Origin of the sequence: Bacterioplanoides sp., from assembly GCF_965219715.1 — a bacterium.
Taxonomy (GTDB): Bacteria; Pseudomonadota; Gammaproteobacteria; order Pseudomonadales; family Oceanobacteraceae; genus Bacterioplanoides.
In genome coordinates this window covers 3,256,365-3,314,035 of record NZ_OZ244785.1, presented here as the reverse complement: position 1 = coordinate 3,314,035, position 57,671 = coordinate 3,256,365, and the positions used below count along the sequence as shown (strand labels likewise).

General features: G+C 46.9%; 49 protein-coding genes and 1 CRISPR repeat array (2 of these 50 cut by a window edge). Of the genes, 23 read left to right on the top strand and 26 right to left on the bottom strand.

Annotation, left to right across the window (positions count from 1 at the left end):
- The 7 genes from cas1 to ACOQOZ_RS15485 all read left to right on the top strand — a co-directional run.
- A protein-coding gene (gene cas1 / locus ACOQOZ_RS15515) for a CRISPR-associated endonuclease Cas1 (protein ID WP_420589063.1) crosses the window boundary here: on the top strand, nucleotides 1-389 show its 3' end. 2,602 nt of this gene lie to the left of the window's left edge; the window shows 389 of its 2,991 coding nt (coding positions 2,603-2,991); its start codon lies beyond the left edge, outside the window; the stop codon is at nucleotides 387-389.
- Nucleotides 390-624: 235 nt separating this feature from the next.
- Nucleotides 625-1,402: direct repeats of the CRISPR family, unit length 35 nt; unit sequence GATTCAGCAGCACTAAGCCGCTAAGGCAGTGAGAC.
- Nucleotides 1,403-1,426: 24 nt separating this feature from the next.
- The gene (cas2, locus tag ACOQOZ_RS15510) at nucleotides 1,427-1,708 is read left to right on the top strand and encodes a CRISPR-associated endonuclease Cas2 (protein WP_420589062.1); all 282 of its coding nucleotides are present in this window, start codon (nucleotides 1,427-1,429) and stop codon (nucleotides 1,706-1,708) included.
- Between the two features lie 147 nt (nucleotides 1,709-1,855).
- Nucleotides 1,856-2,689: a hypothetical protein gene (locus tag ACOQOZ_RS15505; protein WP_420589061.1), complete on the top strand. Its 834-nt coding sequence runs from the start codon at nucleotides 1,856-1,858 to the stop codon at nucleotides 2,687-2,689.
- A gap of 369 nt (nucleotides 2,690-3,058) precedes the next feature.
- A complete protein-coding gene (locus ACOQOZ_RS15500; protein ID WP_420589060.1) occupies nucleotides 3,059-6,394 on the top strand; it encodes a hypothetical protein in 3,336 nt (1,111 codons plus the stop codon).
- Nucleotides 6,395-6,524: 130 nt separating this feature from the next.
- A complete protein-coding gene (locus ACOQOZ_RS15495; RefSeq protein WP_420589059.1) occupies nucleotides 6,525-7,100 on the top strand; it encodes an outer membrane beta-barrel protein in 576 nt (191 codons plus the stop codon).
- Nucleotides 7,101-7,192: 92 nt separating this feature from the next.
- A complete protein-coding gene (locus tag ACOQOZ_RS15490) occupies nucleotides 7,193-8,245 on the top strand; it encodes a hypothetical protein (RefSeq protein ID WP_420589058.1) in 1,053 nt (350 codons plus the stop codon).
- A gap of 73 nt (nucleotides 8,246-8,318) precedes the next feature.
- Nucleotides 8,319-9,233, top strand: a complete 915-nt coding sequence (locus ACOQOZ_RS15485) for a type IV secretory system conjugative DNA transfer family protein (RefSeq protein WP_420589057.1) — start codon at nucleotides 8,319-8,321, stop codon at nucleotides 9,231-9,233.
- A 394-nt stretch (nucleotides 9,234-9,627) separates the two neighbouring features.
- Here the strand turns inward: ACOQOZ_RS15485 and ACOQOZ_RS15480 are convergent, their stop codons facing one another.
- The gene (locus tag ACOQOZ_RS15480) at nucleotides 9,628-10,572 is read right to left on the bottom strand and encodes a diguanylate cyclase domain-containing protein (protein WP_420589056.1); all 945 of its coding nucleotides are present in this window, start codon (nucleotides 10,570-10,572) and stop codon (nucleotides 9,628-9,630) included.
- 159 nt (nucleotides 10,573-10,731) lie between these two features.
- Here ACOQOZ_RS15480 and ACOQOZ_RS15475 point away from each other — a divergent pair, with 159 nt between their 5' ends.
- A complete protein-coding gene (locus ACOQOZ_RS15475) occupies nucleotides 10,732-11,382 on the top strand; it encodes a cupin domain-containing protein (RefSeq protein WP_420589055.1) in 651 nt (216 codons plus the stop codon).
- 25 nt (nucleotides 11,383-11,407) lie between these two features.
- Here the strand turns inward: ACOQOZ_RS15475 and ACOQOZ_RS15470 are convergent, their stop codons facing one another.
- Together ACOQOZ_RS15470 and ACOQOZ_RS15465 are read right to left on the bottom strand one after the other, a co-directional pair.
- Nucleotides 11,408-12,928: an ArnT family glycosyltransferase gene (locus tag ACOQOZ_RS15470; RefSeq protein WP_420589054.1), complete on the bottom strand. Its 1,521-nt coding sequence runs from the start codon at nucleotides 12,926-12,928 to the stop codon at nucleotides 11,408-11,410.
- Between the two features lie 158 nt (nucleotides 12,929-13,086).
- A complete protein-coding gene (locus tag ACOQOZ_RS15465; protein WP_420589053.1) occupies nucleotides 13,087-13,584 on the bottom strand; it encodes a thioesterase family protein in 498 nt (165 codons plus the stop codon).
- A 415-nt stretch (nucleotides 13,585-13,999) separates the two neighbouring features.
- Here ACOQOZ_RS15465 and hemB point away from each other — a divergent pair, with 415 nt between their 5' ends.
- From hemB to ACOQOZ_RS15450, 3 genes are all read left to right on the top strand, one after another.
- Nucleotides 14,000-15,010 (top strand): porphobilinogen synthase, encoded by a 1,011-nt coding sequence (hemB, locus tag ACOQOZ_RS15460; protein ID WP_420589052.1) that lies wholly within the window; start codon nucleotides 14,000-14,002, stop codon nucleotides 15,008-15,010.
- 287 nt (nucleotides 15,011-15,297) lie between these two features.
- On the top strand, nucleotides 15,298-17,406 hold the full coding sequence (gene ppk1 / locus ACOQOZ_RS15455; RefSeq protein WP_420589051.1) for a polyphosphate kinase 1: 2,109 nt from the start codon (nucleotides 15,298-15,300) through the stop codon (nucleotides 17,404-17,406).
- Nucleotides 17,407-17,553: 147 nt separating this feature from the next.
- Nucleotides 17,554-18,819, top strand: coding sequence for a GAF domain-containing sensor histidine kinase (locus ACOQOZ_RS15450; protein WP_420589050.1), 1,266 nt, complete (start codon nucleotides 17,554-17,556; stop codon nucleotides 18,817-18,819).
- A 4-nt stretch (nucleotides 18,820-18,823) separates the two neighbouring features.
- Here the strand turns inward: ACOQOZ_RS15450 and purU are convergent, their stop codons facing one another.
- Complete coding sequence (gene purU, locus ACOQOZ_RS15445; RefSeq protein ID WP_420589049.1) at nucleotides 18,824-19,696, bottom strand: formyltetrahydrofolate deformylase; 873 nt, start codon at nucleotides 19,694-19,696, stop codon at nucleotides 18,824-18,826.
- Between the two features lie 89 nt (nucleotides 19,697-19,785).
- Between purU and ACOQOZ_RS15440 the strand changes: the two genes are divergently transcribed.
- Together ACOQOZ_RS15440 and ACOQOZ_RS15435 are read left to right on the top strand one after the other, a co-directional pair.
- A complete protein-coding gene (locus tag ACOQOZ_RS15440) occupies nucleotides 19,786-20,343 on the top strand; it encodes a redoxin family protein (RefSeq protein WP_420589048.1) in 558 nt (185 codons plus the stop codon).
- 164 nt (nucleotides 20,344-20,507) lie between these two features.
- Nucleotides 20,508-23,405, top strand: coding sequence for a ricin-type beta-trefoil lectin domain protein (locus ACOQOZ_RS15435; RefSeq protein WP_420589047.1), 2,898 nt, complete (start codon nucleotides 20,508-20,510; stop codon nucleotides 23,403-23,405).
- An 82-nt stretch (nucleotides 23,406-23,487) separates the two neighbouring features.
- Here ACOQOZ_RS15435 and ACOQOZ_RS15430 read toward each other — a convergent pair whose 3' ends face one another.
- The 3 genes from ACOQOZ_RS15430 to uvrD form a co-directional block, all read right to left on the bottom strand.
- Nucleotides 23,488-24,603: a TRAP transporter substrate-binding protein gene (locus tag ACOQOZ_RS15430; RefSeq protein WP_420589046.1), complete on the bottom strand. Its 1,116-nt coding sequence runs from the start codon at nucleotides 24,601-24,603 to the stop codon at nucleotides 23,488-23,490.
- Between the two features lie 71 nt (nucleotides 24,604-24,674).
- Nucleotides 24,675-25,589: a pseudouridine synthase gene (locus ACOQOZ_RS15425; protein WP_420589045.1), complete on the bottom strand. Its 915-nt coding sequence runs from the start codon at nucleotides 25,587-25,589 to the stop codon at nucleotides 24,675-24,677.
- A gap of 30 nt (nucleotides 25,590-25,619) precedes the next feature.
- Nucleotides 25,620-27,851 (bottom strand): DNA helicase II, encoded by a 2,232-nt coding sequence (uvrD, locus tag ACOQOZ_RS15420; protein WP_420589044.1) that lies wholly within the window; start codon nucleotides 27,849-27,851, stop codon nucleotides 25,620-25,622.
- Between the two features lie 473 nt (nucleotides 27,852-28,324).
- Between uvrD and ACOQOZ_RS15415 the strand changes: the two genes are divergently transcribed.
- The 3 genes from ACOQOZ_RS15415 to ACOQOZ_RS15405 all read left to right on the top strand — a co-directional run bounded on the left by ACOQOZ_RS15415 (nucleotide 28,325) and on the right by ACOQOZ_RS15405 (nucleotide 30,350).
- Complete coding sequence (locus ACOQOZ_RS15415) at nucleotides 28,325-29,176, top strand: SIS domain-containing protein (protein WP_420589043.1); 852 nt, start codon at nucleotides 28,325-28,327, stop codon at nucleotides 29,174-29,176.
- Nucleotides 29,177-29,447: 271 nt separating this feature from the next.
- Nucleotides 29,448-29,633, top strand: a complete 186-nt coding sequence (locus tag ACOQOZ_RS15410) for a PA3496 family putative envelope integrity protein (RefSeq protein WP_420589042.1) — start codon at nucleotides 29,448-29,450, stop codon at nucleotides 29,631-29,633.
- Between the two features lie 282 nt (nucleotides 29,634-29,915).
- Nucleotides 29,916-30,350 carry a hypothetical protein gene (locus ACOQOZ_RS15405; RefSeq protein WP_420589041.1) on the top strand — a complete coding sequence of 145 codons (435 nt, stop codon included), beginning with the start codon at nucleotides 29,916-29,918 and terminating at the stop codon, nucleotides 30,348-30,350.
- 112 nt (nucleotides 30,351-30,462) lie between these two features.
- Here ACOQOZ_RS15405 and ACOQOZ_RS15400 read toward each other — a convergent pair whose 3' ends face one another.
- The 3 genes from ACOQOZ_RS15400 to ACOQOZ_RS15390 form a co-directional block, all read right to left on the bottom strand.
- The gene (locus tag ACOQOZ_RS15400) at nucleotides 30,463-31,728 is read right to left on the bottom strand and encodes an ammonium transporter (protein WP_420589040.1); all 1,266 of its coding nucleotides are present in this window, start codon (nucleotides 31,726-31,728) and stop codon (nucleotides 30,463-30,465) included.
- An 84-nt stretch (nucleotides 31,729-31,812) separates the two neighbouring features.
- Nucleotides 31,813-32,151: a P-II family nitrogen regulator gene (gene glnK, locus ACOQOZ_RS15395; protein ID WP_420589039.1), complete on the bottom strand. Its 339-nt coding sequence runs from the start codon at nucleotides 32,149-32,151 to the stop codon at nucleotides 31,813-31,815.
- An 81-nt stretch (nucleotides 32,152-32,232) separates the two neighbouring features.
- Complete coding sequence (locus tag ACOQOZ_RS15390) at nucleotides 32,233-32,916, bottom strand: TorF family putative porin (protein ID WP_420589038.1); 684 nt, start codon at nucleotides 32,914-32,916, stop codon at nucleotides 32,233-32,235.
- 139 nt (nucleotides 32,917-33,055) lie between these two features.
- On the opposite strand from ACOQOZ_RS15390, the gene ACOQOZ_RS15385 reads away from it, so the two are divergent.
- Both ACOQOZ_RS15385 and ACOQOZ_RS15380 read left to right on the top strand, forming a co-directional pair.
- Nucleotides 33,056-33,250 carry a hypothetical protein gene (locus ACOQOZ_RS15385; protein WP_420589037.1) on the top strand — a complete coding sequence of 65 codons (195 nt, stop codon included), beginning with the start codon at nucleotides 33,056-33,058 and terminating at the stop codon, nucleotides 33,248-33,250.
- Between the two features lie 2 nt (nucleotides 33,251-33,252).
- A complete protein-coding gene (locus ACOQOZ_RS15380) occupies nucleotides 33,253-33,492 on the top strand; it encodes an accessory factor UbiK family protein (protein ID WP_420589036.1) in 240 nt (79 codons plus the stop codon).
- A gap of 4 nt (nucleotides 33,493-33,496) precedes the next feature.
- Here ACOQOZ_RS15380 and urtE read toward each other — a convergent pair whose 3' ends face one another.
- The 5 genes from urtE to urtA form a co-directional block, all read right to left on the bottom strand.
- A complete protein-coding gene (gene urtE, locus ACOQOZ_RS15375) occupies nucleotides 33,497-34,195 on the bottom strand; it encodes an urea ABC transporter ATP-binding subunit UrtE (protein ID WP_420589035.1) in 699 nt (232 codons plus the stop codon).
- A gap of 141 nt (nucleotides 34,196-34,336) precedes the next feature.
- Nucleotides 34,337-35,101 carry an urea ABC transporter ATP-binding protein UrtD gene (gene urtD / locus ACOQOZ_RS15370; RefSeq protein WP_420589034.1) on the bottom strand — a complete coding sequence of 255 codons (765 nt, stop codon included), beginning with the start codon at nucleotides 35,099-35,101 and terminating at the stop codon, nucleotides 34,337-34,339.
- Nucleotides 35,098-36,273 carry an urea ABC transporter permease subunit UrtC gene (gene urtC, locus ACOQOZ_RS15365; protein WP_420589033.1) on the bottom strand — a complete coding sequence of 392 codons (1,176 nt, stop codon included), beginning with the start codon at nucleotides 36,271-36,273 and terminating at the stop codon, nucleotides 35,098-35,100. Before urtC ends, urtD begins: the two co-directional genes overlap by 4 nt.
- Before the next feature lie 11 nt (nucleotides 36,274-36,284).
- Entirely contained in the window at nucleotides 36,285-37,913 is a 1,629-nt protein-coding gene (gene urtB, locus ACOQOZ_RS15360; protein ID WP_420589032.1) for an urea ABC transporter permease subunit UrtB, read from the bottom strand.
- Between the two features lie 65 nt (nucleotides 37,914-37,978).
- Nucleotides 37,979-39,244, bottom strand: coding sequence for an urea ABC transporter substrate-binding protein (gene urtA, locus ACOQOZ_RS15355; protein WP_420592426.1), 1,266 nt, complete (start codon nucleotides 39,242-39,244; stop codon nucleotides 37,979-37,981).
- Nucleotides 39,245-39,862: 618 nt separating this feature from the next.
- Here urtA and ACOQOZ_RS15350 point away from each other — a divergent pair.
- A complete protein-coding gene (locus ACOQOZ_RS15350) occupies nucleotides 39,863-42,736 on the top strand; it encodes an Ig-like domain-containing protein (RefSeq protein ID WP_420589031.1) in 2,874 nt (957 codons plus the stop codon).
- On the top strand, nucleotides 42,661-43,218 hold the full coding sequence (locus ACOQOZ_RS15345; RefSeq protein ID WP_420589030.1) for an RCC1 domain-containing protein: 558 nt from the start codon (nucleotides 42,661-42,663) through the stop codon (nucleotides 43,216-43,218). Before ACOQOZ_RS15350 ends, ACOQOZ_RS15345 begins: the two co-directional genes overlap by 76 nt.
- Before the next feature lie 94 nt (nucleotides 43,219-43,312).
- Here the strand turns inward: ACOQOZ_RS15345 and ACOQOZ_RS15340 are convergent, their stop codons facing one another.
- The 9 genes from ACOQOZ_RS15340 to ppx form a co-directional block, all read right to left on the bottom strand.
- Nucleotides 43,313-43,540 (bottom strand): HupE/UreJ family protein, encoded by a 228-nt coding sequence (locus ACOQOZ_RS15340; RefSeq protein ID WP_420589029.1) that lies wholly within the window; start codon nucleotides 43,538-43,540, stop codon nucleotides 43,313-43,315.
- A 19-nt stretch (nucleotides 43,541-43,559) separates the two neighbouring features.
- The gene (gene ureG, locus ACOQOZ_RS15335) at nucleotides 43,560-44,321 is read right to left on the bottom strand and encodes an urease accessory protein UreG (protein WP_420592425.1); all 762 of its coding nucleotides are present in this window, start codon (nucleotides 44,319-44,321) and stop codon (nucleotides 43,560-43,562) included.
- A gap of 209 nt (nucleotides 44,322-44,530) precedes the next feature.
- A complete protein-coding gene (locus tag ACOQOZ_RS15330; protein WP_420589028.1) occupies nucleotides 44,531-45,211 on the bottom strand; it encodes an urease accessory protein UreF in 681 nt (226 codons plus the stop codon).
- Nucleotides 45,211-45,747: an urease accessory protein UreE gene (ureE, locus tag ACOQOZ_RS15325; RefSeq protein ID WP_420589027.1), complete on the bottom strand. Its 537-nt coding sequence runs from the start codon at nucleotides 45,745-45,747 to the stop codon at nucleotides 45,211-45,213. The genes ACOQOZ_RS15330 and ureE overlap by 1 nt, the downstream gene beginning before the upstream one ends.
- 265 nt (nucleotides 45,748-46,012) lie before the next feature.
- A complete protein-coding gene (gene ureC / locus ACOQOZ_RS15320; RefSeq protein WP_420589026.1) occupies nucleotides 46,013-47,716 on the bottom strand; it encodes an urease subunit alpha in 1,704 nt (567 codons plus the stop codon).
- 21 nt (nucleotides 47,717-47,737) lie between these two features.
- Nucleotides 47,738-48,043, bottom strand: coding sequence for an urease subunit beta (locus ACOQOZ_RS15315; RefSeq protein ID WP_420589025.1), 306 nt, complete (start codon nucleotides 48,041-48,043; stop codon nucleotides 47,738-47,740).
- A 144-nt stretch (nucleotides 48,044-48,187) separates the two neighbouring features.
- Nucleotides 48,188-48,490: an urease subunit gamma gene (gene ureA / locus ACOQOZ_RS15310; RefSeq protein ID WP_420589024.1), complete on the bottom strand. Its 303-nt coding sequence runs from the start codon at nucleotides 48,488-48,490 to the stop codon at nucleotides 48,188-48,190.
- Nucleotides 48,491-48,530: 40 nt separating this feature from the next.
- Nucleotides 48,531-49,463, bottom strand: a complete 933-nt coding sequence (locus ACOQOZ_RS15305) for an urease accessory protein UreD (RefSeq protein WP_420589023.1) — start codon at nucleotides 49,461-49,463, stop codon at nucleotides 48,531-48,533.
- Nucleotides 49,464-49,699: 236 nt separating this feature from the next.
- Nucleotides 49,700-51,226, bottom strand: coding sequence for an exopolyphosphatase (gene ppx / locus ACOQOZ_RS15300; RefSeq protein WP_420589022.1), 1,527 nt, complete (start codon nucleotides 51,224-51,226; stop codon nucleotides 49,700-49,702).
- A 175-nt stretch (nucleotides 51,227-51,401) separates the two neighbouring features.
- Here ppx and trxA point away from each other — a divergent pair, with 175 nt between their 5' ends.
- The 3 genes from trxA to ACOQOZ_RS15285 all read left to right on the top strand — a co-directional run bounded on the left by trxA (nucleotide 51,402) and on the right by ACOQOZ_RS15285 (nucleotide 53,758).
- Nucleotides 51,402-51,728, top strand: coding sequence for a thioredoxin TrxA (trxA, locus tag ACOQOZ_RS15295; protein ID WP_420589021.1), 327 nt, complete (start codon nucleotides 51,402-51,404; stop codon nucleotides 51,726-51,728).
- Nucleotides 51,729-51,929: 201 nt separating this feature from the next.
- Nucleotides 51,930-53,192: a transcription termination factor Rho gene (gene rho, locus ACOQOZ_RS15290; RefSeq protein WP_420589020.1), complete on the top strand. Its 1,263-nt coding sequence runs from the start codon at nucleotides 51,930-51,932 to the stop codon at nucleotides 53,190-53,192.
- 200 nt (nucleotides 53,193-53,392) lie between these two features.
- Nucleotides 53,393-53,758, top strand: coding sequence for a hypothetical protein (locus ACOQOZ_RS15285; RefSeq protein ID WP_420589019.1), 366 nt, complete (start codon nucleotides 53,393-53,395; stop codon nucleotides 53,756-53,758).
- Nucleotides 53,759-53,782: 24 nt separating this feature from the next.
- On the opposite strand, the gene ACOQOZ_RS15280 is transcribed toward ACOQOZ_RS15285, so the two are convergent.
- Both ACOQOZ_RS15280 and ACOQOZ_RS15275 read right to left on the bottom strand, forming a co-directional pair.
- Nucleotides 53,783-54,883 (bottom strand): HD-GYP domain-containing protein, encoded by a 1,101-nt coding sequence (locus ACOQOZ_RS15280; RefSeq protein WP_420589018.1) that lies wholly within the window; start codon nucleotides 54,881-54,883, stop codon nucleotides 53,783-53,785.
- Between the two features lie 3 nt (nucleotides 54,884-54,886).
- Nucleotides 54,887-57,671, bottom strand: partial view of a response regulator gene (locus ACOQOZ_RS15275; RefSeq protein WP_420589017.1) — the 3' portion only. Its footprint extends 1,145 nt past the window's final position; the window shows 2,785 of its 3,930 coding nt (coding positions 1,146-3,930); the start codon falls outside the window, past its right edge — the gene reads right to left on this strand; its stop codon occupies nucleotides 54,887-54,889.

The window sequence follows — 57,671 nt, the reverse complement described above, 5'->3', positions numbered from 1 at the left end:
CCTGCCTGCATGCCAATGTTGATGCTCTGATACAGGTTGATGGTTTATGCCCACAAATTGGTTTTTTACATCGCAGCCATGGCCGCTTCAGTGCACTGGCGGCCGATTTAATGGAACCTTTCCGCCATATTGTTGAACGCACAACGCTGACATTAATTAATACCCAACAAATAAAGGTCGGTGATTTTTCCTGGCAAGCCCGGGGTTGTATTATGGCACCCCAGGCTAAACGCCTGTTTTTAGCCAGCCTGGCTTCCCGCTTTGAAACCCAGCTAAAAGACAGGGATGGTAAAACCGGAAGCTTATGTGAACATATCAGCTGGCAAAATAACCGCCTGAAAGAGATGTTACGTGGCCAGGGTGTTTTCAAAGCCTGGCGATACCGTTAATATGTGTTTTATCTTTTAACCGGATTAAAAGATAAATGCTGCAATGTTAACGGGTTGTAGCAATCTGATGACAAAGCTCTTTAACAATCGGTCGCCATAGCCATATAAATCAAACACTTAACGTTGATTTATGGTTGTTAACTGGCAAAAAACAGTGTGTGCAGAACAGTGAATCTGCTGAGTCGCCCAAATAGCCGGGTAAGAGATTGATAAGGTTGGAAAAATAGTGTGTGCTGATTCAGCAGCACTAAGCCGCTAAGGCAGTGAGACCGAAAGTGAATGCTTTATTAATTGGAGTTGAGAGATTCAGCAGCACTAAGCCGCTAAGGCAGTGAGACTACAGGATAAATTGAGTAAGAATCGAAGGTTTCGATTCAGCAGCACTAAGCCGCTAAGGCAGTGAGACATAACTGAAGTCAGAGTTAATACTTTTTTCATTGATTCAGCAGCACTAAGCCGCTAAGGCAGTGAGACTTTTTGGTGTTTTGGAAAAATTTCATTTTGTAGATTCAGCAGCACTAAGCCGCTAAGGCAGTGAGACAATAGGTTTTACATTTGGTGGTAAGACCATAAGATTCAGCAGCACTAAGCCGCTAAGGCAGTGAGACATTCTTTCTTTTTTTGCTTCGAACTTTTTTCATGATTCAGCAGCACTAAGCCGCTAAGGCAGTGAGACGGCATAAAGCTTCCTTATTTAGAAAAATGAATGATTCAGCAGCACTAAGCCGCTAAGGCAGTGAGACCCATGGATAATGCGTGTCGGCACGGTGAATTTGATTCAGCAGCACTAAGCCGCTAAGGCAGTGAGACTAAAAGGTATCACCACGAGGGTTAGTAAGAAGGATTCAGCAGCACTAAGCCGCTAAGGCAGTGAGACTAATTTACGAAACATAGTAATTTCCTTAAAAGGATTCAGCAGCACTAAGCCGTTAAGGCAGTGAGACACAAATTTGATGTCATCTCAGGCAAAGTATCAAAGATTTAGCAGCACTAAGCCGTTAAGGCAGTTTTAAAAGCCGCTGTTTAAGGAGTTAACTATGCTGAAATATTATTTAATCTGCTTTGATATCAGCAATAACCGCAGCCGTCGCCGGGTTGCTAACCTGCTGCTGGAATATGGCGAACGTATTCAGAAGTCGGTTTTTGAAGTAGCGATAAAACGCGACAATGAATTATCTTTGTTAAGAAGTGAAATTCAGCCGTATATGGAAAACGGAGATGATCTGCGGTTTTATTTTTTACCGCCGGAAAGCCGTAAAAACAGCCAGGATTACCAGGGACGGCCATTAAAAGAATTTCCGGCCAGTATTATTATCTGAACAGATAGCAAGCAATACCTCTGCTACAGGCTTTTGCCATTGTATTACTGCGCTGAATCAAAACGTTCGGCTATTGCCCCAACAGAGCACTTTACTTTTACTCCCTATATAATTATTAATAGTCAGATTATCAGAAAGGAGATAGACATGGAGACTGACTTTTATAGCCGCCTGCGGGCTATTTACGATGGATTTAAGAAGGAAATTTCAGTACTGATACTGATTCTCGCGGTTCTGGTGGATGTTCTGCCTGATGGCCTTATTCCATCAGAAGCTGAACAGGAAATACAGATCGCCCTTATTTTCGGTTTATCGCTGATTATGATCGGCGTATTGTTCGAAATTCTTAATATGCTGCAGGAGAATTCCAACCGGGTAACAACACTGGAATTTACTGACCTTTCGACTGAAATCTACCGCCTGATCCAGAACGAACGCGAGATAAATATCCAGTATGTTGCCGTGGCCGGAATTTCCGGTTGGCCAATTCTGGCAAACTTTCTTGATGAAAATGACGCTAAAAGCCAGCTGCATAAAAAGAAAGTTAATATCGAAATTGCAGTTATTGACGAAAGTGTATTAGGCATGGTTGAAAAATCTCATGCACGTTACAGCGGTGTAACCAATACCGTCAGCGAAATTAATAAAATTAAAGATCGCATCGCTCGCAAAGGTTACAATAACGTTAATATTGAAGTGTATCAGTACAACTATATGCCAAACTTCGTTGGCTTCCTGGTAAATGATAACTACCTATTCTCTACTCTGTGTTATTGGGAAATCGAAGATGGCACAGAAGATGAATTGGTACTGCGTGGTGGTCGCCGGAATTATATTGTATACGATAAAAATGATGGCTTTGGTGGCGAATTTTATATCGCCCGTTTTAAAGGCTGGCTTAATTTTATCAAGCAAAAATACCCAAATACAGATAACCAGAATGCATATCAGACGGAAAGTCAGCAGGAAGTTATCAGTTAAGTCCATAACTGGGTAGGTTGCCAAAGAACCATTTAAAGCCGCATATCGCGGCTTTTTTTTCGCTCCGATTTCTCTATAATCAGTTTTTTATCATCACTGGTAATAGGGATATTTATGCTGCCTGAAGCCTTTACTCTGATCTGCCCGGATAATGATCTGGAAAGTCGTCATATCATCTGTAGCGCACACCAGCTGCGCAATAACAGCAACAGCCCGTTTTATCAGAAGATTCAGATTTTTGTTGGCCCCGCCAGAGAGTGGGCTATTGATCTGGATGTCTGCCCGCTAAGGGAGCTGAATCCCGATGGCAGCCTGGCAGAAGGTAAAAGTTACCGTGATATAGAAATTGCCGACAACAGCCGTTTTCTTGTGGCGGTTGAAGCATCAGCACACTGGTTCCGGCAGCATATTTTATCTCTTAATCTGCAATGGATAGATATCAAAGATAACAGCTATACCGACCAGCAAAGTGACAACTTTGATCAGCTGAGTTCATTGCACCAGTTTAATAGCCTGGTTAGCGATCAGCAGCTGGATGATTTTGCACTGAAAATAGCCATGAATGACCATCATTATTTACCTGGCTTATCCATGTTAGGCAGCAGCTATGATGAGTTGTTAACCATCCGCAAAATGGAGATGGCGGTCAGGGGCTGTATTGCATGGCAGGACACAGGCTCAGAAAATGTTGACACAGGGCTGGACTATAACCTGTTAAACCCGCAATCAGAACAGAGCTATCTGTATCAGGAGTTTATCGATAACTGGATCGAGCTGAAAAAAACAGAGAAAAAAACAGAGAAAAAAACAGAAAAAGAAAAAGAAAAAGAAAAAGAACTTTACCAGGTTAAAAATAGCATCAGGAAAAATAAAGTAATATTCCGGGAGTTTGAAGAAATTACTTTTATTCTTGCACCAGAGCGCTACCGTCCATTTTTTATAGATGCACTGCGTATACACCTGAGCAAAAAAGACTATATTGAATCAGCAGCAACCAACAAACCGCTGTTCTTTGATAACTGGATGGTATTTTATATCAAAGATGAAAACTATCCTCAGCCGTGCGACAGTGAGCCAGAAGTTCGGGAGCTCTACAATAAGGTGACTGCTGTTGAATTCTCTGGTTCCAGCCGCTATCAGAATGTATTTCATGAGATCTGTCAGTCAAACCAATATCAGACACTGTTCCAGCTGAGCTGCAATCGCGACCCCTATTCAACCTTGTTTTCTCTCGAACCCAGATACGGTAACAATGCCGCTGATTCGGCATTTCCGATATCCAATATTATTAACGATGCCCTTGCAGTTATCATGGAGCTGTCGCGGCCTGTGCGCCATTATGGCCTTAGTTGTATGCTGCCTTTGTTGCGAAACAGTGAGATAAATCCAGCCACCGAATCTGCTCACAAATATAGACCTTACAAGGAAGGTGACAATTCAGATAAAAGCTCGACTGAAACAGAGCATCAGAATAGTAATAACTTTCCAACAAATAACTATTACGAAGAAAAACAAAAAAACATTCTCAGCGAGATCAAATCAAGCTACAAAGAAATTTCTGACAAAGACAATAGAAACTGCGAATATTTATATAATAAAATATTCGATGAATACAATAACTACGCCATCAATAAAACGGGAAGCCAGTCTTTAAAACATCATGCTCTGGACGAAGCTAACTACGAATATATGGACTCTAATCTCAGAGAAAATATATTTGAACTGGAAGAGAACAAGAGTAAAAATAAAGAAATTGGTCCAATAAAAGAATTCAGACACCGTTCAGAAATCGCCTACATCGCTGAGAGAAGTTATATTGGAAAATCATCAATTACTTATAAAGTAAGAATCGATGAAGATACAGAAAAAAGTGTTGATGTGACCGCTTCCGTTAATCGCTTGAGGTTATATGAAAACTTTAATGGTGACAGAATCGCAGAAATTGGCTTTGAGCCTTTTTTTAAAAAGGGCAATAAAGAATTTCACAACAACTGGATTATTCCATTCAGCACTGAACCCGATGACCATGCACCATCGGCTGGGTTGCGATATGACCCATGTTTTGATACAGAAAAAAACAATCAAAAGTTTTTCCCCCGGGCACGATTAACAACGGATAAAGACACTTCATCCTGGTGGTATGACCTGGTATTTTCAGATTCACTCACGCTTGAGTTTCTTCAGTCAATGCAGCTGATTCATTGGCTTAAGTTTTCTGAGAAGCGACGTAACCTCTACGAAACCTTTATTCCTTATGACAAAGAGAATAAATCTTCCAGCTCCTCCGGTTCTGACAATATCATTCAATTATTATCCCATCTTTTCATTAATAAGAACAAAGAACTGCAAGCTTACTTACGGGAATCTATCAATCAATATCCGGACAACCGGATGTACGTTAATGTAAGTTATGCCCTGAGCGGTTTAACACCAGCTACCGAAGAACAACGACAAATATATGATCGCCAGTTCGCTTTAGCCCATTTTGTTGATAGCGGGACTGTCCATCAGGGGTATGCTTATGACAAACACTTTACCGAAGAGCTGATTGAACAACAAAAATACCGGCGCTGGTACGGTGCCGGTTATCAATCTGGCTATAACGATTACTGTAATGCCTATCTCGGTAGTGGCTGGTTTTTCAGTAACGTTATTGCACCAGACCACGTTCCGCAAATGTACCTGCGTATGTTAATTATGGCGATGTTTTATCACTCCGCTTTGAGGCATTTCAGTAGCGAAGTAACCAAAAAATCGGCAGCATTAAAAGGAACGGATACTTCGGCGCAACGCAAGGCATTTGATGACTTCCGTGATATTCGCCGGGACTTTATTTCATTTACCAACCGCTACTGGTTCGATCAGTTAACTCAGCAATCCCAGGGAAAGGAAATTTTTACTCTGCAGAAACAGGCTCTGGGTCTTAAGCATGAATACAATCTGATCAAAGAAGAAATGGGCTGGGCCGATGACTATATTGACTCATTGCAAAACAAATGGCGTCAGGACTCATCCGACAACCTTAACCTGATTGTAGGTGGTTTTGCTCTGTTAGCCTTATTTTTCCAGATTTTATCTTACGATAATAACGATATTGGTGGTATTAAGGTTTACTTATCAATAATGCTTACCACTATTTTAATTTTTTTTGCCACATTTCTTGATTCTGAACGAGTCGGGAAGATTAAGCGATTATTAAAAAACAACCTTTTATATGCAGTAGTTAGTGCAAATATCATACTGTTTTCCGGATTGGTATTGGTCAGTCCTTGCGAGGACTGGACACCACCATTTGAAGAAGATTCTTTAGCCAAAGAATCGCTTCATATCTGTCGGTTTGTCTCAGATGATTATGGCGATTTCAGTAATAGCGACACTGACAATAACAGCTCGGATATTGACAAGCTTGCCGGATATACATCGGAAACGAATAAAACCCATCATAGACCTTCCCCAGTACAACAACCCGAGGAAAGTCAAGATGAAGTTTCTGTCACCAATACTCATCAGTCTGCTACTGCTGAGCAGCAGTCAACTACACGCTCAGTCAGCAGCACCCAAGCCCCTGCCCGACCCGCAGCAGCCGGTACTGTTAGAACAACAAAACGATCAGTGTCCCAACCTGAGGCAACACACATGGGAGGTGGTCAGGTCAGGCTGGAAAAAGGGAAAAATAAAGGCAATGAAGAGCTGGGAGAAAGTTAAAGCCTGGCGCAACAGGCATAACAAATAGTTTTCAGAAATGGCAATCCGACAAGGTTGTCATTTCCTTGGTTTTCGGAATTTTTTTGTAGACTGGCCCTGGTTACAACAAGTCACTCAAAAGGAAACCGTTATGACTCATATTAGAGTAACTCTGTTATCAGCTCTGCTGACTACCGCTTCTGGCGCAACTGTTGCAGATGATAACAACCCGATTTACCTCAATGCGGCCATGGGAACAACCAGCTACGACAGCAACGCCGACAACACCTTTGGTTTAAAGGCCCAGGCAGGCTACGACTTATCAACAGTTGCTGCTTTTAAAGCCTTACCCGAACGCCTGAAAATCAGCGCCGAAGGCAGTTATACGATTTACGGTAAAGAATCTAAAGATTTACCTGGAAACTCGGAACTATCCACTACCTTACATGGTATCGGTGTCGGCGCACGCCTTGGCTACCAGCTGACGAGTAATACTACTGTCTATGGCATTTCTGGCATGGAGCTTATGCGAAGTGAAGCCAAACTGGAAGTAAATGGAAAAGAAGTATCTTCTGCTAAGAGTGATATTAAAAACAACATATATTTTGGCGCTGGAGCTCAGTATGTTCTTGATAACTTCAAAGGCAGTGATGTAGCTATTGCCGCCGAGTATAAGCTTGTCGATAACATCAGCTTCCTCAGTGCCGGAATTTCGTTCGGCTATTGAAAAATAGTTTAAAAAATAAACTTAATCTAACTCTACGCTTTGCACCACTTGTTCTGAGTGGTGCATTTATTGATATTACCTCAGGTGCTGTTATGAAGCTTTTCAGCGAACCTAAAAGGACTCTGGTTGTCAGCTCTGAGCGGATGCCCGGTGCCATTCTTTCCAGTTTGTATTCTGCCGCAATGATGCCAGAGCCTTTTATTCCAAACTGTATTTTTTTACATAGTTCTTACTGTCAGAATGAAACAGTAAGAAATGCCAAATCCCTGCCGCACTGGAATCCCCTTTGTACGCAGCTGGGGTTAAATACTAATAACATAATGTTTGAGTATATTGACTGTAAAAATCCGGACATATGGGTTGCAGATTTTTTGAAAGAACAGTGTCGTAACCCTGCCAATCACTTGTTATGGGTTGTAGATAAAAGTTATGAAAGAATACTACCAGAATTAAGCCAATTATTTTCTATATTCTCTTCTCCCGGAGATTCTTTGTGTCGATTGATAATTGACAAAAAATATGATAACCATAAAGAGTTTTATTATCCAGGACAGAGGGACCCGCTTTCGGTCGATAGACAACGTCAGTTTTCTTCTGCCTCAGTTAAGCTGGAGAATATTCCATTTATAAGACTTAATGCTGCTACAATGGCAAGCGGAAAAATTACTAATGATATATTATCTCAAACAGGAAAATTACTGTCACCACAGATTCTAACCATTTATCCAGATAGACAAAATATTCAGGTTGGGCCACACATTATAAAAATGTCTCCCTTACTATTTGCCTTTTACTTCTGGATGGTTCGTTTAAGAAAAAGATCTGGTAATACATTCACTCCTGATGCCGGGTTTATCAGCTACGATGATCAAGGTAGGTCCACCGAGTTTTTAAATATATACCGGCAATACTGTGATGAGCTTTCTTCACATTACGAAAAAACTGAAAATGCTCTGGCTTCCGGCTTTCCCAAAGATTACTTTTTCGAAAAGGTATCCCTGATCAAACGAACTTTTAATGAAGTACTGGGAGACATAGCCGATGCCTATGTTATTCATAGCATCGGCAAGCGCCACCACACACGGTATGGTATCCACCTCCCTCCTCACCTGATCCAGTTTATAAGTGGCGATCCAGACGTCTGACAAGGTTGTCTTTCTCTCTATAATGTTTATTTATCGCTAACCTGGTCATAAATACTCTCCAATGGAGATCGTTATGATTCAAACATTTAACTCAAATAGCTTGCTGCTTGGTACAAATAACAACAAGGTTCTATACGCTCCGGGTGAAGCCCATTTAATGACCATAGGCCATACTGGATCGGGAAAGGGAGTTAATGCATTAATTCCGAATCTGCTTAATTACGCAGGGTCAATAATTTGTATTGATATCAAGGGAGAAGCGGCACAATTAACAGCCGATTACAGACGATCGATTGGTCAGGATGTATATGTGATAGATCCTTTTGACATCACTGGCACAGGGTCGCAGCAGGGCCTGGATCCGTTACAGATTCTCAACCACGGGCATGATGGTAAATCCTATAATGGTTCGGAACTGCCTATAGCTCAAAGTACCTTACTTGCAGAAGCAATCATTGGCCGGAAAGCCAGCAAAGATCCATTTTGGGATTTGAGTGCGGAGCAGCTGGTATCAGCTCTGATTTTGTTTATTGCTTTTGAGTGTCCACCACCGTTACGTAATATTAACGAGCTTTGTTTTCTAATGAACGAGCTGCGTAGTAACCCCAACGAACTCTTTGCCCGCTTCCAGACCTCAGGCAAAGCCGGGATAAGGAATCTGGAAAGCAGTTTTAAAATGGAAAGCCGGGTTTTTTCTTCTGTTGTGGCTACCGCTCAATCACGTATTGCTCCGCTAGCCTGTAGAGAGGCCGCCAGAGCTTTAAATAATTATCAGTCGTTTGATCTGAGTGCACTGACTGATAACCGGCCAGTATCCTTATATCTTGTGATGCCACCAGACATGCTTAATTATCAGGCACCAGTATTAAGACTATGGATAGCGACAATCTTCAGAGCAATATTTCAACGTAAAGCCCGCCCAGAGCTGCCTACAATCTTCTTTCTTGATGAGATAGCCCAACTTGGCCCTATCGATTCGTTACGCTAGGCAATCACCTTGATGCGGGGTTAAGGTTTACAAACCTGGAGTTTCTGGCAAGACCTATCTCAGCTACAACATCTCTACAAAGATGATTGGCCGACACTGGTAAACAACAGCCAGGTTCTGCAACTATTCGGGGCACCTACAAGGTTGGCCGCAGATGCAGCTATATCACTGCTCACCAACATGTCTTATCAAGAACTGCTCGAGTTACCCCCTCACGAACAGGTAATTCTTCTAAACGGACAAACATTGGTCAACAATAAAATCAATTACCTCACCACTCCCCTGCTATCTGAACGGTGCAAACCATCACTCAGACGTCGGGGCCAACTTCCAGACAATACAAATTGCTTGCTTAGGGTTTATTGAAAATCAGCTTTTTTGTACCTTCGATTTATTAACAAGAAATATCCTGACCAACAAACCGGTTTCGGCCAGCGGCTTTCGCGCCATACAACATCTGATCGGCACAGGATAATAACTGCTCTTTTTCGTCAGTGGTTTCTGGCAAACAGGTAGCCAAGCCAACCGACACGGTGACATGATCCGCCACATCGGACTTGTTATGTCTCAGATTAAGTTCGGTAATGGCCCGCAACACCCGCTCGGCCATAATTTCCGCGTGTTCGTAATCGCTGTTGCCCAACACCAGAATAAATTCTTCGCCGCCGTAACGGGCACATAAATCCCCCGGGCGACGAGCCAGCTTTTGCAGACAACGGGCAACATCTTTCAGGCAAGAGTCACCTGCCAGATGACCATAAGCATCGTTGTATTGTTTAAAGTAATCGATATCGATTAAAAGAATAGAAACCGGCAATTTAAGCCGGGCGCAGCGACGCCACTCCATCAGCAGAAACTGCTCAAGGTAGCGACGGTTGGCAATATTGGTCAGGCCGTCCATGCGCGCCTGTGCCAGCAATGCCTCTTCGGTTGAGCGCCGCTCGGTAATATTGGTGTGGGAGATCACAAAATAGCGCAGGCCAGCAACCTCGAAACCACGCACGTACATTTTGAACCAGCGACGCTCATCGTCGCTGTGGCAGGGGTATTCGAAGGAGAAACATTCTTTGCTACCCGACACCACTTCCAGAATGCCGCTGAGTGCAACATGTGCAAAGCCATCCCCCTGCTCCGCTGCCGCTTTGGAATTGTCGAGGTAGTTTTTACCAATCCAGTAATTGGCGCGTGACGCCGCGCCATTGTTGGCCGCAAATGAAACCCAGGGCTGATTAACGTAAACGATTTCGCCCTGTGGATTAATCACACACAGAGTATCAGGAACATGATCGAGAAGTGCCCCAAGACAGTCGAGGCTGTGCTGAAATTGTGCCTCCATCATCTGGTCTCCATGGCAGCTTAGCGATTCGGTTCCTGCTGTTATCCGTCTTTTCCTACAGCCAGACAAAAAGGAACAGTGAAATCCAATATAAGCCACATCTTACGCAGAAAAAATCCGACAAAATAGTGTCATAAAGTTACAGCGTGTTCAGAGACTCTTATGCTTAACCTCGATTTCAGCCAGCGTGTGGTTATTAACAGCAACGACATGGAGTGGTCACAAAGCCCGATGCCCGGCGTATTACGTAAACGTCTGGCGCGCGAAGAGGCAGAACGCGGTCATGCCACCAGCATTGTGAAATATATGCCGGGCTCAAGTTTTAACGCCCACCCGCACCCGCTTGGGGAAGAAATCTTTGTATTAGAGGGTGTGTTTTCTGATGAAAGCGGCGACTACCCGGCAGGCAGTTATATCCGTAACCCGGAAGGTTTTATCCACGCGCCATTCAGCAAAGATGGCTGTACCATTTTTGTGAAGTTACATCAGTTCCAGCCAGACGATACTCAGCAGGTACGCGTTGATACTCACAATGCGGAATTTCTGCCGGGAATGGGTGGCTTAAAGGTATTACCACTGCATGAGCATAATGGTGAATCGACCGCTCTGGTATTCTGGCCAGCCGGTGAAAAATTCCAGCCACATACCCATTTGGGTGGTGAAGAAATTCTGGTGATTTCCGGTGAATTTATTGATGAACACGGTCGCTATCCGGCAGGTAGCTGGTTGCGCAGCCCACATCTGAGCAAACACTTCCCCTACGTCGAGCAGGATACGTTAATTCTGGTGAAGGTTGGTCACCTGCCCGACTGATACAACGAATATCATTTTCGCCCAATCAACAGCGGCTTTTGTCGGCGCTGGCACGGGCGTAGTGAAACCAGAACGCCTTGCTCTGTGAGTACAGCATCGGCGCCTGAATCGCATGTACCTGACCAAAATTCCCCTGACAGCCCGACCAGCGTTGATAACCCGTTTTCAGCGTGGCGGGAATTTCAAACTCCTGCTCCATCTCATAGCCGTACCAGGCCAGCCAGACTTCATCGCTGGTTAACGGCTGGCGCGCCAGCGACGCCGGGAAACGCGTCAGGCCAATGGTCGCCTGTGGATAAGCGAGCTTGAGGTTACCGGTATCAACATCATAACGGGTCAGAATCTGTGCCTCGCTGAAGTCGACCTTACGCTCCGCCAGTGTTTCAATAACCGCCTGATAAGGGTAATTCACCCGATAGAATTTATTCAGCTTGTCCGCCTGCATCACCCGGGCAGCCACAACAGTGAGGCTGGCAAGCGCAGCCAGAGTAATGGCAGCAAACCACAGTTTTTGATAATTCAGGCGCCGCTGAGTTAACACCAGACCAAACCACACCGGAATTAACACCAGAAACGGCAGTAGCCAGGCTTCCCTGAAATGACGAGCACCGGCAAAAACCAACAGCAACAGACCAACCAAAATGGCCAGCAATAAATGCTGTAACCAGTGTCGCTGCCATAGGGATTCCTTTGCCACAGGCGTGCTGGCAAAGCGGTATAACAACCCGGCGACAATCATAAACAACCAGAGTGAGTTAAAAATACGCTGCTGCAGCTGATCGAGACCCATAAGAATACCGGCATCCTGATGGCGCCCTGCCATTTTATTCAGGGTGGGGGCCACCTCGGTATCCCAATGAACAATCACAGCGATCACATGAGGCAGAAAAATCGCCAGCGCAATCAGAACACTCAGCCATAAGCGGCGATCCCGCAGCAGTGGCTGCAGTCGGGTAGAAAACGCGGCAGTCGCTAACACCAGCAGCAGAAACATCGCAATGTTGTGCTTCGATAACAGTGCTAAGCCAATCACCAAACCCAGGGTTGTGTAACGCGCTGTGGATGGTTTTTCCTGCAACGACAATACCGACGCAACCACCATCAAGGTTGATAGCGTTGCCATTAATGTGTGGGTCAGATCCTGATGAGGCTGCACCGCCAATGGCGGAATAAACAACACACAGCCAGAGGCGATAAATGCGGTAATACGCTGTTTGCCGATGCGATAAACCAGCAGAAATACCAGCGCATGAATAGCCGCCAGCGTCAGATTATTAAGCACCACCACGGCCAGCAGATTGGTACCTAATAGCGCAAAGAAGGCTTGTTGCAGCCAGGTGTATAACGGCGGTTGAGCGTTGTAGCTGATCAGCAAAAACTCGCTCATATGAACCTGTTCCGCTTCGTCCCAGGTCAGGGTTGGCGACAGCCATAGACGAATCAATGTGTGCAGTAAGAAATATCCCAGCAGTAATTGCAGATAGATACTGACGGGACGAATGCTGAGCTTCAGTGGTGAGTAGCCGGGGCTGTAGGGACGATCCATGCTCCCTCCGAATTTACGAAGATCTGAACGACAGGTTTTTAACTATAGTGCATCGGTTTGATTGCAAAGAGATGAAAGTTTTCAGCCACCTGCAGCAGGACCAAAAGCGGCTCTCCTTGTCCGCTATTACATTGATATTCAGTTAGCCGGACATTCAATTAGCCAGTCAAATAAGTGCCCGTACCGACAGCAATTAACTGACCTTCTTCGTTGTGGAATTCCATACGGGTTACGGCAACTTTATTACCGATACGCAGCAAGGTTGCGCTGGCGACAAATTCTTTGCCTTTACCCGGGTGTAAGAAGTCGACCCGCATATCGATGGTGCCCAGTTTGGATAGTTGCTGAGGGCGCTGTTCCTTTGGAATCTCGTGACGATTCATCCGTTGCCAGGTTGCAATCAATGCCATGGCGCCGCCGGTTACGTCCAGTGCCGTGGAAATAGCGCCACCATGCAGAATGCCCTGCAGCCAGTTGCCGACCAGATCATCTTTCATGCTCATGGTGAATTCACAACGATCGTTGCTCAGTAGCTTAGGCTTCAGCCCGAGTAACTTGTTAAACGGAATCTGATCGAGAAAGTTCATCGTCAGATTCAACTCCGTTTTGGTAAACCCTTCTGCCTGTACTTCATCACGCTGGCTGTGGTCAGTCATATTCTCACCTTGTACCTTCACTTGTTTTACATCGAGCCGCTACGCGTTTGCGTATACCAATGGGATGTCACCAGCGACTCAGCTGTTGTCGTTTATTATTGTTTCCGACGGCCTGCATTGTCATATAGCCATCGGCCGCGAGTAAATTGCCGATGCGACGCCGGGGCCTGTCCAATTCGCTCAGTCGTCGGTGCAAAACCGTCAGCTCTGATCCTGATCACGTCTTGCTCAAGTCTCAGGCGAACATCTCTGGCTGGCATAAAACTGTAACATTGGTGTCATAAAGTAACCGACCTAACCATTCTTTGCGGTATATCAGGCTCTAGTCCACGAACTCAATTATGATCAATAGAGTTAGCAGGCCCTTAGAGCTACAATCGGCATACTTATCAGTTCATACCTCCGGAGAGATTCCATGGCTTTTAGCGATGCCCAACGCATGTTCCCTGAGACCCGTATGCGCCGTATGCGCCGCGACGATTTTTCTCGTCGTTTAATGCGTGAGACTCAGCTGACAGTCGATAGCCTGATTTACCCAATGTTCGTATTGGAAGGCCATCAGGAACGTGAAGCGATTCCATCAATGCCGGGCATTGAGCGTTTATCCATCGACCTGATGGTTGAGGAAGTTCGCCACCTGGCCAAACTGGGCATTCCCGCAGTTGCACTGTTCCCGGTTACTCCGTTAGAAGCAAAATCGGAGCTGGCGGAAGAAGCCTTTAACCCGAATGGTCTGGCACAACGTGCCGTCCGTGCGATTAAAGATGCGGTACCGGAAATGGGTGTGATGACTGACGTCGCGCTCGATCCGTTCACCACTCACGGTCAGGACGGCATTATCGACGCCGAAGGTTATGTATTAAACGATCGCACCGTCGACACTCTGGTGCAGCAGGCGTTATCCCATGCGGATGCCGGTGCCGATATCGTTGCACCATCCGACATGATGGATGGCCGTATTGGTGATATCCGTGATGCGCTGGAAGAAGAAGCCTTTGTGAACACCCGCATTATGGCGTATTCAGCGAAATACGCGTCGGCTTATTACGGCCCGTTCCGTGATGCTGTGGGTTCGGCCGCTAACTTAGGTAAGGCGGACAAAAAGACCTATCAGATGGATCCGGCGAACAGCGATGAAGCGCTGCATGAAGTTGCTCTGGATTTATCCGAAGGCGCAGACATGGTGATGGTAAAACCGGGTATGCCGTACCTGGATATCGTGCGCCGGATTAAAGACGAATTAAAAGCACCAACTTTTGTGTACCAGGTAAGCGGTGAATACGCCATGCACAAAGCGGCGGCACAAAATGGTTGGTTAGATGATGAAGCTGTGATGCATGAGTCGCTGCTGAGCATTAAGCGTGCGGGGGCCGATGGCATCCTGACGTATTACGCTAAGCAGTATGCGGAGTGGCTGAATCGATAAACTTTAAACACTGTGTGCTTTATTCATCGGAATTATTTTTCCCCACCGCATCAGTGCGACGTCCCTGTCGCTTGATGCTAGCGGGACATCCTGTCCCTGTTCAGAAAAACAATTCTGATAACTAAAGCACTGGTGCCGAATACATCAGATTTAGCGAAATAACGAATCAGGTAAGCTTTAAATAGCAGTGATATGGATATCACGTTCGCCCGGCAGGGCCAGGGATGGCCCTTCGGGGCGGCGGCTTAAAGCTTACCTGATTTGTTATAAGCGAAAGGGAAAAACGAATGAGCGAAGCAGAAGTAACGGAAACACCCATCGATTTACACAGCAGCGAATATTATATTAATCGTGAACTCAGCCACCTGCAGTTTAATATTCGTGTTTTGGAACAGGCGCTGGACGAAAGCCACCCGTTACTCGATCGTTTATTTTTCCTGTGTATTTTCAGCAAAAACCTCGACGAATTTTATGAAGTTCGGGTTGCTAACTTAACCCAGCAATTAGCCTTCCGCCGTGAGCAAGCGGGTGCCGATGGCATGCACCCACAACAGGTTCTGGATGAAATTCACGAGCTGTGCAGCCAGACGGTTGAGCGTCAGTACGACATTCTTAACGATACCTTATTGCCTGCGTTAGAGCGGGAAAATATTCGCTTCCTGCGTCGTGCCGATTGGAACGAAGAACAGCGTGAATGGATTCGTGCGTATTTCGAGAAAAGCGTACAACCGCTAGTCAGCCCGATTGGTCTGGACCCATCTCATCCGTTCCCTCGTCTGGTTAATAAAAGCCTGAACTTTATTGTTGCGCTCGACGGTAAAGATGCTTTTGGTCGTGAAACCGGTCTGGCAATTATTCCGGCACCACGTTCGTTACCGCGAATTATTCGTCTGCCAGATGAGTTGTGTCCAAACGGTACACGGAAAGGTGATAACTTTATTTTCCTGTCGTCGGTGATTCATGAATACGCCGATGAGTTATTCCCGGGCATGTCGATTAACGGCTGTTACCAGTTCCGTGTAACCCGTAATGCCGACTTAGAAATCGACCATGATGATACTGCCGATTTAGCATCCGCGCTGGAAGACGAACTCCACTCGCGTAACTTCGGCGAAGAAATGCGTTTGGAAGTGGCGGATAACTGCCCGGACGAATTGGTTAACTTCCTGCTGACTCAGTTTAATCTGGATGAAAACGACCTGTTTAAAGTAAACGGTCCGGTCAACCTGTCACGTATGATGGAAGCGATTTTCCAGATTAATCGCCCGGATCTGCAATACGCGCCATTCACTCCAGGCTTGCCAAAAAATATTAATTTCAAAAAAAGCATCTTAGAAAGTATCCGAGAAAAAGATGCGTTGATGCTGCACCCGTTTGAGTCTTTTACTCCGGTTGTGGATATGTTGCGTGAAGCAGCAAAAGATCCTGCAGTGCGGGCAATTAAACAGACTCTGTACCGTACCGGTGCCAAATCAGAAATCGTTAATGCTCTGGTAGACGCTGCCCGTAACGGTAAAGAAGTGACCGTAGTAATTGAGCTGCGTGCCCGCTTCGACGAAGAAGATAACCTCTATCTGGCTAACCGCTTACAGGAAGCAGGAGCAGTCGTTGTATATGGCGTGGTGGGATATAAAACCCACGCCAAAGTGATGCTGATTGTGCGCAAAGAAGGTGATAAGTTTAAGCGTTATGTCCATCTCGGCACCGGCAACTACCACGCCGGTAACGCCCGGGTTTATACCGACTACAGCTTTATGACCTGTGATGACTCCATCGGTGAAGACGTGCATAAAGTCTTTATGCAGTTAACCGGTATGGGCGAAGCGTTACGTATTAAAAAATTATTCCACGCGCCATTTACCCTGCATAAAAAAATGATCGAACTGATCGATCGTGAACGTGCCCATGCCGAAGCGGGGAAGCCTGCATTAATTCGCATGAAAGCCAATGGCTTAACCGAACCCAAGTTAATTCGTGCGTTATATAAAGCCTCTCAGGCCGGTGTTAAAATCGATTTAATTATTCGTGGCATGTGTTGTTTACGCCCGGGCATTCCCGGCGTATCTGAAAACATCAACGTACGTTCGATTATTGGCCGCTTCCTGGAGCACACCCGGGTGTATTATTTCCAGAATAATGGCAAAGATGAAATATACGCCGCCAGTGCCGACCTGATGGAACGCAATTTATTAAATCGGGTGGAAACCTGTTTCCCGATTGAAGCCAATAAATTAAAAGAACGTATGAAGCGCGAACTGGAAGCCTACACACTGGATAACTGCCAAGCATGGGTTTTACAAAGTGACGGTCGTTATTTACGTCAACAACCAACCGACGGAGAAGAACTGATTAAAGCCCAGGCGATTATGCTGGAGAATCTGGCCACCTCCGCCTGATCACAACCGCCAGTTCTTTTGATCTGTGTCAGCCAATTATCGGTTCAACTGAACCTTTGGCTGACAATCCTCCCCTTTCCTTATCGGCCCCATTACGGCTACCATCGATTCCTCTAAAATCATGGAAGGTTCGACGCGAGCAGTATTATGAGCTTCAGTTCTATTGATAAAAACATAACCGATCAGTTAACCGAGCGCTGGCAGGCTGTCATTAATATGATTGCCCGGCATTATGATGTGCCCTCTTGTCTGGTGATGAAACTGGAAGACGACAACATCAAGGTGCACCTCTCCAGTGTAAACAACGGTAATGACAATCCCTACCAACCGGGCGACGCCGAACACTTTGATGATTCTGGTTTGTACTGCGAGCGCGTAATAAAAACGCAGAAGCCATTGCAGGTTATTAATGCTCTAACCGACCCAGAGTGGGACCACAACCCGGACATCAAACTGGGCATGATTTCTTATCTGGGTGTACCACTGAATTGGCCAGACCAATCTCCGTTTGGCACCTTATGTGTGCTGGATAAAAAAGAGCGGGAGTTTCCCGAAGAATTTCGTAATTTATTAGACCGGCTCAGTAATATTTTTGAACTGGAACTGAGCCTGGCCTATGAAGTTGAGCAACGTAAAAAAGCCGAAGCAGAATTACGTGCAGCTCAGGAAAAACTACTGAGCACCCGCGAGCTGGAACACTTCTCGCTGATCTCCCAGGGCGTCAGTCACGAATTAGGTACGCCGATTGGCAGTTGTGTCACGGTCGTCAGCCACCTCGACGATATTTGCCAGCAAGCATTACAACAAGAAAACCCGACCGTCGACGGGCTGAAAGCCAGCCTGACTGATATCCACAGTTGCAGCAAAATGTTGTCGGCAGAACTGGGGCGTTCTTCGCGTCTGCTGAATACCCTGAAACAAGCGGCTCAAAGCAGTGGCTTACCTCACCAGAACGTCGAGATTGATTTAGCTTTATGTGTCGACGACGCCTGGAGTTTTTTCAGTGACAGCGAGCGTCAGAGCATCGTATTAAAACAATTGATTCTGCTGCCGCAGCCCATTCTGGCGAACTATGTGGCACTGGTTGATATCTTTAAGCAGCTTTTCCGCAATGCCATCGACCATGGTTTTCATTTCTGTGAGAAACCGGAACTGACGATAAAAGCCCGGCCGGCTGGCGACCAGGTTGTGATTGAAATCGAAGACAATGGTTGTGGTATGTCGGAGGATATTCGCCAGGCTGCACTCAAGCCATTTTTCAGCTCTGATCGACGCCATGGCAAGGTAGGACTGGGCCTGAATTATGTGAACAATCTGGTGACCAATACCCTGAAAGGCAAAATGGAAATCGGGCCGCTGAAGCCAGGAACCTGCATCCGCTTAACCATTCCGAAAACGCCACCGGCGACCTGAAGGTTTACTTAAACACCACGGTTTTCATGCCATCAAGAAATACCCGCTGCTCACAATGAAGCTGCACTGCCCGGGCCAGCGCCCGGGTTTCGGTATCACGCCCGGTCGCCACCAGCATTTTTGGCGTATAGGTATGATCCACATCCTGCACTGCCTGACTGATAATCGGCCCTTCATCCAGATCCGAGGTGACGTAATGCGCTGTTGCGCCAATCAACTTCACTCCGCGATCATGGGCCTGATGATACGGCTTTGCCCCTTTGAATCCAGGCAGGAAGGAATGGTGAATATTAATAATCTGCCCCGGCAACCGACGACAGAAATCATCCGTTAATACCTGCATATAGCGGGCAAGCACAATCAGCTCGGCATTGGTGTTAAGCCATAATTGCCACAGTTTATTTTCTTGTTCGCTTTTATTTTCCGGAGTAATCGGAAGATAGATATACGGCAGCCCTTCCGATTCACAGCGGCTGCGTAAGTCCGGATGATTCGACACCACCGCCATCACATCCATATTTAATTCACCTTTGCGCAACCGATACAACAGATCTTCCAGACAGTGATCCGACTTACTCACCATAATAATGGTGCGTACCTTCTGCTCCGCAGGTTGCATCAGCCACTGCATGGCGTAACTCTGTGCGATGGCTTCAAATCCGGCTATCAGGTCCTCTGCGCGGGTATCACCTGCATTGAATAAGAAGCGCACTCGCATAAACAGCCGCCCGCCTTCCACATCATCAAACTGATGAGTTTCGGCGATATAACAACCTTGTGCCGCCAGATACTGGCTGACGGCTGCAACGATGCCGCTGGCGGTATCACAGGTTGCCTTTAACAGATATTCCTGCTGCCCAGACGTTAACTCCGCCATAACACCTACCTCATTTTGTTTGCCCTGATCATTAATATAGCCAATTACGGCCGGCCGGAACTTATGCATTAGCCTGACATCAGATAACTATGAAAAAGTTATCCTGGTTTTCCGTCCCGTTAATTCTGACTCTGATTGTTGGCTATTGGTTCATTGCCGGCAGGGTTGGCTCAGCTTATGCCGAGCCCTTGTCACAACCATTACCGGAGTTCAGCCAAACCGGCGAAGATGCGTGGCTGAATTCTCCGCCGCTGACCAAAAGTGATCTTGAGGGAAAGGTGCTGTTAATCGATATCTGGACGCTGGCGTGCTGGAATTGCTATCGCAGCTTTCCCTGGCTTCACAGTGTTGAAGAGCAGTTTGCCGGGCAGGATTTTCAGGTAGTGGGGATTCACTCACCGGAGTTCGAATACGAGCACAATCGCGCCAATGTCGAAAAGGCGATTGCTAAATATAAGCTGCAACACCCGGTGATGATGGACAACGATTTTGCCTTCTGGCGAGCGCTGAATAACCAGTATTGGCCAACCTTTTATCTGGTCGATAAACAGGGCAATTTGCGATATCGCTTTATTGGTGAAACGCATCAGGGAGATGCCAGAGCGGCCAAAATTGAGCTGCTAATTAAAGAGTTATTAAAAGAATGAGCTGAAAACGAAAGTTTCACGCTGTGCAAAAGCTGAAATCACTATTCAATTCCTGAAATCAGCTCATCACACGCCACAACTGGCCTGTGGCGTCATAAGAACAAAGGTTGACCTTCTTTATAGTTCTGTACGTTGGTACAAAAATATAAAAACAAGGAAAACACATGTTCAGATCAGGCAAGCCCTTGTTGGCGTTTTCACTACCGCTACTGTTTGCTCCCACCACGTGGGCCATGAGTGAAACGCCACAACCCGTGGTAACAACACCGCCATCGCAGTCTGCAGATCAATCTGCCAACCAGCCCGGTGGCCAGAACGCTCATGTTTTGCCGGCAGCGACTGCGGCAGTAAAACAATTATCAGTGCGCGGTAAAAATTACCAAGGCCAGAACGACAAGGTTTATATCGATGGCCTTGGCCGTGAAGTCAGCCTGCGCGGCTTTAATGTTTCCGGTGAAGTAAAACTGGCGGAATACGGTTTTCAGCCGTTTGCTAATGTAAACGACGCTAAAGCCAGCTTCGATATTCTCGGCAAACAAACCGGTAGCAATATGGTGCGCTATACGGTGGCCTGGGAAGGTATTCATACCGGCCCGAACACCATCGACTACAGCTACCTCGACAATGCCATCGCTTATATGAAAGAAGCGATTCGTAACGGCATTTATGTACTGGTGGATTACCACTCGGATTTATACAGTCGTCATACCTTCAAGTTTGATTCCAAAGATACCGGTAACGGCGCTCCGGCGTGGGCGGTTCATCCGGTGAATGGCAAAGACGATTGTGGTCTGCCATGTGATATCACATGGTCGGCTCACAAACTGTCTGACAGCGCTGTGCGTAATGCCATGAAGTCGTTCTGGTATGACCACTGGATTATGGATAAAGATCTAGCGGCAGCGGAGCTTTATCTGCCTGCCAGTAACACCTGTGCCGATATTCAGGGCGGCAATGCCTCGAACTCCACTACCGTTTTATCCTGGCAATGTAACAGCCAGCCACACCAGCAATGGCTGTATAGGCAGGACGGCACCCTGCATTCGGTTAAGAACCAGAATCAGTGTTTAGATGTAGCCGGAGCACGCACGGGTAACGGTACCGATATTCAGGTTTACAGCTGTAATGGCTCGAAAGCCCAGCAGTTTATTCTCGATAAAAAAGGTCGTTTACACAGTGCACTGGATTTCAACAAGTGTATTGCTGACAACAGTGGCAACCTGAAATTAGCGGAATGTTCACATACCGATTCAGCGACTACACAAGCGCAACAATTCCGCCTGCGTAGTATTGTTGATAACTCAGATCTGGGCGCCAATCTGACTTATGCTCAGTCTGCATTTGTCTGGCAGATTGGCCAGGTGGCCAAATACATCAAAGCCAATATGAGCGCAGACGAGTTCGCTCACGTATTAGGTTTTGAGCCATTAAACGAGCCGTTTGATGGTGGTGTTGGTGCCATGAGCTTTAAAGAGTTCGATAACCAGTTGTTATGGCCATTCTATGAGCGTGTTCGTGCTGAACTGGATACTCAGGGCGTGAATAACAAACCTGTGTACGCAGAGCCGATGGTGTTCTGGAGTTCTATTGCCGGTATAACCGCACCAGCAACCGGTGGTCATCACCTCGACTACAAACCGGGTGATGGTTTTGTTTTCACTCCACACTTTTATGACCAGGCACGTATGGGTATCGAAGATTTATCGGTTGCTCGCAACGGTGCACATTTCCCGAACCTGGATCTGATTCGTGATGAAGCACGTTTCTTAGGGTTAACCACCTTCCTGTCGGAATTTGGTATGTGGTTAGAAGGTAACGGACATACCGATACCGAACGTGTTGTTAACGGTACCTATCAGGGCATGGAATCGTCAGACAGAACGTCAGGAAAAGATCGCTACGTTGATTTCTACACCCCACTAATCAGCGGTGCACAGTGGCAATGGGATTATTACTACGATAATCACAACGAGCTGCAAAACGGCAACCCAGCGAAATTAAAAACCGAAGACGATGCCTGGAACGGTGAAAACTTCTCGGTCATTAATAACTATGGTCAGGGTTATAACGTTAAAGCCAACCTGGTTGAACGTGCTTACCCACGTGCGGTTCAGGGTGAAGTGATGCACTTTGCTTATGAAGGTCTGGTGCCGGATCGTGCCAACAGCGTGATGTCTTATCACTCGATTCGTGCCTCTCTGGCAAACCAATTTAACGATCGCGAATTCCTGCGTAATAACAAGTTTGCTTTCCTGGCATGGCGTGGCCGTACCAGTGACGCACCGACTGAGATTTATGTACCGCGCCATATGGATGCAGCGCAGTTAACGGTAATCACTGAAAAAGGCGTATTTAAAAACCTGACGGTTAACGCAGCATTAACTCAGGCCAATAACGAAGTGGCGTTAATTTCTGATCCGAATAAACAGTCCGGCAGTGGCCATGTGGTACTGGTTTGGGATGATGCTGACAGCGGTGAAACCGCCCAGAGTTATCACTTCGCACTGGTAATCGACGGTAACGCCGGGTTATCTGACGCTCAGTTAAATACGCTGCAACAAGCGGTAACTCAAAGTGTAAATAACGAGAAGAGCCCTGTGTATCTGGTTAACTCTATGACCCACGGTGGTTATCCGGGTGATAAGGGCGCTTCAAGCAAAACCGGCGAAGGCTGGATGACGCTGACTAATCAGGGTTCTGGTAAATGTTTAGACGTTGCCGGTGGCCGGATTTTCAATGGCACCAATGTACAGAGCTACCAGTGTAATGGTTCTGGTGCACAACGTTGGTTCTATGAAAAGTCGACCGGCTTCCTGCGTTCCGGCGTTAACTGGGATCGTTGTTTAGATAACGGTGGTCAGAATCATAACGGCGGCAAAGTGGTTATCTGGACCTGCCAGCAAAACAACAATATGCGTTGGGATTTAGTGGGCAATACCATCCGTCCGCGTACTAACCATAATGTTGCAGTAGACGCTTATGGCACAGGCGATAGCTCAAACGTCGGTATGTCAGCTGTGGATAATAATGATGCGATGCAGAAGTGGACATTTAACCATTAAGGTTTAACCCCACTCTCAGCAAAATGCAGATATAAGAAAACCGGGAACTTATCCCGGTTTTTTTATTGGCTTAAATCAGTGATTAATCACGCGCATTAATATACGCTTGCTCACTCACCTCATGATAAGCCTTAACCTGCTCGCGATAGTTCTTAAACGACTCGTAAACTTTTTTGGTCAACTCATCGCTGGCAGACACTTCAGTTACCACTTCATCCGACAGAACTTTTAACTTGTTCAGTACATCCTGTGGGAAAGCACGAACATCTACGCCGTGTTTTTCTTTTAACTCAACCAGTGCTGCGTGGTTGCGGGTGGTGTATTCATTCAGCATGTCCTGATTAATCGCCTGAGCGGCAACACGTACGATAGCCTGAAGATCTTTAGGCAGCCTCTCAAATGCAGGCTTGTTAATGGTGAATTCCATCATGGAACCTGGCTCATGCCAGCCCGGGTAGTAGTAGTGTTTCGCTACTTTATACAGACCGAAGGCTAAATCGTTATACGGGCCAACCCACTCAGTTGCATCAATGGCACCAGTTTGCAGCGAAGTAAAGATTTCACCACCCGGCAGAGTTACCGGAGTACCACCGGCACGTTTTAATACTTCACCACCTAAACCCGGGATACGCATTTTCAGACCTTTCAGGTCGTCAACGCTGTTAATTTCTTTATTAAACCAGCCACCCATTTGTACACCGGTATTACCACCTGGCATTGGCAGGATATTAAACGGCGCGTAAACTTCTTCCCACAGCTGCTGACCACCACCGTACTGAATCCAGCCGTGCATTTCCTGGGCAGTTAAACCAAATGGAACCGAAGTGAAAAACTGCGACGCCGGTGTTTTACCTTTCCAGTAATATGCACCGCTGTGGCCCATTTCTGCAGTGCCCTGGGATACTGCATCAAATACCTGCAACGCAGGAACCAGCTCACCTGCACCATAAACTTTAACGGTTAAGCGGCCAGCCGACATTTCATTCACCATGTCAGCAAAACGTTCTGGTGCCGTACCTAAACCCGGAAAGTTTTTTGGCCAGGAAGTGACTAACTTCCATTTAAAGCTTTGCTGCTCCTGAGCGGCAGCTTGTTGCGCACCAGCAGTGTCACACTCTTTATTGCAGCCAGCAGTTAACAGCGCGGCCGCTGCAATTGCCCCCAGCCCCAGTGATTTAACGAGAGTTTTAATTTTCACACTTATTTCCTCTGTGTATTTTTATTAGTTCTTAATATAAATCTTTGCTTGTTATTCTTTGTTGTTTTCGTTTAATCGACATTATCAGCGTAATCAAAATCCAGTGCACGCCGACTTTCAAACATTCTTGGCTGCGATGTTACCGGGTCGATAAATTCCATACGCCAGGCCAGCAGCTGTAATGGCTTATCAAAATCATCCGAGTTCTCCGGTTGAACACTGGGATAAAACTGATCATTGACCAATGGATAACCCAGGTCATTCATATGCACCCGCAGCTGATGTGTTTTTCCGGTAATGGGTTGTAACTCGAACAGCGCTTTATCGTTCTTAACAGCCAGGCAGGTTATTTCAGAGCGGGCGTTAATATCACCGTCAACCGATTTCATCCGGAACCAGGGCTCGCCCTGCTCCAAACGATTATGAACAGACCAGTGTTGGCCCACTTCAGGTGCATCCGCTTGTTTTATCCAGCCAACCGCACGATAAGTTTTATGGATGTTTTTCGTCTCGCGGAATAATGCATGATACAAGTCGCGGTTTTCCGGATTCACCGAAAACAGAACGATACCAGCGGTTTCACGATCAATGCGGTGCATAGGTGCCAGTGTCTGAATTCCGGTACGCTGACGCAAGCGGTTTAATAAACATTGCTCAACGTATTTACCCGTCGGAGTAACGGGTAGAAAATGGGGTTTGCAGGCCACCAGAATTTCATCGTCCTGATAAATAATCTCTTCCTGAAACGGAATTACAGCTTCCTGCTCTACTTCGCGATAATAAAACACCTGCTGATTCGGCGCGTATCGGTCGCCAGCAGTAACTGGCGTTTTATCTGGCCAATGGACCTTGCCATCGGCAATACGCTGACGCCAGATATCCGCATCAATACGTGCAAAGCGGGCGATAAGAAAATCCAACACCGTTGCACAGTCCTTGCGATCTGGCGGCATGGTCACTTTGCAGGGATGTTGGGAAATTCCCATAGGTTTCTCTATCCAGGTTAGCGCGAGCCGTTATACCAATTCCAGCTTGGCAAAGTTGGCCACCAGCCACTTTTGCCCGGCGTCATCAAAAAACACCTGAACTCGTAAACCCGGGCCCTGGCCTTCAAACTGTAATACCGTACCTTCACCAAACATTTCGTGATAAACCCGACTGCCGAGATCGTAAGGCACGGATGAACTTTGTTCCTGTTTAATAAAATCAGGTTGAGCAGGGGTATCAAAACCGCCATTACGTTTTGCCGTTAATGGACGACTGACACTGTTTTTCAGGCGAACTTCCTGAATCAGTTCCTGGGGAATTTCACGAATAAAGCGCGACGGCGTGCTGAAGTTTTCCTGACCGTGTAAACGGCGACTTTCGGCATGGGTCAGAATTAACTGCTCCATTGCCCGGGTGATACCAACGTAAGCAAGGCGACGTTCTTCTTCCAGACCTTCGGCTTCATCCATCGACATCTTGTGTGGGAATAAACCTTCTTCCATCCCCGCCAATACAACCTGCGGGAATTCCAGACCTTTGGCCGAGTGCAGCGTCATTAACTGAACGGCGTCTTCGTATTCATCCGCCTGACCTTCACCGGCATCCAGCGCGGCGTTATCCAGGAAGACCGCCAGATCAAGCTGACTGGTTGGTTCTTCACCATCGGCATCTGCTTCATCCGATGGCAGGTAGTCACCGGTTTCAAACTGACGCGCAGCGTTAATTAATTCTTCCAGGTTATCCAGGCGTGCCTGACCTTTTTCACCTTTCTCTTTTTTATGGTGCTCAATCAAACCACTCTGACTGATGGTCTGGTCGACAATTTCATGCAGCTTTAATTCTTCGATGCCCACGCTCATTTCATCGAGTAAATCGACAAAGTTCTGCACCGCGGTTCCGGCACGTTTTGGTAATAAACCTAACGATACGGCTTCGTTTGCCGATTGCCATAAAGAACAGCCCTGATCACGCGCATGGCTACGTAAAATCTCAACCGTCTTTTCACCAATGGCACGAGCGGGAACATTAATGACCCGCTCCATCGCGGCATCGTCCTGGCGATTTAATAACAGGCGCAAATAGGACAAGGCATTTTTAATTTCCAGACGCTCATAGAAACGCTGCCCGCCATAAATACGATACGGAATGCCAGAGCGTAAAAAAGCTTCTTCCAACGTACGGGATTGAGCATTGGAACGATACAACACCGCCATCTCGGTACGCTGTCGACCATCACGCGACCATTCATCCACCAGGTCGGCGATATAGCGGGCTTCGTCTTGCTCGTTAAAGGCGCTGTATAAACGAATTGGTTCGCCTTCAGCCCCTTCAGTCATCAGGTTTTTACCCAAACGCCCCTGGTTATTGGTAATTACCGCGTTGGCGGCGGCCAAGATATTGGCAGTGGAACGATAATTCTGTTCCAGCTTAATCAGCTCGGCGCCCGGGAAATCTTGCTGGAAGTTACGGATATTATCGATATTGGCACCACGCCAGCCGTAAATAGACTGGTCGTCATCGCCTACGGCCATCACAGAAACACGGTCACCGGCTAGCAGGCGAATCCAGGCGTATTGGATATTGTTGGTGTCCTGGAATTCGTCGACTAAGATGTTGCGGAAGCGTTGCTGGTAATGTTCCAGCAGTTCCGGGTTATGCAGCCACAACTCATGAGCGCGCAGCAGGATTTCACCAAAATCCACCAGACCATTTTGCTGGCAGTTTTCTTCGTAGATGGAATACACCGTACGTAAGGTTTCCTGAAACGGATCTGCCGATGGAATCACATGCGCTGCACGACGACCTTCGTCTTTCTGGCCATTAATAAACCACTGGATCTGTTTTGGCGGGAAACGGCTGTCGTCGATATTATGCGCTTTCATCAGGCGCTTAATTAAACGCAGCTGATCATCACTGTCGAGAATCTGGAAGTGCTGCGGCAGCTTGGCTTCACGCCAATGTTGCTTCAACAAGCGATGTGCCAGGCCGTGAAAGGTGCCCACCCATAAACCATTGGAAGGCACATTTAACAGCTCTTCCAGACGGCCGCGCATTTCTTTCGCCGCCTTGTTGGTAAAGGTCACCGCCATCACCGCAAACGGCGATACGTTCTCCACATTCAACAGCCAGGCAATACGCTGCACCAGTACCCGGGTCTTACCCGAACCGGCACCCGCCAGTACCAGCTGATGTTTGGAGGAAGCAGCCACCGCATTACGCTGGCCATCGTTTAAATTATCGAGCAGTAGTGAAATATCCATGGCGGCGAGTTTATCAGAATCGCTGCCTGAATTTCATACATTCGCTGTACTTTTACTGTATAAATTTCCACTACTCCACTGACCACTGCCCGGTCAGTCGTGCCACTGGCACTACGGCGTAATTCACTTATAATCCGCGAAGTTAGTGACCTTTCACTACAATGGAAGTAAAGGCACGTCTGAATAGTTCAGTGCCCGCTTCGGCTTACTGAAGAAAATCAGATCAAGGCGCTACTTTGCCGACATAGCTAGTTACGTCCAAAAGTAGCAACACTGAGCTGAATTTTTTCAGCAAGCCCCGTAGGGCGCAGGCTGTCGAATGTTTTGACTGTGTTAACGATTTCGAAAAGGACTAGTCATTCTCTTCAATCGTTGCCTTGTCAAACTCATCCGACAGTACCGCGCGAAGCTGTGCAGAATTATTCAGAGGTGCCTTAACAAGAATTAAGAACTGCTGGCTGTGCGAGGCTGATTTGAGACAAAGTCCGGTACTGACTGAAATTGCGGCGGCAATCCCGAACCTGCGTAAATCTGAGGTTAAGGTAGCCGAATACGTGCTCAAAGCACCGGAGCAGGTGATGCACATGCGTATTGTCGATCTGGCTCAGGAAGCTCAGGTCAGCGAACCTACCATAGTGCGCTTTTGTCGTGGAATTGGCTGTAACGGCTTTCAGGAATTCAAAGTACGCATCGCCCAGGAAATGGCGGTCGCCAATAACATCGGCCAGTTTGCCATTGTTGAAGACGACAGCATCGAAGATATCTGCGATAAAATTGCCGATACCACCATCCAGCGCCTGCATCAGGTTAAGTCACAGCTAAAAACAAAACAGGTCGCCCAGGCCGCCAATGCCATCAGTGCTGCCAGCCGGGTCGAGTTTTATGGCTTTGGTGCCTCTGGTGCGGTTGCCACCGACGCCCAACATAAATTCTTCCGCTTGCAAGTCGCCACAGCCGCCTACAGTGACCCCCATATGCAATCCATGTCGGCGGTGACTCTCGGTGAAGATGATGTGGTGGTCGCCATATCGCAAAGTGGCCGTACCAAAGACTTATTACATACTGTGCAACTGGCTCAACAACACGGTGCTCAGGTGGTTAGCCTAGCGCCCGCGAATACACCATTAAGCCTGGCCGCTGATTTACCCATTCATATCAATATCGAAGAAGACACCGAGCAATTTACGCCGATGACTTCCCGTATTGCCCACCTGATGATCATCGATATGCTCGCCGTGGCTGTTACCCAACGCCGCGGCCCAGAGTTTGCCGAGCATTTAAATGCGATTAAGCGCAGCATTAAATCGCTACGCATCGATAATTAGCGCACAACCATAAGACATTATCCGCCACTTCAAAGGTTTGCCGTTTAGCCTTTTATCAGTTGCCAGCCAATAATCAGACGCCAATTTACCTGCCTTTTCTCCAGCCCAGATATCATAAGGGCTGGGTTTATTTACCATACGTTCATTCAGGATTTTGTCCGATTGGCTGCATGTTTTTTTGCTGTCATGCTATTGAAATCAATAACAAGAAAAATCATGGCTCCGGGTTAGCAAAACTCACTGACTGTGATCAAACAGAAGGAATAGAACAATGGAAGCAGCTATTAAGTTCGAAGGCCACGAAGAAGTTGTATCGTTCGATCAGAACGGTAACGTGGTAGTAAATAAAGAATCACAAATGTCTAAAAAATTAATGGCGCGTCGAGCCATTGAAGCCCACCGGGAGCGTAAACGTCTTGAGTCTGATCTGGACGATTATTACTTCGAAGAAATGTAATACTGAGATAAAACTCAAAATAATTTTTCTGTTAAATTTCATTTTACTGAAACAAACAGTACAACTTTCTGGCTGCTGTTTGTTTCAGAAATCCTCTGTCATTCTGACAAAGCTCTATATCTGATAATTTTATAAACTGTCGCTCCCTAATCAGTTTAATACCTTAATATCTAATGATATTTACCTATATCTGAATTTATTTGTATCAACCAACGATGACGCACCGCTAATATCCCGGCCTCAATACAATATACAACCCGACCGGGTATTAAGGTGTTTCAGATGTCATCTCCTAAGCTATTGCTTGCTGCTCCTGTTTTTGTATTTTCTTCTTTAATCAATGCACAACCGATTACCGGCACCTATGACAGCAGCCACCCATTTCCGACGAATCTTGGAAAAGTTTCGGATCAGATTCACCTGACTTACCGCTCCTTTGATAATTCCATTGCCATGACTGCTTGCGAATATCATTGCCAGACAGAATACCTGAATAACGATAGAGTCAACGATCAGGGTAAGAAACGCATTTATAAAAGTTTATCCGGAAATCGTTTGATTCAATTAAATAATGCCCAGTGGCTGTACCTTACTAAGGACAAACAGTCCCGTTTATTCACTTTGGAAGATCACGCGGAAAAGAATCTGTACTCACTGAAAACGGCAGAAAAGAAAGTAAGGAAACAGCATTCTGTTTTATTTGCTACGGTTGAATAATTTCGTACAGAAATACAGCAGACTGATTTAATAATCAGCAAGTACAAAAAAACCGCTCTGATTACTCAGAGCGGTTTTTTTATTATCAGCGTTTTTGCTGTCTTGTTCAGAATTACTTGGTAGTGAATTCCGGGTACGCTTCCATACCACACTCAGACAGATCCACACCTTCGTACTCTTCTTCTTCGGTAACACGCAGACCCATCACAACCTTGATGATGCTCCATACGATCAGAGACGCTACGAATACCCAGGCGAAGATAGTGATTGCACCAATCAGCTGACCAGAGAAGCTCACGTCACCGTTAGTCATAGGTACAACCATCAGACCAAACAGACCAACCACACCGTGTACAGAGATCGCACCTACCGGATCATCAATCTTCAGCTTATCAAGAGTCAGGATAGACATTACAACGATCAGACCACCAACAGCACCAATCAGAGTTGCTTCGAAAGGTGTCGGAGTAGAAGGCTCAGCAGTAATCGCTACCAGACCAGCCAGTGCACCGTTCAGAGCCATCGTCAGGTCAGCTTTACGGAACAGGATGAAGGCCAGTAACAGAGCACCGATTAAACCACCTGCTGCTGCTGCATTGGTGTTAGTGAAAACAACCGCTACAGAGTGAGCGTTAGAGATATCACCCAGTTTCAGTACAGAACCGCCGTTGAAGCCGAACCAACCCATCCACAGGATGAAAGTACCCAGAGTAGCCAGTGGCAGGTTAGCACCAGGGATAGCGCGAACTTCACCGTTAGGACCGTACTTACCTTTACGTGCACCCAGCAGTAATACACCCGCCAGAGCCGCTGCAGCACCAGCCATGTGAACAATACCGGAACCTGCGAAGTCAGAGAAACCTAAGTCACCCAGGTTGTACAGACCGAATACGTCGTTGCCACCCCAGGTCCAGCCACCTTCCATTGGGTAGATAACACCGGTCAGAACAACAGCGAATGCCAGGAAAGCCCACAGCTTCATACGCTCAGCAACAGCACCGGAAACGATAGACATTGCAGTTGCTACGAATACGACCTGGAAGAAGAAGTCAGAAGCGCCTGAGTAAATAGAACCGCCCTGGAAACCGTCTTCACGAGCAGCAAAATCAGACAGAACAGCAGCCGAATCAACTTCGGTAATACCAGACAGGAAGTAACCGCCGCCGTACATAATTTGGTAACCACACACCAGGTACATGGTACAAGAGATCGCGAACAGCGCGACGTTTTTGGTCAGAATTTCAGTGGTATTTTTAGAGCGAACCAGACCCGCTTCCAGCATGGCGAAACCTGCCGCCATCCACATTACTAATGCGCCACACACCAGAAAATAAAAGGTGTCCATGGCGTATTGAAGTTCATAAATATTATTTTCCATAACAAGCCCCCCGCATTAGGCTTTGATGTTATTCGATATCTTTTTCACACCGGCTTAATGACAACCGATGCGGAAGAACAAAAATTAGATAGCGTCTGCGCCGGTCTCACCGGTACGGATACGAATCACTTGTTCCAGAGTGGTTACGAAAATTTTGCCGTCACCGATCTTGCCTGTGTTAGCTGCTTTAGTTACCGCTTCGATAACTTTTTCAGCCAGGTCGTCAGCAACCGCTACTTCGATTTTTACTTTTGGCAGGAAATCCACCACGTATTCAGCGCCACGGTACAGTTCAGTGTGACCTTTCTGACGACCAAAACCTTTTACTTCAGTAACAGTGATGCCCTGAACGCCGATCTCAGACAGTGCTTCACGCACGTCGTCCAGTTTGAACGGCTTAACTACAGCAGTAATGAGTTTCATAGAAAACTCCTTGTCTAAATGCTTTGAGAATATTCAGTATTTTCAATAGCCCATGCGGGGGCACGGGCTATTGTATGCTTTTTACAGCTCAATAGGCAGGCTGTATGAAACAACAACTTTCAGATCTTCATCCTGGCCTTTTTCGCCTTTATCCAGATCAGCTTCCTGAGCAACAACTTTACTCAGAGTGAAAGAGATATTGTCGTTGTAGGCATAACCCAGATCTAAGTGAGTGTAGGTGTCTTTATCAGCATCGCTGTTAGCTACACCAACAGTTGCAGAGAACTTGTCCATGCCATAACCCAGAGTCATGTAGCTGTAGTCATCAGGGTTGCTGTTACCTACTGGGTAGTAGTAAGAGAAAGAGCCACCGGCATAGCCCAGGCTTACAATGATGTCTGTCGCTTCAAACGTGTTGCCACGAGTGTCGCCATCTTCAGTGCTGGAACCAGAGTAAACATAAGTCCATGCACTTACGTCGTAGCTGAAATCACCTGCTTCACCGCCATAACCCAGGAACAGGTCGTATTCCTGACCCAGTGCAGAGTCACCACTTGAAGTCCAAACACCACCGTAAGCGCCACCTGAGCTTACAACCAGATCACCGGATACAGCAGGAACGCCCTGACCCAGATCCTGACCACGCCACAGGTACATATTGGCAACCGCGGCAGATGCAGAAACTTCAACTTCTGCTTGTACTGCAGGTACCGCAGCAGCAGTCATAACACCAGCCAGAGCAATCGCTTGAGACAGTTTTTTCATAGTTCTTTTCCTTCACAGTTAATTCAAACTTATTTAGTAATCAGTGCTGACGCACCGTTTTAATTCTGTGATTAGGTCTTAGCAGCCGCTGTGCCAACTTTTTTAAAGCGCATAAATTCAGGCACTTACAGCGATGTTTATGAATTTTGATGAGAAAAGTGATTTCATGGTGGTGCACAATGCAATTAACAGCACCAGTTTGGATCACATGAAAAACCACACTCGCACCAAAATAACGCACCGTTTAAGTGCGCGATTCAAAACAGAGCAATCTGCTGCAACACCCGATTCGCTGTTACAATGTGCATCAAAATTTACCGATATAGAGCTGTAACCATGATTAACCCAGCACAAATCAAACAAATGGCCGATGAATTTCTGGAAAAGCTCCCGATGCCGGGAATTCCTGAAGATATGAAGTTATTAATGCGCAGCCAGCTGCAATCCATGCTGACCAACGCCAACCTGGTCACCCGGGAAGAGTTTGAAGTACAACTTGAAGTATTGCGCCGCACCCAGGCCCAGTTAGCAGAACTGGAGCAGCGCCTTGTGGAATTAGAAAATAAAGAAGCCTGAATAATCAGATCGCCAGCAGTTCACGGGCTTGCTCAGATGTTTTAAGTTCGTGACCTGCTCCCGCAGCAACCACCCTACCCCGCTCAAGGATAATGAAATCGTCAGCCAGCTCCGCAGCAAAATCCAGATATTGCTCAACCAGCACAATCGCCATCTCGCCCCGATCACGTAATAACTCAATGACCCGCTGAATATCTTTAATAATGGAAGGCTGAATACCTTCGGTTGGTTCATCCAGAATCAGCAGTTTGGGTTTCAGTAATAATGCCCGGGCAATGGCCAATTGTTGCTGCTGACCACCGGATAAATCGCCACCCCGACGTTTCAGCATCTGTTGCAGTACCGGGAATAATGCAAACACTTCCGGGTCGATACGACGCTGGTTACGTGGCAGTGCCGAGAAAGCCGTCTGCAGATTTTCTTCTACGGTAAGCTGAGCGAATATATCCCGCCCTTGTGGAACATACGCAATCCCCTGACGGGCACGATCTGCCGGTGCAATGCCATCCAACTGCTGATCTAACCAACGAACCTGGCCACTCATGCTATCCAACTGACCAGACAACGCCTTCATTAATGTGGTTTTACCAACACCATTACGGCCCAGAACACAGGTCACCTTGCCAATTTCTGCCTGCATACAGACATCGTATAACGCCTGGCTAGCACCGTAAGCGACGTTTAATTTATTTACTCGTAACATAGCTTTATTTCTCAATTTTGATAAAGCGTTATTGAAGCAGCTGATACAAGGCAAAATTTGATAAGAAAACGGAGTTTATAAATCATAAATGAGTATTTCGAATAAAATTTTAACGCCGTAGCAGCAATGCAAATAGCTTTATTACCGACCTAGGTATTTTTCGATTACATCTTCGTTCGCTTTTACTGATGCGAGTGAACCTTCCGCTAACACACTGCCTTCGTTAAGAACGGTTACGCGGCAATCCAATGCGTCGATAAAATCCATATCGTGCTCAACTACCATTAACGAATGGCTTTTTGCCAACTCTTTAAACAGCTCGGCGGTTTTCATGGTTTCTTCATCCGTCATACCCGCAGCTGGTTCATCAATTAACAGCAACTCAGGTTCCTGCCCCAGCAACATGCCAATTTCCAGCCACTGCTTTTGACCGTGAGATAAATTCCCCGCCAAGTTATGCACCTGATCTTTCAGATCAATCATGCCGAGAATTTCATCCAGCTTATCGCTTTGACCAGAAGATAATTTATGACGCAATGCCTGCCAAACTGAACGACCGCCTTTTAACGACATTTCCAGGTTTTCAAAAATCGTCAGGCTTTCAATCACACTGGGTTTCTGGAATTTACGACCAATACCCAAATTGGCAACCGCCGCTTCGTCATACTGGGTTAAATCGAATTCATCCTTAAATAATAAGGTACCGGTATCGGGTTTGGTTTTACCGGTAATCACATCCATCATGGTGGTTTTACCAGCGCCGTTGGGGCCAATAATGGCGCGCATTTCTCCCGGCTCAATACACAGAGATAAAGAGTTAAGCGCTTTAAAACCATCAAAACTGACACTGACACCATCGAGATAAAGCACCGATGGGTTTTCGATATGTTGAGTTGCTAAGCTCATGCTTTACCTCCGGTCGCTAGTTCGGTAACGCTGCCATCATCGTTGTCCGACAATGTTTTTTCAGCGCGTTTTTCTTTGATCTGATTCCATAAGCCAACTACGCCTTTAGGCAAATACAAAGTCGTTAATACAAATAATCCGCCCAACAGGAATAACCAGAGTTCTGCAAATGCACCGGTAAAGTAAGTTTTGGCGTAGTTGACCAGGAAGGCACCAATAACCGCGCCGTATAGAGTGCCGCGGCCACCCACAGCAACCCAGATAATGATTTCTATCGAGAAAATAGGTGCAAACTCACCAGGATTAATAATGCCAACCTGAGGGACGTATAACGCACCTGCAACACCGGCCAGCATGGACGAAACGATAAAGACGAATAACTTATAGTTCTCGACGCGGTAACCCATAAAACGCGTTCGGGATTCGGCATCCCGTACGGCAACCAACACCCGACCTAGTTTTGAGTCAACAATAAAACGGCTGATCAGATAGCCCATCACCAGCGCTAAAGCAGAAGCAACAAACAGAGCTGCGCGTGTGGTGTCAGACTGTAAATCAAACCCGAGAATATCTTTAAAGTCGGTTAAACCGTTGTTACCACCAAAGCCCATATCGTTACGGAAGAAGGCCAGCATCAGGGCGTACGTCAGCGCCTGGGTAATAATCGACAGATATACACCAGTCACCCGGGAACGGAATGCCAAAGCACCAAATACAAAGGCGAGAATACCGGGAGCGGCCAGAATCATAATGGCGGCAAACCAGAACTGATCGAAACCAAACCAATACCAGGGTAATTCCGTCCAGTTCAGAAATACCATAAAGTCTGGTAATTCCGGGTTGCCGTATACACCACGATCGCCAATCTGACGCATCAGATACATCCCTATGGCGTAACCACCCAGTGCGAAAAATGCACCGTGGCCGAGACTGAGAATACCGCAATATCCCCAGATTAAATCCACCGCTAACGCTAACAGGGCATAACACAGATATTTACCCAACAACGTCATGGTATAAGTCGATACGTGAAACAGCGATCCTTCCGGAAATACCAGATTACAGAATGGAATAATCACTGCGAGCGCCAGAATGGCTTTAACCAACCTTTGTCCGGCAGGGTCGTTTGCCAGCAAAGAGGTAACAGGCCCAAGTTTTAATGTATTCATCATAATCCCCTTACTCACCCCTCTACCGCCCGACCTTTCAGCGCAAATAAGCCGCGAGGTCGTTTCTGAATAAACAGAATGATAAATACCAGCACCAGGATTTTCGCTAATACCGCTCCGGCAACCGGTTCGAAGAATTTATTCGCCACACCCAATGACATCGCTGCAACCAGAGTGCCCCATAAATTGCCAACACCACCAAAGACCACCACCATAAAGGAATCGATGATATAAGCCTGACCTAAATTCGGGCCTACGTTAGTGAGCTGACTCAACGCAACACCAGCAATACCAGCGATGCCGGAGCCCAAACCAAACGTCAGCGCATCCACCCAACCGGTGCGAATTCCCATCGAGTTTGCCATTGGACGATTCATGGTAACGGCACGCATCTGCAAACCAAACAAGGTACGTTTCAGTACAAGTGCAAGTACCGCCAGCACCATCAAACTGAAAATAATGATGTATAAACGGTTATAGGTAAGTTCCAGCGCCGGATTAATCATAAAGGTACCCGCCATCCAGTCCGGCGTGGTAACGTCGCGGTTTAATGGGCCAAAAATTGAACGCACCGCCTGTTGTAATACCAGGCTGATACCAAACGTTGCCAATAAGGTTTCCAGTGGACGGCCGTATAAATGACGAATAACCGAACGCTCGATTAATACACCAACCAAACCACTCACTAAAAACGCGGCAGGCACAGCAACCACCAGAGATAAACCAATAGAGTCTGGCATCAATTGCTGCACAACATAGGTGGTATAAGCACCCAGCATAATCATTTCGCCGTGGGCCATATTAATCACGCCCATCACGCCAAAAGTAATCGCCAGGCCAATCGCCGCTAACAACAATACAGCGCCCAACGACAATCCAAAGTAGAGATTCTCAGCGTAGCTGTTTACTTTCAGTAGCTGATCGATACTCTCGATTGTTTTTTCTGCCAGTGCATATTCGCTACTACGGCTTTGTTTGTCTTCTTCGCTGAAATTGCTGACAAATTTACTCAGCGCCGCCCGAACTTCCGGATATAAAGATCGCTCCAATGCAGTAATAGCTTCAATACGAACCTCTTCGCTATCGCTGGCTAGCTCTTTAATCGCCAGAGTAATTTTCAGGACGTCGGCGACGTCTTTTGATTCTTCCTTTTTAACCAGATTTTTTAGTGTTTCGCTATTAACTGTCTTACTGTTTTTCAGAAGATCTCGTGCAGCATCCAGGCGCTGCTCATCCGTACCACTTGAAATTCGTATCATTGCAAGTGCAGAGCGTATTTTTTTACGCAGAGAATTATTAACGCCGATTTTCTTGAATTTTCGTTTGCCGGTATTTTCAATGGCCTGGTTTCCGAAAGCAGAAACAATACCGTCTTCTTTTCTAAACGAATCAACTAAGACTAATAACTTGTCGGCTTTCCGGTAATACAAGTCAGAGCTAACCAGAGCGGTTAACAGGGTTACTTTATAATCGTCTTCAGAGGCTGATATTAAATCGATAATATCGGCTTTTTGTTTATAACTGGCTTTCACCAGCTGTTGGGAAATATCTTCTAATGAATCGTTTGCTGCCCAGACCTGAGCCGAAGAAAAGCACAACAACGCCAGCACCGGGAACAATCTGGCAAATAAAAAGTGTCGCATGGGAATATCCGTGTAAAAGCGCCGGGCCAACTATCGGCCCGGCTTAAAGTTCAATAAGCGATTGCTTATTCTGCAGCTACAGAGCTACCGCCACAGGTTTTAGTCACTGTGTTGTAGTTGCCGCAGTTAACCGGAGCGGTCCAGTCAGAGATCAGGTTGGCAGATTCTGGCAGGTAGTCAGTCCAGGCATCACCTTTAACAACTTCATCGGTTTTCCAGACGATATCGAATTGGCCATCATCCTGGATTTCACCAATCAGAACCGGTTTCGACAGGTGGTGGTTTTTGTTCATCTTCGCCATACCGCCAGTCAGGTTTGGTACTTCGATGCCATACATAGCGGCACGAACTTTATCTACGTCCTCACTTTTGGCTTTCTCAACCGCTTTTGCCCACATTTTGAAGCCGATATAAGTCGCTTCCATTGGGTCATTGGTGACACGGTCGTCGTCTTTGGTGTAACCCTGCCATTGCTCAATAAACTGGTCGTTTACTTTCGAATCGGCGCTCTGGAAGTAGTTCCAGGCTGCCAGGTGACCAACTAATGGAGAGGTGTCAAAACCAGACAGTTCTTCTTCACCAACCGAGAAAGCAACCACTGGAATATCTTCAGCGCTGATACCCTGGTTCGCTAATTCTTTATAGAAAGGAACGTTTGCATCACCGTTTACGGTTGAAACCACAGCGGTTTTCTTGCCTGCACTACCGAACTTTTTAATATCAGAAACAATCGTCTGCCAATCGCTGTGACCAAATGGCGTGTAATTCACCATGATGTCTTTTTCAGCAACACCTTTCGACTTCAGGTAGCTTTCCAGAATTTTATTAGTGGTACGTGGATAAACATAATCGGTACCCGCCAGTACCCAGCGTTCAGCACCCACTTCATCCATCAGGTAATCAACCGCAGGAATTGCCTGCTGGTTTGGTGCGGCACCGGTATAAAATACGTTATACGAAGACTCTTCACCTTCATACTGAACCGGGTAGAACAATAAACCGTTCAGCTCTTCTACTACCGGCAGAACAGACTTTCGGGAAACAGACGTCCAGCAGCCGAAAATGACATCTACGTCTTCTTTTTCTAACAGCTCGCGGGTTTTTTCCGCAAATAAAGGCCAGTTAGAAGCCGGGTCAACCACAACAGCTTCCAGTTTTTTACCTAATAACCCACCTTTTTTATTCTGCTCTTCAATCATCATTAAAACGGTATCTTTTAATGTCGTTTCAGAAATGGCCATGGTTCCGGACAGGGAGTGCAATACGCCCACTTTAATCGTGTCTGCGGCATTGGCCAGACTTACACCGGCTGCCAAAGCACTGATTGCCATTACTTTTCCAGCAGTTTTCAGAACATTCATTCCAGCTTTTTTCATGATCATTCATCCTTTTATGCGGATTATTTAAATGGTGCCACCGAAGTGGATACGTTATTTAACGGATTTAAATTTTCGTATGAACAATGCAGAGCAAAGCGTGTACCAGTTTTATAGGTGCCTGTTTTTAAAGCATTCTTTGCATAAATTGGGGCATTTCCTCAATTTTCGTAGTGAATATGACTGAGCGACGCACCAGAGAGACTCATTCACTGATTTGAAATCACCGCATTGGTGCAATAACTGATAAAACTAATTAGAAAGTATTAACTTCAAAACAAAAATGCGGCAATGACTGGAGTTTTTATCTATCGGCAACAAGAATGCCGCCTTTGTCAGGCCCCGGATTGATGATGAATGACGATTGTCGTTCATAGTCAGTAGCGCGAATGTGATCATCAATACACCCATAAGATAATCAGCCTTACATCTTATGGAATGCTATTGACGTATTTATTGGTTGAAATCTACACAAAATTGTATTGCTACCCTTATTGTTACCACCATCTGCGGGTTAATAAGGTAAGTCGTTGGCATTCATTCAGGTATGTATAAAACGCTTCAGGAGGAAGTATGTCACTTCTTAATCTTATTGCAGGTAAGCTTCCGTCATTGCTTATCACAACGCTGCTATTAACTGCATGTAGCGGTGGTGGTGGCGGAAGTAATAACGGCGATGTAAATCAATCACCCAGTGCCCCTGTATCGGCAATCGATATTCAGGATATTTCCGATCAAAACATTAATGAAGATGAATCCTGGCAAGGCTTTGTCACTATCACTCTGAATAACATTGATGCCGTTGATCTGAACCTGAATACAACCTCGAATAATCAAACTCTGTTGCCAGATAACAACCTGGAAATCACAGCAACTGACGCCTTCTATAGCCTGACGGCAACACCATTACCGAACCAAAATGGTACAGCAACCATTACGATTGAGGCGGAATCCAACGGTATCAGCGAGCGTATCTCGTTTGAGCTGAATGTTACGTCGGTTAATGATGTTCCTGAAGCCAGTAATCAATCGGTTTCGACCAATGAAGATACGCCATTAGCCATCATTCTGGCCGGAGCCGATATCGATGGTAATGATCTGACATTTGAGATTGTGAATTCTCCTTCCAACGGTAAGCTCGGTGGTACGGTGCCCAATCTGACTTATGCGCCAAACGCTGACTATCACGGTGATGATCATTTCACGTTTAAAGTGAATGATGAATCAGCAGATTCTGAAATCGCGACCGTTAATATCACCATCAACGCGCAAAACGATGCGCCGACGGCAACCGCTCAAACGGTGACAACAGATGAAGATGTACCATTAGCTATTTCGTTGGCGGCTAGCGATATTGATGGTACAGATCTGACGTTTGAGATTGTAAATAATCCCACCAACGGAGAGATCAGTGGTACAGCGCCCAATCTGACTTATAAACCAAACGCTAATTATCACGGCGACGATAGCTTCACGTTTAAAGCGAATGATGGGGCAATGGACTCCGAAACAGCAACTGTTAATATTTCCATCAATGCACAAAACGATACTCCTATCGCACTCGCTGCAAGCGGCACAACAACGGAAGATACCCTATTTAAATTGAGCTTGAATGGAATGGATGTGGATGGAGATGATTTAACGTTTACAGTCCATAGCCAGCCATCAAAAGGCAGTGTGGTCATTAATGGCAATGAAGCCACCTATACGCCTAATACCAATGAAAACGGCAACGATGCTTTTGAGTTTTCGGTCAGTGACGGTATCAGCTCATCAAATAAGGTGACAGCATCAATCATCATTACTCCGGTAAATGATGCACCAAGGGCAATCGCTCAAGAAGTCACAACGAATGAAGATACGCGACTTTCTATCACTCTGGCAGGCTCTGATATTGATGGCGACAATCTGACGTTTGAGATTGTAAACGCTCCTACCAACGGCGTGCTCACTGGTACAGCACCTGATATGACTTACACACCGAACGCCGACATCAATGGTTCGGACAGCTTCACCTTTAAAGTAACTGATGGAGCAGCAGACTCACAAACCGCGACGGTGAATATCACCATCAATGCGGTAAATGATAACCCGATAGCCAATAATGTAACGGCAACCACCAATGAAGATACTTCCGTTACTATCGACTTAAACGCGACAGATCCTGAAAATGATGATTTGACGTACGCCGTGTCGAGACTGCCCACGAAAGGCCGAGTAGAAGTCAACGGCTCAACCGCAATCTACACACCCAACCTGAATGAATACGGCTCAGACTATTTTTTCTATTCAGCAATGGATGGCAATGGTGGTCACGCTGTGGCTACTGCGACTATTACGGTTACGCCGGTCAATGATGCGCCCGTTGCCACAACACAAACCGTTGAAACGATAGTAAATGAGCCCATTGAGATTACTCTGATGGGCACGGATATCGAAAACGATACATTGAGTTACTCAGTCAAAACGGGCCCTTCGAATGGTTCATTAACCGGCGAAACACCTAACCTGACCTATACGCCAAATACTGATTATTCTGGCGAAGACAGTTTTACTTTTACTGTAAATGACGGCGAGCTGAATTCCTCTACTGCCACCATTAGCATTGAGGTCACTAGGACAGAAATCACTCGGATGACACCTACACGCGTGAGTACTCTGGGTGGCAGTAAAGTCGAAATATTTGGCAGTGGTTTATCAATGGTTGGGGTTAAGCTCGATCTGACTATGCCATTATCGCCGGACGACCAGCGCGATGATTACATTTCTTTAACCATGCCTGCCAAAGAAGCAGGCAGTTACCAACTGGAAATTGGTAATCAAATTAAAACCATTGAATACGTTGCGCCACTGGAAGCATTGCAAGTATCTGCTGGAGGCAATCATGGCTGTGCGGTATTAACAGATAATCGCGTCGCTTGCTGGGGGGGTAACGAATACGGTCAATTGGGTAATGGTACGAGGACAAGTACCAACCTCCCAGTGATCGTCAACGGTATCAATAACGCACAAAGTGTGTCAGCAGGATTTATCCATAGCTGTGCGGTATTATCGGACAATAGCCTGATGTGTTGGGGTAGTAATTATCACGGTCAATTGGGAAATGGCAAGGACACTAATAGCAATATCCCCGTCAAAGTAAACGACATTAATAGCGCCCATAGTGTAGTGGCATCAGTGAATCATAGCTGCGCGGTATTGGCAGACAATAGCATGGTTTGCTGGGGCGGTAATTATGGCTTTCAACTGGGATATGGATACAATCTCAATAAAACCAATAGCCCGCTGCCGGTCAGTGCCCTTGATAATATCAAGAGCGTATCGCTGGGGGAGAACCACAACTGTGCAATATTAACGGATGATAGCCTCACTTGTTGGGTCAGAACTTCTATGGTCAGTTGGGCAGAGGCCAGACGGGCGGTAAAAGTCAAACCCCGCAGACCATAACAGATATCAGTATAAAACACCTATCAGCGGGACATGGTCACAACTGTGCGGTATTGGACGACCAGAGTGTCGTTTGCTGGGGGCGTAACTTTGAAGGTCAACTGGGAAATGGCACCAGTGGCGGAAATGCACATTCCGACCTCCCTGTGGCGGTCATAGGCACTAATGATGCCCTCAGTGTATCGTCGGATTATTTCCATAGCTGCGCGGTATTAGCCAATAACAGCATTAAGTGCTGGGGCGCTAACCACAATGGGCAGCTGGGTAATGACACAAAAACAAACACCAATATTCCGGTTGCAGTGAGCGGCATCAATAACGCCCGGAGTGTATCAGCAGGTTTTTCACATAGTTGTGCGTTATTAGAGAGTAACAATGTAGTGTGCTGGGGTAGCAACACTAGTGGCAAGCTGGGTAATGGCACCGATAAACATGCGAATAGCCCTATTAAATCCGGCCCTGTTTTATCTCCACAGGAATAAATCATTAATTAAACAAAGCACTTTGTTAAAGCACAAAAACCAGCTGCGCCGGTTTTTGTGCTTTATATGAATATTTATATTTTCCGAAGTTCGATTAAAAGTCTTTAGAATCTTCCGACTGTTTAGACTTCAGCATCTTAAAACCAGTAACGGCAACCACGACCCCTGCAATAATCATCGCTAAGTGATCTGGCTGAGTTAATTGATGAATCAGGTTGGCAAAAACACCACCAATAGAGTGGCTGTGATCTGCGTGTGCCAGTGCCTGAGATGAGGCAACCAGGCCTGCAATGGTCAGCAGCGATTTTTTCACGATAGTCATTTAATTTTCCTCTTGCAGTTTATTCGGAACGAGTCGAGGCAACACTGCCGTCTTTTGCCGGATCATGGCCCGGAATCATTGATGCCAGAGCTGGTTCAATAGACTCTCGTTTCTCTAACATGCCATGATCAATAATAAAGCGGATGATTTCACCAATACCCTTGGTCGTCTCAACGTTCGCCAGGACAAACGGACGGTCGCCACGCATCTTACGGGTATCACGATCCATAATTTCCAGCGACGCACCAACATGTTCGGCGATGTCTACTTTATTGATGATCAAAAGATCGGACTTGGTAATACCCGGGCCGCCTTTGCGCGGGATTTTATCACCAGCACACACATCAATCACATATATTGTTAAATCTGACAGTTCCGGGCTGAAGGTTGCGGATAAATTATCGCCACCACTTTCCACCAACACCATCTCCAGACCTTCATGGGTATCCTGAAGCTGTTTCACAGCAGCCAGGTTCATCGAAGCATCTTCACGAATGGCCGTGTGTGGACAGCCGCCTGTTTCAACACCCAGAATGCGGTCTTCTTCCAACGCCTCTTTGCGCATCAGGAATTTAGCATCTTCTTTGGTGTAAATATCGTTGGTTACCACGGCGATGTTGTAATGCTCACGCATGGTCTGACAGATCTTTTCCAGTAGTGCGGTTTTACCGGAACCAACCGGGCCACCCACTCCTACACGTAATACTTGTTTCATCTTGTTTACCTGATTTTTCGTCATTTCGAATATGAAATATTGATGTTGTTGGTGAGAGGGGTAAATCACAGGGACGTGATTTATTAGCCTTCATGGACGAACTTGTAGCGCCCCAACAGCCAACACCTCAATGTTTCATTTAATACAAACCGGACTAATAAGATGGATACTTTTCCAGCCGGAGCACAAAAAGCCACGTCCCTGTGATCTTTGTGCTCTCGCAACATCCTGTTGCTGCTTTGGAAAAGCACCCATCCTATTAATCTTTAAAATTTTCATGATCGGAACAAACGAGAATACTGCTGTTCGTGCAACGATGACGCCATCGCTAATCCCATTAATCCCGTTCCGATTTGTTCATCATCAATTGTGTTTGCTGCATCACATACCCGAGTTAACAACAGAATAATTTGCTGCAGAATCTTCTGGCCGTCCGTTTGCCCCATTGGCATCGCTTTACTGGCGCAGGCAATCTGGTTTTCAACCCAACTCCAGGCAAAGCCCAATAACGCTGTTTGCTCATCAATATCCGACAACACCGCTGCCAATGCATTCATGGCCACCACGCTTGGTTGTGGGCAATGATCCAATAGTTCTTTGCGATCGCTACTTTGACCCAGGTGCCACTGAGCAAACGCCCCGCCTACCTGAACATCTTCCAAATAAAGCTCTTTGGTTTCGCGGAACGACAATAGTGTTTGGTTCCATAACTTCACGGTTTCAAAATCACGGCTTTCCCAGGCGCGATAAAGTCGCAGATAAACCGGCAGATCCAGCTGGCCAATTCCAAACTCAAAACTGTGCTCAATCCACTGTTGTACGTCATCGCGGTTTTTACACCAGCCTTTATCCAACGCGTATTCCAACCCTTGTGAATACGCAAACGCGCCCACCGGTAATGCCGGACTGGATATATGCAATAACGCTAATAACGAAGCCGCACTTTGTTCCGCCATTAGTGACTGTGCCCATGATGAGAGTTGCCATGTGAATGACCATGCGAATGATCGTCATCTCCATGATGGTGATGATGGCCACCAGTGCCAGGTGCATAAGCACCGTTCTCCGGCTCAAAGGTCGCCAGTTCATGAGTCACATGAATACCTAAGCCATGCAACATATCGTCTAATACGTAATCTTCCTGAAAACGCAAAAAACCCTCACCAACTTGTAATGGCACATGACGGTTACCTAAGTGATAACAACCACGAGCAAATAAGGTTGGGTCTTCAACATGGGCTGTGGATACTTTTTCACTTTCTGCATTCACGATTAAGAAGTCGCCGTCCGCATTGGTTAATACCGTACCGTGGCGTAATACCTGACCACGTTCGATCTGAATGCCAGCATCCAAACCGGATTCGGTTTTAATTTTTAAACGACCACGCTTTCGATCATCAAAGGTCAGGCATACAACTTCTGCTGTTGGAGCATCGGAAGCTCCAATGTCCTGGGAAAGCACGCCTTCCGCTAATTGAGTAAAAATTTTCATAATTTATTTCTGATTCTATCTTCTCAAAGTAAGGCTTAATTATTTGTACACAACACGCCGTGAACCCTTCCCTGGAGGCTCGTCCGCAGCATCCCTGCTGCCGAGGGTTGTTTAACAAACAATCAAACCTTACTTTATAGTTTTCAGTTAAAGCGTTAGCGAAGCAGTCAATGCAAGGCAAAAACTGACGAAGAAGCGGAGTTTATAAATCATAAATGAGCATTCTGAGTCAGTTTTTAACGCTGCAGTGACAATGCAGCTAGCTTTAAAACAAGTAGTAGCGCTGTGCCATCGGCAACTCCGTCGCTGGCTCACACTTCAACTCAACACCATCGGCAGTAACCACATAAGTCTGCGGATCCACTTCCAACACCGGCTGATAATCATTTAATTTCATATCGGCTTTACGAATAGAGCGTGTATCACGCACACCACTTAATTGTTTTTTCAGACCCAGATGTTCCAGCGTGCCTTTTTCTAACGAGGCTTTAGAAACAAAACTGATACTGGTTTCATGTACGGCTTTCCCCATCGCGCCAAACATTGGACGATAGTGAACCGGTTGTGGCGTTGGAATGGATGCATTTGGATCACCCATTGGTGCGCCAGCAATCATGCCGCCTTTTAAAATCAGCGAAGGCTTAGTGCCAAAGAAAGCAGGCTTCCATAAAACCAGATCCGCTAATTTACCGACTTCAATCGAACCCACTTCATGGGCAACACCCATGGTGATAGCTGGGTTAATGGCGTATTTAGCGATATAACGTTTACAACGGAAGTTATCGTTATCAGCAGAATCCTCTGGTAAGGCGCCACGCTGTACTTTCATTTTGTGCGCGGTTTGCCAGGTACGGGTAATGACTTCGCCAACCCGCCCCATCGCCTGGGAGTCCGAAGAAATCATGCTGAACGCACCCAGGTCATGCAGAATATCTTCCGCGGCAATGGTCTCACGACGAATTCGGGAATCAGCAAAAGCAACGTCTTCTGGAATATTCGGATCCAAATGGTGACACACCATTAACATGTCCAGATGTTCGTCGACGGTATTTACTGTGTATGGGCGGGTCGGATTAGTAGAAGACGGTAAAACATTATCTGAGCCACAGGCTTTAATAATGTCCGGCGCGTGACCACCACCAGCACCTTCGGTGTGGTAAGTGTGAATAACACGATCTTTAAATGCTGCCAGCGTATCTTCAACAAAACCGGATTCATTTAATGTGTCGGTATGAATTGCCACCTGCACGTCGTATTCTTCCGCCACCGACAAACAGTTATCGATAGAGGCTGGTGTTGTACCCCAATCTTCGTGCAGTTTTAAACCAATCGCACCGGCTTCAATTTGTTCATTTAAAGGACCGGGTAAACTGGCGTTACCTTTTCCTAAGAAACCGATATTCATCGGTAAATCTTCAATCGCTTGTAACATCTTGCCGATATGCCACGGTCCTGGTGTACAGGTCGTGGCGTTAGTGCCCGTCGCTGGACCCGTACCACCACCCAACATAGTGGTCACACCACTCATTAAGGCTTCTTCTACTTGCTGTGGACAAATAAAATGAATGTGCGCATCAATTCCACCCGGCGTCACAATCTGGCCTTCGCCCGCAATTACTTCAGTGCCTGCACCAACTTCAATGGTGACGCCTTCTTGGGTATCCGGGTTACCCGCTTTACCAATGGCGGTAATGCGTCCGGCTGTAATAGCAATATCGGCTTTTACCACACCCCAATAATCTAGAATTAATGCGTTGGTAATTACGGTATCCGGCACGTCAGCACTAAGCGCCTGGCTTTGGCCCATACCATCACGAATCACTTTACCGCCACCAAATTTCACTTCGTCGCCGTAAACTGTGTAATCTTTTTCCGGCGAAATAAATAACTCGGTATCACCTAAACGAACTTTGTCACCTACGGTTGGACCATACATATCGGCATAAGCGCGACGATCAATTTTAGCCATCTTAAATTCTCCTTATACCTTTTATAATTTGCCCATCACATCGCCACGAAAACCATAAACTTCTTTTTTACCGGCGTATTCAACCAGCTCGACGGTACGCACCTGACCCGGTTCAAAACGTACTGCTGTGCCCGCCGCGATGTTCAAACGGAAACCTTTGGTGACTTCGCGATCAAAACGCAGTGCTAAGTTGGTTTCATAAAAATGATAATGACTGCCGACCTGAATTGGACGATCACCAGTATTTGCCACTTCAACTTCAACCGTTTTGCGACCGACATTAATTTCGATATCGCCGTCGGCGCAGATAATTTCACCTGGAATCATTTACTCTTCCTCTTTAAGTATTCTGAAAACGTAATTGAGGCAGTCAGAGCAAGGCAAAAATGAACGAGAAAGCGGAGCTTATGTAGTTATAAGTGAGCATTTTCGAGTTCATTTTTAACACCGCTATGACAACGCAAATAGTTTTCAGGCGATTGGGTTGTGGACGGTGACCAGTTTCGTTCCATCTGGGAAGGTTGCTTCCACCTGAACTTCCGGCAGCATTTCCGCAATACCATCCATCACATCTTCACGGCTTAATACCTGACGACCCGCATTCATTAAATCGGCAACCGTACGGCCATCACGGGCACCTTCCATAATAAAAGCGCTGATCAGAGCAATGCTTTCCGGGTAATTTAATTTCACACCACGATCTTTTCGCTTTTGTGCCAGCTCTGCTGCTACAAACAACAGTAATTTATCTTTTTCTCTTGGAGACAGTTCCACGGTTTTTCTCCTGTCTGATATTTAAAATTTATGAATTCTTTTACGTTCGCCAGATTCTTGGTGCACAGGGTTGTTTGCCAATCACATCACTGCGTAGTTGTGCCCAGAGTTGTTCGAAACAGTTGCGTACCTGCTCTGCTTTGTTTCCTAAAATCCGTGCGATAAATACGTCGGGCTTTTGTGTCACAGCGACGATTAACTGTTGGTGACTGCTGTTAACGTCTTCCTGCCAGGCGATAATTTTTTCACCCAGCTCATTGGTATCTGTCATCACAGTACGATTAATCAGAAAGGTGCCAAACACGTGATAGTTCTGAAAACCAACATGACTGGCTTGCAACGCAGATGGGGCAGAAAGCTGTAACCGATCGGAAAAAAGTGGCAAACCATCGCGACGCAACATCAGGCTTTGCGTCAGCTGGCCTTGCTCGAAGAACTGTTCACTTTCGAAACGACCAAGGCAGGTAATTTCCCAGCCAACAAACAGGCCATCTCCGGCAATATCGATGGTGGTGGTCAACTGACCATCGGCACCGTCGAAGACGATATTTTCCTGGGGTAAATATTCGAGAACACTGCCTTCAGCAACACTGATAGAGACATGCTGTCCCTGGGGAATACCACTGATGTTGTTGTAGATTTTTCCGGCGGATGGCGTGGTCATTAATACATGTGCGCCATCTTGCAGCGTCAGGTCTATCGATAATTGATCACCACCCACCAAGCCACCGGGTGGATGTAATAAATAGAAATGCAGGCACTCAGGGCCTTCCGGAAAGAAGGGGCGCTGTACCCGCAAAGGGCCGAAGTGCTGGGTTTTTCCAAGGCGGGTATCACCATGTTGCGCGGAAAACTCGGCACTGAAACGTGCCAGCCAACGTCGGCTGTCTAACCCGGGATGCTCAGCGGCTTCGGGACCAACTCCGGAAGAGACCACGGTCGAAGATGATGGAAGTGGAGCAGCAATATTCACAGCACGCCCCAAGGCAAAGCGCACCAACTCAGTGCACCTACAGGCTTTTTCGCACTATAACGAAACGTGTTTTTTGCGACTGATGGCGTTTGTGCCAACATTTCTCGCATTATTCTGGTGTGATGCACTGCAACCGCCCAATAATTTCAAAGTTATTGAGGGTTTTAGCAAAAGGGATGCCAGCAAAAGCTGACCAGTCAGACAAGCCACTTCCCTATGGCCAGAAACGACGCGAATCAGGAGAATCTCAGCTCCCAGCCAGCGGCTTCAAGATGCTCCATTTCAGCAGCCAGGTCACGTGCAGTGAGTGGGTGCTCTTCCAGCCAGCCTTGCGGCAAGCGCAGCATAATCAACTGGTCTTTAACGATCAGCTCCGGCACAGGAACCGGATGAGCGCCCCGGCTGTGATGCAGCACCACCGCCAGACGTAGTAACACCGCCAGCTTCTTAATAGTGTCGCGTCGGCTGGTTGAAATAACCTCGAATTCTTCTTGCGGGAATTTACGTCGATGACTGCGCACCAGTAATGCCAGGGCCGCCTGCCCCTGACGGGTAAATCCTAATAAATCGGAATACTGCAGCAGATAAGCGCCGTGCTTATGGAAGCCCGCATGAGCGATACTTAAACCGATCTCATGCACTTCAGATGCCCAGCCCAACCAATCCTTCCAACGTCCGGGCAGATCCCAGTCTTTCTTAGATTGTTTGAACAAAGCCAGCGCCATGTCTTTTACACGCTCGGCCTGAGTGGTATCAACATAAAAACGCTCGGCTAATGATTGCACGACCCGGGCACGAACGTTTTCATGACTCGAACGTCCGACCAGATCCCATAGCGCACCTTCACGTAGCGCACCGTCGGAATACACCATCTGATCGATTTCGAAGGTTTCGAACACCGCCGTCAGGATGGCCAAACCACCAACAAACACCTGTGCGCGTTCGGGCTTAACACCCGGCAACGCCACGTCGTCAATATGATCAAACTCCATCATGCGCTGATGCAGTTTTCTCAGGCCCGCCAGAGTTAAGCCTTCTGAACTCCAGCCGTTTTCCACCACCGCCTGTTCCGCTGCGCGGATTGTTCCGGACGACCCAACAGCATTTTTCCAGCCCAGCTTTTTGTAATCACCGGCAATATTCTGCAACTCTTGCTTAGCCGCAGACACCGCTTCTTTAAAATTCGCCTTATTGATTTTACCGCCGGGGAAATAGCGTTTGGTGTAAGAAACACACCCCATGTGCAGACTTTCCAGCGCCTTGGGTTCAAACTTGGCGCCGATAATAAATTCAGTCGACCCACCACCGATATCCACCACCAGACGTTTACCCTGATCATCCGCCAGCGTGTGAGATACCCCAAGGTAAATCAGACGCGCTTCTTCCCGTCCGGCGATGACCTCAATCGGATAACCAAGAATGGCTTCCGCCCGCTCAATAAATTCCTGACGATTACGCGCTGCTCTTAAGGCATTGGTCGCCAGTACACTGACCCGTTCGGGATTCATGCCCTGGATACGCTGAGCGAATTCCCGCAAGCACTCCAAACCCCGCTGCTGCGCTTCCTCTGACAGATGACCTTTGGCATCCAGGCCCGCTGCTAACTGCACTTTCTGGCCACGCTTTTCGATGGTGCGGATCTCGCCCTGGAGTTCCTGAGCCACCACCATATGAAAACTATTGGAACCTAAATCGATGGCTGCGATCAGATCTTCTGCGTGCTGAGACGGATCGGCGGTAGTAACAGTGGAGGTTTCTGTCATAAGGCGCTCTTGAAATTCTTCTTGCTGACACTATATAGATGGAACACTTATATTCAGAAGAATACACGTCTGAGCGGGAATCTCGAATTGATTCCGGACAATCCGGGCGTACAATAGGCCGCATTCTGCTGAGTAGCACAACTAACATTCCAATCTGGAAACTAAGGGGAAACACATGAGTGACCAAATCCTGACCGTATCTGACGATTCATTTGACGCTGACGTACTGGGTTCTGACGTACCTGTACTGGTGGATTTCTGGGCTGAGTGGTGTGGTCCTTGTAAAATGATCGCTCCGGTACTGGAAGAGATCGCTGAAGAATACGAAGGCAAGCTGAAAATCGCTAAGCTGAACATCGACCAGAACGAAGCAACGGCACCTAAATTCGGTATCCGTTCTATCCCAACTCTGATCCTGTTCAAAAACGGCAACGCCGAAGCCACCAAAATTGGTGCAATGAGCAAGTCTGAGCTGACTTCTTTTATTGAACAGTCTTTATAAGACTGTTTCCTGCGCGAAAACGGCATAACCACGCCGTTTTCGGGCGATAAAGGCATAAAAAGACGGAAACTGCACTTTTTATGCGTTTTCGCTGTAGACACCCCAAAAATTCCTGTCTATAGTCCTTAATCATTCAACGCCGTCCTGGCGCTCTCTTCTTTTTTAAATCTTTTAATTTCCTAATAACACAAACCTACCTGTATGAATCTTTCCGATCTTAAACTCAAATCCGTACCTGAGCTGTTAGCCATCGCTAAAGAAATGAACCTGGAACACGTGAGTCGTACACGTAAGCAGGACATCATTTTCGCGATCCTGAAAAACCACGCCAAAAGTGGTGAAGACATTTACGGTGAGGGTGTACTTGAGATCCTTCAGGATGGTTTCGGTTTCCTGCGCAGCGCCAGCAGTTCTTACCTGGCAGGCCCGGATGATATTTATGTATCTCCTAGCCAGATTCGTCGCTTTAACCTGCGTAAGGGTGACAAGATTGAAGGTAAAATTCGCCCACCTAAAGATGGCGAACGTTATTTTGCGATGCTGAAAGTCGCAAAAATTAACGACGACAAACCAGAAAATGCCAAATCCAAAATCTTATTCGAGAACTTAACACCTCTGTTCCCGGATGAGCGCCTGGTACTGGAAGTGGGTAATGGTTCTACCGAAGACCTGTCTTCCCGTGTACTCGACCTGATTGCTCCGATTGGTAAAGGTCAGCGTGGCCTGATCGTAGCACCACCAAAAGCCGGTAAAACCATGTTGCTGCAAACCACAGCACAGGCGATTACCCGCAACAATCCGGAAGCTGAACTGATCGTACTGCTGATCGACGAACGTCCGGAAGAAGTAACCGAAATGCGTCGCTCGGTACGTGGTGAAGTTGTGGCATCGACGTTCGATGAGCCACCAGCACGTCACGTTCAGGTTGCTGAAATGGTGATCGAAAAAGCCAAACGTCTGGTTGAACACAAGCGTGACGTGGTTATCCTGCTGGATTCCATCACCCGTCTGGCTCGTGCTTACAACACCGTGGTACCAAGCTCCGGTAAGGTATTAACCGGTGGTGTGGATGCCAACGCTCTGGAAAAACCAAAACGTTTCTTTGGTGCCGCCCGTAACGTTGAAGAAGGTGGTTCATTAACCATCATCGCAACCGCGCTGGTTGATACCGGCTCGAAGATGGACGAAGTGATCTTCGAAGAATTTAAAGGTACCGGTAACCAGGAATTACACCTGGATCGTAAGATTGCTGAAAAACGCATCTATCCGGCTATCAACATCCGTCGCTCCGGTACTCGTCGTGAAGACATGATGTTCCGCGAAGCGGATCTGCAACGTCTGTGGATTCTGCGTAAGCTGATGAGCGAAATGGAAGACGTACAAGCCATCGAATTTATGCTCGATAAGCTGCGTCAGACCAAGACCAATGACGAATTCTTCGACTCCATGCGTGGTGGCAAATAAGCCCGGCGTAAGCGAAGCATTAAAAAAACCACCGCAAGGTGGTTTTTTTATGCCTGTTGCCCTGATCTGTCTGCTCCAGCCTGCCACAAACAGACCAAGGTCAACCCTCGCTGCAGATAACACCAACTCATGATTGACCACCGCAACAAAATCCTTTCTATTAACTGCTGTTAATTATTCACACAAGAAAGGATATCGTTATGAAAAAGTTAATCGCCTTAACCTCACTGACACTGCTGGCTTCTTCTGCCATGGCCATCGAAAACAGCAAAACCGTTTGTACACACGATGCCGAAACCCGCGTCATCGAAGTGGTATACAGTGGTGAAGCTGCTGTGCCATGTGAAGTGCAATACACCAAATCAACCGGCACACAAACTCTGTGGAACGCTCAGAACGCTGAAGGTTATTGTGAAGAGAAAGCTCAGGCATTTGTTGAGAAACAACAAGGCTGGGGCTGGGACTGTCAGACCGCCGCGACTGATAACGGCCAGACCGATGAAGAATTAATTCAGAATGCAGAATCTGCAGCAACCGAACAAGAACCTGTTGCTGCCAGCGAATAATCGCGGGTTACCGCTGCCGTTAGTTTAAATAGCGGGAGCGGTCATCTCCTCATCGGCAAAACGCTCAGCAATATCGATAAATACCGACTCCAGCGTTATAAAGGCATCCACAACATCCGGATCAAAATGGCTGCCACGACCATCGCGAATAATCTGCCCGGCCTGCTCAAAGGTAAATGCAGATTTATACACCCGCTTGGAAATCAGTGCGTCAAAACAATCGGCAACCGCCATCAGTCGTGCCGAGAGCGGAATTTCTTCCCCCTTCAGGCCTTCCGGGTAACCACAGCCATCCCAACGCTCGTGGTGGTAATAAGCAATTTCTTTGGCAACACTGAGAAACGGTGACGGACCGTATTCTTTTTCTGCATTATCAATCGCCGCTTTGCCGTATTCCGTGTGGCGTTTCATTTCCTGCCACTCATCCGCATCCAGCTTACCCGGCTTTAATAAAATACTGTCAGGCACACCAACTTTGCCGATGTCATGTAATGGCGCTGACTTAAATAATAGTTCGATAAAGTCATCGTTTAAGTGGGTATGAAAACGTTCATGACTGTTCAGGTGTTCAGCCAATGCACGGACATAATGTTGCGTACGACGAATATGCATACCGGTTTCAACGTCACGGGTTTCCGCCAGTGACGTCATACAAAAAATGGCAACATCCTGAGTACGGGAGATTTCTTCGGTACGTTCCCGCACCCGCTGCTCCAGCTGTTCGGCGTACACTTTTAATTCTTTACGCGAGCGTTGTAACGCCAGATGGGTCGCCACCCGGGCGGTGACAATGGGTGGTGAAAATGGCTTGGCAATATAATCACAAGCGCCACTTTGAAAGCCTTTAACTTCATCTTCCACTTCGCTTTTCACGGTAAGGAAAATGACCGGAATATCCTGGGTGCGTCCGTCACCTTTGATGGCCTGACACACGTCATAGCCACTCAGGCCCGGCATCAGAATATCCAGTAATACCAAATCGGGCAGTGGCTCAGCCGCCATCAGTTTCAGTGCTTGTTCGCCACTTTTCGCCAGCGTTACGTGGTAATCAGGACTGAGTAGCTCCACCAGAACTTTTATGTAAAAGGCTTCATCATCAACGATTAAAATACGTTCCTTTTCCATCCCTCACTCCTTTAGCTGTTGCAGAGCGTCGGTAACCAGCTGACGGGCTTGTTCAAACTCAAACTCGTCAACCAACTCTCTCAGCTTGTTTGCTAATTCATGTGATAACAGCGCCTGCGCTGCAACCACCTCATGTTGTGCGCTGGCATCACCTGCCTGTAACAACCGTTCCAGTGTTTGCAGAGTTTGCCGCGCGTTGTCCGGTCTTGATTGTTGTTGTAACGCAGGGCTGTTGTTTTCGTTATCCCCACGTTGTTTGACCAGTTCACTGCGTCCCAGGTTCACAAATACCAACATAAAGCTTTCGCAGAATCGTTGCCACAAAATCCCGGCTAAAACCTGCTGCCCTTCCTGTCGCGAATAACGTAATAACGCTTCCAGCTCGGCCGCATCTTTCTCGAACAAACGAGCGCCGATATTACCGGCAACCCCGCGCAAGGTATGGGTCAGCCGTAATGCTTTATCGAAGTCGTCCTGCAGTAACGCTTGTTTAATCGCTTCGTCGTCTTTGTGGTGCTTCTGATGGAAACTTTTCAGCAAGTTAAAGTACAACTGGCGGTTGCCACCCACGCGTTCGATACCCCAACCCAGATCGATACCATCAATGTTTTCCAGACTGGCCTCGAGCGCCTGTTCAGCACTGGCTGGCGAGTGACGGACAGTGGCAGGCTCAAGCCACTGTTGCAACATGGTGGCAAACAGGTCCGGGTCGATTGGCTTGGCAATGTGGTCATTCATACCGGTTGCCAGACAACGCTCACGATCTCCCTCCATTGCATGCGCCGTCATCGCCACAATTGGCAGGTCTTTATAACGCTCGTCCTGACGAATAATGGCGGTGGCATGTAAGCCGTCCATCACTGGCATCTGCAGGTCCATCAGCACCAGATCGTAATCTTTATGTTTGATCGCTTCGATTGCTTCAACGCCGTTGCTGGCGGTATCGGCGATAATGCCAACCGAGTGCAGGAATTCCAGCGCAACGGCCTGGTTAATTTCATGGTCCTCCACCAGCAACACATTACCCTGCAACCAGACTTCGCTGATGTCGTGCTGAGAATTGTTGGCGGAGCTGCGCTCACTGAAAATACGCATAATGGTGTCGAACAAAATCGATGCATTAATTGGCTTAATTAATAACGCATCCAGCTGATGATTTTCGGCGCTGGCTAATACATCTTCACGGCCATAGGCTGTTATCAGCACTGTTGCCGGTTTGTGCAACAGCGATGCCTGGCGAATACCACACAAGGTATCGATGCCGTTAATGCCCGGCATTTGCCAATCGGCAATCACCAGGCCGTAAGGATCGTCATACAGTTCCTGCTGTTGCAGCAAGAACAGGGCTTCTTCGCCACCCGCCAGGGTATCCACCTGAAAAGAAAAGGACTCAAGCATTTCGCGCAATAACTGACGTGCACTCGGGTTGTCATCAATCACCAGAACTTTTAAACCTTTCAGCTGTGAGTCGGGCACAAACTGATTCTGATGGCTTTCACCCTGGGTTGTGAAATTCAGACGGAAACTGAAACAGCTGCCTTCACCCGGTGTGCTGTTGGCATTTAATTGCCCGCCCATCAGGTTAACCAGCTGCCGTGAAATATTCAGACCTAAACCTGTGCCGCCATATTTACGGGTGCTGCTGCCGTCAGCCTGGGTAAAAGGTTCGAATAAACGCTGCATTTCATCCGGAGCAATGCCAATGCCGGTATCGCGTACCGTAAATTCCAGCTCGCTCTGGCTTTCCTTACGGGATAATTCGCGCACAGTGACGACCACTTCTCCCTGATCGGTAAACTTAATCGCGTTCTGGGTCAGGTTAATTAATACCTGGCCAAGACGAAGCGGGTCACCGACCAGATTCACCGCAATTCCCGGTTCGACATCCAGCAATACTTCGATGCCTTTTTCCGCGGCTTTTAAGGCCAGCATGTCGGACAATTCGGTGAACACACTGTGCAGATTAAACGGCACGTGTTCAATATCGAGTCGGCCCGCTTCCACCTTAGAAAAGTCCAGAATATCGTTAATCACTCCTAATAAAGCGGTGGCTGATTGTTTGATTTTGTCGGCGTACTCCTGCTGCCGGTCATTAAGGCCGGAACGCAGTAATAAATGATTCATACCAACAATGGCATTCATCGGGGTGCGGATTTCATGCGACATATTCGCCAGAAACTGGCTTTTAAACTGACTGGCCTGCTCTGCGGCATCTTTGGCTTCTGCCAGGCGTTTCTGACTTTCCTGCAGACGCTCACGCGCCTGGTTTAATTTGCGGTTCCAGATCAGGATGACAATCAGGATCGGAATAATCACCACCAGCGTAATCACCACGGCTTCGACAACCTGAGCACGATTGACCTGGTGTTCGAATTCAACTTTAAACCAGTTATTTTTAATTTCCTGGCGTTTGTAATCCGGAATATGGTCGATGGCCTTATTAAGAATTTCGACCAGTTCAGGTTTGTCTTTTCGTACCCCAATGGATTGTTTGTATTGGTAGCCGGTTGGTGCCGCCACTTTTACATTACGGATACCGACGGTTTCCAGCGTCCAGGAGGAGGTGCCCAGTAACCCCACATACGCATCAATTTCTTTGGCACTGAGAGCAATTAACGCATCCTCGCCACTGGCAAAAGGAACCAGTTCCAGATCAGGCTGATCACGCTGCAGAATTTCCTCAATGGCATAACTGGCACCAACACCAACCCGCTTACCATTAAGATCAGAAAAGCTGTTCACAAAACGTGTATCGCTGTGCACCAGAATCATATAAGGGTGCACCATA

Coding starts and splice junctions, on each gene's coding strand:
- ACOQOZ_RS15425 (WP_420589045.1), bottom strand. CDS start 25,589: ATGGGAATTTCCCAACATCCCTGCAAAGTGACCATGCCGCCAGATCGC.
- ACOQOZ_RS15390 (WP_420589038.1), bottom strand. CDS start 32,916: ATGAAAAAACTGTCTCAAGCGATTGCTCTGGCTGGTGTTATGACTGCT.
- ACOQOZ_RS15435 (WP_420589047.1), top strand. CDS start 20,508: ATGTTCAGATCAGGCAAGCCCTTGTTGGCGTTTTCACTACCGCTACTG.
- ACOQOZ_RS15465 (WP_420589053.1), bottom strand. CDS start 13,584: ATGACTGACCACAGCCAGCGTGATGAAGTACAGGCAGAAGGGTTTACC.
- trxA (WP_420589021.1), top strand. CDS start 51,402: ATGAGTGACCAAATCCTGACCGTATCTGACGATTCATTTGACGCTGAC.
- cas2 (WP_420589062.1), top strand. CDS start 1,427: ATGCTGAAATATTATTTAATCTGCTTTGATATCAGCAATAACCGCAGC.
- glnK (WP_420589039.1), bottom strand. CDS start 32,151: ATGAAACTCATTACTGCTGTAGTTAAGCCGTTCAAACTGGACGACGTG.
- ACOQOZ_RS15380 (WP_420589036.1), top strand. CDS start 33,253: ATGATTAACCCAGCACAAATCAAACAAATGGCCGATGAATTTCTGGAA.
- ureE (WP_420589027.1), bottom strand. CDS start 45,747: ATGAAAATTTTTACTCAATTAGCGGAAGGCGTGCTTTCCCAGGACATT.
- ACOQOZ_RS15450 (WP_420589050.1), top strand. CDS start 17,554: ATGAGCTTCAGTTCTATTGATAAAAACATAACCGATCAGTTAACCGAG.
- ACOQOZ_RS15315 (WP_420589025.1), bottom strand. CDS start 48,043: ATGATTCCAGGTGAAATTATCTGCGCCGACGGCGATATCGAAATTAAT.
- ureC (WP_420589026.1), bottom strand. CDS start 47,716: ATGGCTAAAATTGATCGTCGCGCTTATGCCGATATGTATGGTCCAACC.
- ACOQOZ_RS15340 (WP_420589029.1), bottom strand. CDS start 43,540: ATGACTATCGTGAAAAAATCGCTGCTGACCATTGCAGGCCTGGTTGCC.
- ACOQOZ_RS15330 (WP_420589028.1), bottom strand. CDS start 45,211: ATGGCGGAACAAAGTGCGGCTTCGTTATTAGCGTTATTGCATATATCC.
- ACOQOZ_RS15350 (WP_420589031.1), top strand. CDS start 39,863: ATGTCACTTCTTAATCTTATTGCAGGTAAGCTTCCGTCATTGCTTATC.
- purU (WP_420589049.1), bottom strand. CDS start 19,696: ATGGCGGAGTTAACGTCTGGGCAGCAGGAATATCTGTTAAAGGCAACC.
- ACOQOZ_RS15385 (WP_420589037.1), top strand. CDS start 33,056: ATGAATTTTGATGAGAAAAGTGATTTCATGGTGGTGCACAATGCAATT.
- urtE (WP_420589035.1), bottom strand. CDS start 34,195: ATGTTACGAGTAAATAAATTAAACGTCGCTTACGGTGCTAGCCAGGCG.
- ppx (WP_420589022.1), bottom strand. CDS start 51,226: ATGACAGAAACCTCCACTGTTACTACCGCCGATCCGTCTCAGCACGCA.
- urtB (WP_420589032.1), bottom strand. CDS start 37,913: ATGCGACACTTTTTATTTGCCAGATTGTTCCCGGTGCTGGCGTTGTTG.
- ACOQOZ_RS15470 (WP_420589054.1), bottom strand. CDS start 12,928: ATGGATCGTCCCTACAGCCCCGGCTACTCACCACTGAAGCTCAGCATT.
- urtC (WP_420589033.1), bottom strand. CDS start 36,273: ATGATGAATACATTAAAACTTGGGCCTGTTACCTCTTTGCTGGCAAAC.
- ACOQOZ_RS15485 (WP_420589057.1), top strand. CDS start 8,319: ATGATTCAAACATTTAACTCAAATAGCTTGCTGCTTGGTACAAATAAC.
- uvrD (WP_420589044.1), bottom strand. CDS start 27,851: ATGGATATTTCACTACTGCTCGATAATTTAAACGATGGCCAGCGTAAT.
- ACOQOZ_RS15505 (WP_420589061.1), top strand. CDS start 1,856: ATGGAGACTGACTTTTATAGCCGCCTGCGGGCTATTTACGATGGATTT.
- rho (WP_420589020.1), top strand. CDS start 51,930: ATGAATCTTTCCGATCTTAAACTCAAATCCGTACCTGAGCTGTTAGCC.
- hemB (WP_420589052.1), top strand. CDS start 14,000: ATGGCTTTTAGCGATGCCCAACGCATGTTCCCTGAGACCCGTATGCGC.
- ACOQOZ_RS15490 (WP_420589058.1), top strand. CDS start 7,193: ATGAAGCTTTTCAGCGAACCTAAAAGGACTCTGGTTGTCAGCTCTGAG.
- ACOQOZ_RS15410 (WP_420589042.1), top strand. CDS start 29,448: ATGGAAGCAGCTATTAAGTTCGAAGGCCACGAAGAAGTTGTATCGTTC.
- ACOQOZ_RS15400 (WP_420589040.1), bottom strand. CDS start 31,728: ATGGAAAATAATATTTATGAACTTCAATACGCCATGGACACCTTTTAT.
- ACOQOZ_RS15480 (WP_420589056.1), bottom strand. CDS start 10,572: ATGATGGAGGCACAATTTCAGCACAGCCTCGACTGTCTTGGGGCACTT.
- urtD (WP_420589034.1), bottom strand. CDS start 35,101: ATGAGCTTAGCAACTCAACATATCGAAAACCCATCGGTGCTTTATCTC.
- ACOQOZ_RS15280 (WP_420589018.1), bottom strand. CDS start 54,883: ATGGAAAAGGAACGTATTTTAATCGTTGATGATGAAGCCTTTTACATA.
- ppk1 (WP_420589051.1), top strand. CDS start 15,298: ATGAGCGAAGCAGAAGTAACGGAAACACCCATCGATTTACACAGCAGC.
- ACOQOZ_RS15405 (WP_420589041.1), top strand. CDS start 29,916: ATGTCATCTCCTAAGCTATTGCTTGCTGCTCCTGTTTTTGTATTTTCT.
- ACOQOZ_RS15495 (WP_420589059.1), top strand. CDS start 6,525: ATGACTCATATTAGAGTAACTCTGTTATCAGCTCTGCTGACTACCGCT.
- ACOQOZ_RS15285 (WP_420589019.1), top strand. CDS start 53,393: ATGAAAAAGTTAATCGCCTTAACCTCACTGACACTGCTGGCTTCTTCT.
- ACOQOZ_RS15440 (WP_420589048.1), top strand. CDS start 19,786: ATGAAAAAGTTATCCTGGTTTTCCGTCCCGTTAATTCTGACTCTGATT.
- ACOQOZ_RS15475 (WP_420589055.1), top strand. CDS start 10,732: ATGCTTAACCTCGATTTCAGCCAGCGTGTGGTTATTAACAGCAACGAC.
- urtA (WP_420592426.1), bottom strand. CDS start 39,244: ATGGCAATCAGTGCTTTGGCAGCCGGTGTAAGTCTGGCCAATGCCGCA.